The sequence below is a fragment of the Azotobacter chroococcum genome (assembly GCF_004339665.1).
Classification (GTDB): domain Bacteria; phylum Pseudomonadota; class Gammaproteobacteria; order Pseudomonadales; family Pseudomonadaceae; genus Azotobacter; species Azotobacter chroococcum.
This window is the reverse complement of sequence record NZ_SMMU01000005.1, coordinates 55577-112852: the sequence shown is the minus strand read 5'-3', so window position 1 is coordinate 112852 and position 57276 is coordinate 55577. Positions and strand designations below refer to the sequence as shown.

Sequence of the window (57276 nt, the reverse complement as noted above, 5' to 3'; positions counted from 1 at the left end):
CACCAGGATCCCGCCGAGACCGTAGAGGGCCAGGTTGCGACGAAGCAGACTGGCCGCGCCGAGGGGGCGGTAGGGCACGCCCTTGAGGGCCAGGGGGATCAGGAAGACGATGATCAGCGCGTTGAAGATCACCGCCGAGAGGATCGCCGAGGCCGGGCTGGACAGCCCCATCACGTTCAGCGCGGCCAACTGCGGGTAGGTGCCGACGAAGGCCGCGGGGATGATCGCGAAGTACTTGGCGATGTCGTTGGCGATGCTGAAGGTGGTCAGCGAGCCGCGGGTCATCAGCATCTGTTTGCCGGTCTCCACCACCTCGATGAGCTTGGTGGGGTTGGAGTCCAGGTCCACCATGTTGCCAGCCTCCTTGGCGGCCTGGGTGCCGCTGTTCATCGCCACCGCCACGTCGGCCTGGGCCAGTGCCGGGGCGTCGTTGGTGCCGTCGCCGGTCATCGCCACCAGGCGGCCCTCGGCTTGATACTGGCGGATCAGCGCCAGCTTGGCCTCCGGCGTGGCCTCGGCGAGGAAGTCGTCGACCCCCGCCTCGGCGGCGATGGCGGCGGCGGTGACCCGGTTGTCGCCGGTCACCATCACCGTCTTGATGCCCATCCGGCGCAGTTCGGCGAAGCGTTCCTTGATGCCGCCCTTGACGGTGTCCTTCAACTCGATCACCCCCAGCACCCGCTTGTCCTCGGCGACCACCAGCGGCGTGCTGCCGCGCCGGGAAACCTCGCCGACCTGGATGGCCACGGAGCGGGGCAGGCTGCCGCCGAGGCCTTCCACGTGCGCGCGGATCGCCTCGGCGGAGCCCTTGCGGATCTGCCGGCCGCCCAGGTTCACGCCGCTCATGCGGGTCTGCGCGGAGAAGTGGATGAAGTGGGCGTCCAGGGCGTGGATGTTGCGTTCCCGCAGGTTGTACTTGTGCTTGGCGAGCACGACGATGCTGCGTCCCTCCGGCGTCTCGTCGGCGAGGGAGGCCAGCTGTGCCGCGTCGGCCAGCTCCGCCTCGCGCACCCCCTCCGCCGGCAGGAAGGCCGCGGCCTGGCGGTTGCCGAGGGTGATGGTGCCGGTCTTGTCCATCAGCAGCACGTCCACGTCGCCGGCGGCCTCCACCGCGCGGCCGGACGTGGCGATCACGTTAGCCTGCAGCATACGGCTCATGCCGGCCACGCCGATGGCCGAGAGCAGGCCGGCGATGGTGGTGGGGATCAGACATACCAGCAGGGCCACCAGCACGGTGATGCCCACCGGGCTGCCGGCGCCCGTGGCGTCCACGGCGAACAACGAGAAGGGCAGCAGGGTGACGGTGACGCTCAGAAAGACGATGGTCAGGGCCACCAGCAGGATGGTCAGGGCGATCTCGTTGGGGGTTTTCTGGCGCTTGGCGCCCTCCACCATGGCGATCATGCGGTCCACGAAGGTCTCGCCCGGATTGGCGGTCACCCGCACGACGAGCCAGTCGGAGAGCACCCGCGTACCGCCGGTGACCGCCGAGAAATCGCCGCCCGACTCGCGGATCACCGGTGCCGATTCGCCGGTGATCGCCGACTCGTCCACCGAGGCCACGCCCTCGATCACCTCACCGTCGGCGGGAATCAGCGAAACGGCGGGGTCGCCGGCCTCGACCAGTACCACGTCGCCCTTGCGCAGCTCGCTGCCGCGCACCGACTGCCACTCGGCGCCGTAGCGCGGCTCCTGCAGCTTCCGGGCCCAGGTTTCCTTCTTGATCCCGCGCAGGGAGGCCGCCTGGGCCTTGCTGCGGCCTTCGGCGAGCGCCTCGGCGAAGTTGGCGAACAGCACGGTGAACCACAGCCACAGGGTTACCGCGAGAATGAAGCCGGCCGGCGCCTCGCCTTCGCCGGTCAGGGCCTGCAGCCAGAGCAGGGTGGTGAACAGGCTGCCGACGTAGACCACGAACATCACCGGGTTGCGCCATTGCACGGCCGGATGGAGCTTGCGCAGGGCCTCGCCCATGGCCGGCAGCAGCAGGCCCGGGTCGTAGAGGGTGAAGGTCTTCTTGTTGGTCATGATGGTTTCCATAGGTTCTCCTCAGGCCTTCATCCACAGCACCAGATGTTCGACGACCGGGCCTAGGGCCAGGGTCGGCACGTAGTTGAGCAGGCCCAGCAGCAGCACCGTGCCGATCAGCAGGGCCACGAACAGGGGGGTATGGGTGGGCAGGGTTCCGGCGGTCGCGGCGATCCGTTTCTTGGCGGCGAGGGCGCCGGCCATGGCCAGTACCGGGACGATCACCCCGAAGCGTCCGAGCCACATGACCGCCGCCAGCAGCAGGTTGTAGAACGGGGTGTTGGCGGACAGGCCGGCGAAGGCGCTGCCGTTGTTGTTGCCCGCCGAGGTGAGGGCGTAGAGGATCTCCGAGAAGCCGTGAGTGCCGGGGTTGGCGATGCCTGCCCGGCCGGCTTCCGTGCTCACCGCGAGGGCCGTGCCGAGGAGCACCAGCAGGGGCGTGACGAGGATGGCGATGGCGCTCATCTTCATCTCGTGGGTTTCGATCTTCTTGCCCAGGTACTCGGGGGTGCGGCCGATCATCAGGCCGGCGATGAACACCGCGAGGACGGCGAACACCAGCATGCCGTAGAGGCCGGTGCCGACGCCGCCGAACACCACCTCGCCAAGCTGCATGTTGGCCAGGGGCACCAGGCCGCCGAGGGGCGTGAAGGAGTCGTGCATGGCATTCACCGCGCCGCAGGAGGCGGCGGTGGTGATGGTCGCGAAGAGCGCCGAGGTGGCGATGCCGAAGCGGGTTTCCTTGCCCTCCATGTTGCCGCCGGCCTGCCAGACGCTGGCCGCCTGATCCACGCCGAGGGCGGCCAGGCGCGGATTGCCCTGCTGCTCGAAGCTCATCGCCGCCCAGGCACCGACCACGAACAGCAGGGTCATCGCCGCCAGGATGGCCCAGCCCTGGCGGGTATCGCCGACCATGCGCCCGAAGGTGACGCAGAGGGCTGCGGGAATCAGGAAGATCGCCAGCATCTGCACGAAGTTGGTCAGGGGCGTGGGGTTCTCGAAGGGATGGGCCGAGTTGGCGTTGAAGAAGCCGCCGCCGTTGGTGCCCAGCATCTTGATCGCCTCCTGGGAGGCCACCGGACCCATCGCCAGCAGCTGCGGCCCGGACTGGGCCGGTTCGAGGGTGGCCACCTCGCGATAGGCGTCGAAGTTCTGGATGACGCCCTGGCCGACCAGAAACACCGCCATCGCCAGGGAAAGGGGCAGCAGCAGGTAGAGCGTGGCGCGGGTCAGGTCCACCCAGGCGTTGCCGAGCGTCGATGCGCTGTGGCGGGCGAGGCCGCGGACGAGGGCAATGACCACCACGATGCCGGTCGCCGCCGAGAGGAAGTTCTGCACCGTCAGGCCGAGCATCTGCACCAGGTAGCCCAGGGTGGATTCCCCGGCATACCCCTGCCAGTTGGTGTTGGTGACGAAGCTCACCGCGGTGTTGAACGCCGAGTCCGGCGCGACGGCGGCCATCTGTTGGGGGTTCAGGGGCAGCACGGCCTGCAGGCGCTGCAGCCCGTAGACGGCCAGCACGCCGAGGGCGTTGAACAGGAGCAGCGCCAGGGCATAGCGCAGCCAGCCCATTTCCTCGTCGGGACGCACGCCGCACAGGCGGTAGAGGCCGTTCTCCAGCGGTCGCGCCCAGCGCAATCGTCCTTCCATGAGGTGCGCGATGTAGAGACCCAGGGGCTTTGTCGTCAGCAGCAGGACGGCCAGGAAGGCCCCGAGCAGCAGCCAGGCATGCAGGCTCATGAAAAGTCCTCCGGCTTGAGAAGGGCGGCCAGCAGATAGACCAGCAGCCCGGCGGCCGCGAGGCCGCCCAGCACGTAGGGCCAGCTCATCGGCGGCCTCCCAGGCGGTCGCAGCCGACCGCGAAACCCACCATCAGCGCGAAGAACAGGCCGATGGCGCCCAGATACACGAGGTCCATGAATCCTCCTTGCGGATTCGTTCGATTGGTACCGTCATGCTAGGCAGGGCGGTATCAAAAGGTTCGAAAAAGGGCGGGGCGGCGGATAAAGAACCTATAAAGAAACCGGATGAAGGCTCGGCTAGCGGGATTCTTTACCCGACGCTTACCCAATCCTGACCCCCGCCTGCCGCTCCGACTGGCACCATCGACCGCCGTTCCGATCGTTCCGGGGGTTGTGCGAATGCCGAAATCCATCCTCTTGCGCCTTTTCCTGCCGCTTGCCGTCGGCACCGCACTGGCCGCCTGCGCTGGCCGGCCCGAGCCGCCGGGGCCGCCCGGCGAAGGCTTCGAACGTCACCTGGAGGGCGCCTACCGGCCGCCCGCGCGCCTGCCGGTGCGCGGCTGGGACGCCGAATGGCAGGTCGCCGGGCAGGCGGTCGAGGTCAGCTGGCTGGCGCCGGAGCAGGCCAAGGGCGCGCCGCTGATCCTCTACCTGCCGGGGCTCGGCGAGGGCAGCCGGGCCGGCGTGCAGTGGCGCCGGGCCTGGGCCGAGGCCGGCTATGCGGTGCTCTCGGTGCAGCCGCAGTCCTACGGACGGGCGGTCTATTCGCGTCCCGAGGCGCAGGCCGGCGTGTTCCGCTCCCTGGCGCAGAGGAGTTTCGCCGACCAGGCCCTGGCGGCGCGCATCGCGGTGCTCGAGCAGGTGCTGGCGGAGCTGCGCAGCCGCGCGCAGGCCGGCGAGCCGAGCCTGGCCGGGGTCGACTGGCAGACGCTGGCGGTGGCCGGCTTCGATCTCGGCGCACAGACCGCCGCCGCCCTGGCCGGCGAGCGTTCTGCCGGGGCGGCGGCGCCGGTCGGCTGGCGGCCGAAGGCGGCGATCCTGCTCAGTCCCTATGTGGCCGAGGAGAGCGAAGACGGTCGCTTCGGGCGTATCGGCACGCCGCTGCTGGCGGTCACCGGGCCGCGCGACGAAGACCCCTTCGGCTGGGTGGAGCCGCCGAGCCGCCGCCAGCGGCTCTGGCAGGGGCTGCAGGCGTCCGGCAGCTACCAGCTGCTCGCCGCCGAGGCCAGCCACCGGCTGCTCAGCGGCTCGTTCGAGGCCATGCCGGGGCCGGGCGCTGGGCGCGAAGGCGGACGTCCGGCGGGTGGTCGGCCGGAGGTCGGCGGAGGACCCGGTGGAGGCGGTGGACCTGGCGCCGGGGGCCCCGCAGGCGGTGGCGGCGAGAAAGGCGGGCGCGGCGGCCGTCCCGGCGGCAAGGGTGGCGGTCCCGGCGGGGGCGGCCGGCTGGGCCATGGCCAGGGCATGGAGGAGCGCGCCGATCCGCGCCAGATGGCCAGTCTGCTGAGCCTCAGCCTAGCCTTCCTCGACGCCCGGGTGCGCGCCGCCGCGCCGGCGCGCCTGTGGCTGGAGCAGGATGCCGCCCACTGGCTGGAGGCGACCGGCCGGCTCGAACGGAAACCCTAACCCTGCGCGGCCAGCTCGCGCATCCGCTGCAGCACGGCGTTCAGGCCGTTGCTGCGCGACGGCGAGAGCTGGCGGGACAGGCCGAGGCGGGCGAACCAGTCGGCCAGGTCCACCGCCTGCAGCTCTTCCGCGGTCAGCCCCTCGACCCGTGCCAGCAGCACCGCCAGCAGGCCGCGCAGCAGGCGCGCGTCGCTGCCGGCGCGGAAATGCCAGCGGCCGTCCCGCCGTTCGCCGAGCAGCCAGACCTGGCTTTCGCAGCCGTGCACCCGATGGGCCTCGCAGCGTTCCGTGTCGTCCAGCGGCTCCAGGCGCTCGCCCCACTGCAGCAGTAGGCGCGCGCGCTGTTCCCAGCCGGGGCACTGGGCGAAGGCCGCCAGGGCCTCGCGGGCGGCGGCGGGCAGGCTCATCGCAGCAGCGCCAGGGCGTGGTGGAGGGCGGCGAAGAAGCGTTCGAGATCGTCCCCCTCGCTGTACAGGCCCAGCGACACGCGCAGCGCGCCGGGCAGGCCGAGGCGGCGCAGCAGCGGCATGGCGCAGTGCTGGCCGGCGCGCACGGCGACGCCCTGTTCGGCGAGCAGCTGGGACAGGTCGGCATTGTGCACGCCCTCGACCACGAAGCTGGCCAGCGCGGTGTGCGGCTCGGCGAGCAGGTGCAGGCCGTCGAAGGCACGCAACCCGGCGAGCAGGCGGGCGTGCAGGGCCGCCTCGTGGGCGGCGACCGCCTCGCCGTCCAGCCCCTCGAGGTAGTCGAGGGCGGCGCCGAAGGCGATGGCCGCGCCGATCGCCGGGGTGCCGGCCTCGAAGCCGAGCGGCGCCGGGCGGAAGTGCGCCTCGTGGTAGTCGGCCTGCTGGACCATCTCGCCGCCGAACTGCCAGTGACGCAGCCGCTCCAGGGCCTGCGGGCGGCCGTAGAGCACGCCGAGGCCGTCCGGGCCGTAGAGCTTGTGCGCGGAGAACACGTAGAAGTCGCAGGCCAGCGCCTGCAGGTCGTGGCGGCCGTGGACCGCCCCCTGGGCGCCGTCGACCACGCTCAGCGCGCCCCGGGCGCGGGCCAGGGTGAGCAGCGCCTCGAGCGGCTGCCAGCGGCCGAGCACGTTGGACAGCTGACTGACGGCGAGCAGCCGGGTGCGCGGGCCGATCAGCCGCTCGGCCTGCTTCAGGTCGATGTCGCCGGCGGCATCCAGCGGCAGCACCAGCAGTTCAAGGCCGCGACGCTGCGCCAGCTGCTGCCAGGGCAGCAGGTTGGCGTGGTGCTCCAGGGCGCTGACGGCGATCTGCTCGCCCGCGGCGAACAGGTGTTCGAGGCCGTAGGCGAGCAGGTTGAGGGACTCGGTGGCGCCGCGGGTGAAGACGATCTGGCTGGCGCTGTCGGCGTTCAGCCAGGCGGCGACTTTCGCCCGCGCGCCCTCGAAGGCCAGGGTGGCGCGCTCGCCGGGGGTGTGCTGGGCGCGATGCACGTTGGCCGCGCCGCCGGCGTAGTAGCCGAGCAGGGCGTCCAGCACCGCCTGCGGCTTCTGCGCGGTGGCGGCGCTGTCCAGGTAGGTCTGGCAGTCCCGGCCGAAGGCGGCGAAGGCCGGAAAGTCGGCGCGCCAGGGAGAGGGAAGGGACATGGTCGGCGCTGCTGTCATGGTGGAGGAAGCCGGCAGGATCGCCGGCGATCACTGGTCGGAGTGACGCAGTCCAGTGTAGGAGCGAGCCTGCCCGCGATCCAGGCCGTTCGGGCAGATCGCCAGCAAGCCGGCTCCTACGTTCGGGCGCGGCGATCAGTTGTGGGCGTGCAGCGCCTCGTTCAGCTCGATCGCCGACTTGTGGGTCTTGCACTCCACCGCGCCGGTCAGCGAGTTGCGGCGGAACAGCAGGTCCGGCTGGCCGGCCAGCTCGCGGGCCTTGACCACCTTGACCAGCGCGTCCTTGCCGTCGAGCAGGTTGACCTTGGTGCCGGCGGTGACGTAGAGGCCGGACTCCACGGTGTTGCGGTCGCCCAGCGGGATGCCGATGCCGGCGTTGGCGCCGATCAGGCAGCCTTCGCCCACGGAGATCACGATGTTGCCGCCGCCGGACAGGGTGCCCATGGTCGAGCAGCCGCCGCCGAGGTCCGAGCCCTTGCCGACGAACACCCCGGCCGAAACGCGGCCTTCGATCATTCCCGGCCCTTCGGTGCCGGCGTTGAAGTTGACGAAGCCCTCGTGCATCACCGTGGTGCCCTCGCCGATGTAGGCGCCCAAGCGGATGCGCGCGCTGTCGGCGATACGCACCCCGCTCGGTACCACGTAGTCGGTCATCTTCGGGAACTTGTCCACCGAGAAGACTTCCAGCAGCTCGCCCTTCAGGCGCGCTTCCAGCTGGCGGGCCGGCAGCTCGCCCAGATCGATGGCGCCGTGGCTGGTCCAGGCCACGTTGGGCAGCAGCGGGAAGATCCCGGCGAGGTTCTGCCCGTGCGGCCTGACCAGCCGGTGGGAGAGCAGGTGCAGCTTGAGGTAGGCCTCCGGGGTGGAGGTCAGGGTGGCGTCCTCGGCCAGCAGGGTGGCGACCAGCGGCTTCTGGGCCTCGGCCAGGCGGGTGAGCAGAGCCGACTGGACCGGGTCGATGCTCTTCAGCGCCTTGGCCAGCTCGGCGGCCTGGTCGGTGTCGATGGCGATCGTCTGGTTGCCGCCCTCATAGCCGAGGATCGGCGCGACGGCGGCAACCAGCTCGGCGGCCGGCGCGAGCAGCGGCAGCGCGTAGAAGACTTCCAGCCAGGCGCCCTGGCGGTTCTGGGTGCCGATGCCGAAGGCCAGGCTGAACAGGGTAGTGGACATGGGGGCGTTCCTTGTTGCTGATTCGTGAAGGCGCCGGCCTCAGGCCAGCGCGGCGGAATAGAGGTCCGGCTTGAAGCCGACCAGGCTGCGTGCGCCGAGGTCGAGCACCGGGCGCTTGATCATCGAGGGCTGGGCGAGCATCAGTTCGATGGCCCTGGCCTGATCAAGATCGGCCTTCTGTGTGTCATCCAGTTTGCGGAAGGTGGTGCCGGCGCGATTGAGCATGACCTGCCAGCCGTGCTCGGCGCACCACTTCTCCAGGTGCGCGCGGTCGATGCCGGCGCTCTTGTAGTCGTGGAAGCGGTAGGCGACGCCCTGCTCGTCGAGCCAGGTGCGGGCCTTCTTCATGGTGTCGCAGGCCTTGATGCCGTAGAGGACCGGGGTTCCGTCTGTCATCTGGGTATCGTGTGGTCGGGAAAGAGGGCGGGAATTATGCCACGCCGAACCCCGGCCGGCGGCAGATTGAATCCGAACGGATTGTTTCGGGGCCGTGTCGAACCGGCGGCGCCACGGGCGAAGGCCCGGCCGCTTCGCAAATCCCGTTCAGACGCTACACTTCCTCCCCCCTTTCGGTTCGCGATCCGCCCCCACCGTTTCTCTGAAGGACCCGCATGCCCAGCCTGAACCGCATCATCCTGATCAACACCCACCTCCAGGGCGTGGTGGAACTGGTCGTCGACGACCACACCAACATCTGCGGCACCAACGCCTCCGGCAAGACCACCCTGCAGCGGCTGGTGCCGGTGTTCTACGGCGAATACCCGAGCCGCGTGGTGCCGGCCACCCGCGACAGCTTCGAGCGCTGGTACCTGCCTACCGAGCAGAGCTTCATCGTCTACGAATACCGGCGCATGGACGGCCAGCTCTGCCAGGCGGTGCTGGCCGCCGCCAGCGACGGCAGGGGGGTGGCCTACCGCCTGGTGCAGAAGGGCTTCGAGCTGGACGACTACGTGAAGAGCCGTCAGGGCGACGCCATCGCCTGCCTGAGCATGGAGGAGCTGGGACGGCGCTTCCGGCAGGCCGGCGTCAATACCACCCGGCTGATCAACACCACCCAGTTCCGCGCCATCGTCCAGAACGACCGCAGCCTGCTCGCCGCCGACGGCCAGCGCGCCGAGCTGCGCGGCTGGGCCCGGCAGTTCTCGCTCTGCGACCCCGAGCATTCCCTGCGCCATATCGAGAAGCTGGCGCGTGCCGTGCATTCCCGGGAGGGCAAGATGGAGACCATCAAATCGATGGTCGCCGCCATCCTCGAGGAGGACGGCGTCAGCCCGCCGGCCACCCACCTCAACCTGCAGCGGGTCGAGGACTGGATTCGCGACAGCCGCCTGATCCAGGGCTTCAACGCCATCCGCCCGGAGTTCGAGCGCCTGGAGCGCGAGTACCAGGACCTTCTCGGCGGCGAGCTGCGTCTGGCCGGCCTGTTGCTCGGCTACAAGGCCGACGAGCCGCGCCTGTTCCAGGCCCAGGAAGAGACCGAGGCATCGATCGAACGGAGCGGCTTCCAGCTCCGCCAACTGGAGGAGCGCTGGAAGGACCGGCGCGACGTACTCAACCTGGAGCTGTCCGCCGCCCGCGGCGACATCGGTCGCATCGAGGACGAGCTGGAGCAGATCGAGCGGCAGTACCAGGATTACCTGGAGGCCGACATCGAGCAGGCCAAGGCCGATCTCGAGCAGGTGGGCGCCTGGCGCGACGAGATGGCCAACCTCGATGCCCGCCACCGCTTGTTCACCAGCCAGCACCAGGACGTCGAGCGCGACTGGCTGGAGCGCCAGCAGGCGATCAAGGACCAGCGCGAGGCGGCGCTGGAGCAACTGCGCGGCCAGGAGGAAGCCCTGCGCGAGGAGCGCGACGAGCGCAAGGCCCGCCAGGACGAGGCGCTGCATGCCCTCGAGAGCGCTTTCGTCGCTCGCCGCCAGGAGGGGCTGGAGGACTTCAGCCGCCGCGAGTACGAGCGCAGGCTCGAACGCGATCGCCTCGACCAGCAGAGCCGGAGCCTCGGCTACAGCGAGGAGGAGAACCTCGCCCTGGCGATCCTCGACCGCCGCCTGGAAGAGGCCGACGAGAGGGTCGAGGCCGCCGAGGCCCAGGTTCGCCAGCTGGAGATCCAGGAGCGCGGCCTGCGCGCCCGCCGCGAGGAGGCCCATGGCGCCTTCACGCTGGGTGCACGGCGGCAGGTCGAGCGCCAGGAGCGGCTCGACGAGACCGAGCTGATGCTCTACCCCGGCCAGCACACCCTGCTGGAGTTCCTGCGCCGCGAGCAGCCGGGCTGGGAGAGCCGGCTCGGCAAGGTCATCCATCCGGAACTGCTCAAGCGCGCCGACCTCAAGCCGGCGTTGGCCGGCGACGGCGAAGGCAGCTTGTTCGGCGTGCATCTGGACCTGGCCGCCCTCGAAGTCCCCGACTACGCCGCCAGCGAGGCCGAGCTGCGCCAGCGCCTGCAACTCGCCCAGGACGCCCTGCAGGACGCCGGGAACCAGCAGAAGGAGGCCGAGGCCCGGCTGGTCGAGGCCAACGACGCTCTGGAGGCGTTGCAGCGGCAACTGGTGGTGGCGCGCAGCGAGGCGCAGAACCGCCGCGACGACCGCCAGCGTCTCAAGGAGGAGCGCCGCGCCCAGAAGGATCGGCTGGACGCCGCGGTGGCCGAGCGGCGCAGCCAGGCGCGCCGGCAACTGGTCGAGCTGGATGGCGCGCTCAAGCAACTGGCCGCCGAGCGCGACGCCTGGCTGGCCGGACTGAAAAGCCGCTACGGCGAGGAACGCCTGGAAACCTCGGCGCACTGGCAGCAGGTGCTCGGCAGCCTGGACAACCAGATCCGCCAGCTCAAGGCCGCCGCCGAGGCGCGCCGCGCCGGCGCCCAGGCCGAGCTGGACGAGTGCGAGCGCTGGTACAGGGCCGAGCTGAAGTCGCGCGGCGTCGACGAGAACGCCATCGTCGAGCTCAAGCGCCAGATGAAGACGCTCGGCGAGCGGATCGTCCGCACCGAGCAGCGCCGCGCCGAGGTGCTGCGCTACGACGAGTGGTACCGGCACAGCTGGCTGGTACGCAAACCCAAGCTACAGGGCCAGTTGGGCGACAGCCGCGACTTGGCCGCCGACCTCGAACAGCGGCTGGGCAGCGCCAGCGCCGCCTACAAGGCCGAGCGCGGCCAGTTGGAGGAGCTCCGCCAGCAGGCCCTGCAGCTCAAGGGGCAGCTCGACGAGGCGCTGGGTCGCGTCAAGGTACTGCTGCGTCGCCTGGGCGAACTGAAGCTGCCGCGCGAGGGCAGCCTCGCCGAGGGCGAGCTGGACGAGCGCCTGCGCCTCGGCGAGGAGCTGCTGCAGGCCCGAGAGCGGCAGCTCGCCGCCATCAAGGCGCACGTCGAGCGCTTCGACGGCCTGATCGCCGGGCAGTCCGGTTCCGGCCTGGCGGAAACCTGGGAGCGCAGCCGCGCCGAATGCACCCAGGCCGGCGAGCGCGGCATCCCGGGCCTCGACTACCGCCGCCTGGTGCCGCACCTGGCGGAACTGCTCAACACCCTGGTGCCGCAGAAGGTCGCCGTGCTGCGCGATCTGGGCAAGAACTTCGGCATCGAGCTCAACCACTACTACGAGGTGCTCGCCGACATCGACCGCAAGATCGACACGCAGAGCGCGCGGATCACCCGCGAGGTCAGCGAGGAGCTGTTCCTCGACGGCGTCTCCGACTCGGCGGTGCGCATCCGTTCGCGGATCGGCGAGCTGGAGTTCTGGCCGGAGCTCAAGGCTTTCATCAAGGCCTTCCGCACCTGGCGCGAGGACGGCTACAGCGAACTGCCCGGCGAGGACTACACCGCCAGCATGCGCCGGACGCTGGACATCATCGGCCGCTCGGCACTCGGCGGCGGCATCGCCGGGCTGCTGGAGATCGAGCTGCGCCTGCGCGAGGGCAACAGCGACCTGGTGATCCGCACCGACCGCCAGCTCAACGAGTCGTCGAGCCACGGCATGGCCTACCTGATCCTCTGCAAGTTCCTGCTGGCCTTCACCCGCCTGTTGCGCGGTGCGGCGCCGGCCGTCGTCCACTGGCCGATCGACGAGCTGGGTACCCTGCACCACAACAACGTGAAGAAGATCTTCGAGGCCTGCAGCAACAACAACATCCGCATCCTCGGCGCCTTCCCCAACCCGGACTCCGAGGTGCTGTCGCTGTTCGCCAATCGCTACATCGTCAACAAGCAGACCCGCCAGCTGCAGGTGGTCAAGCCGCGCCTGGATGTCATCGCCGAGCGTCTGAAGAACCTGAAGAACGGGGAGGTGGCGTAAATGCTCTCGACCAGAGGACAAGTGATCGAACGCCTGCTCAGGGGCGAGTTCATCTGCCGTACCAGCGATGAGGACGCCTGGCGCTTCCTGAAGACGCCGGCCAACCGCGAGCAGGTCGACGACTACCTGGCCACCCTCAACCGCATGGTCGCCGCCGTCGGCGGCTCCGGCGAGGGCGACGTGTTTTTCTGCGCCTACCGGCAGCTCGGCGAGGACGAGCGCGGAGTGCTCGGCCAGCAGTTCCGCGACGTCTGCGCCGCGCTCTCCCCGCTGGTGGAGTGGCTGGTGCTGGTCCAGGAGGCCGGCGCCCAGGATGCGCCGCTCACCGAGGGCAGCGCGCTGCGCCTCAACGAGCTGCAGAGCATCGTCGAGGACACCCCGGCGTTCCGCGAGCAGCTGGCGCGGATCAGCCACTACCGGCTGTTCGGCTCGACCAGCGCCAGCGTCGACGGGCAGATCAAGCAGGTGTTCAAGAAGCTCTGCGAGCTGGGCTACCTGGTGCGTCCCAACCCGGACAAGCAGATCTACCTGGGCACCGGCAAGCTCGACTACCTGTACGAGGTGATCCGCTTCATCGACGAAAGCGAGGGTCTCGACCTCGAGGGCCGCGCGGAAGGCGCCGGCCAGGGCTCGCTACTATGAGCGGCAACCTGCACCAGGCCGGGGTGCGCTTCCTGCGCCTGCTGGGCCGGCATGCGGAGCCGATCATGGACGCCTACCTGTCCGGCTCGGTGGCGGATCAGGCGCTGGAACCGGCGGTCGAGGAGCGCCTGGTCAAGGACGGCATCCTCTACCGGCCCGAGCCCGGCGCCGACCTGCACCTGCGCCGGGCGGTGCGCGCGCTGCTGGAGGAGGCCCTGCGCGACGACCGCAACCGGCAGATCGACGCCAACACCGGCTCCGCCCTGGCCACCTTCAAGACCCTCGCCGCCCACTACAAGGAGGCGCGCCACCAGGGCGACTACGCGGCCGCCGACGCCTACCTGGGCGAGCTGCGCGAGCACGTCTACGCCTTCGGCGAGACCCTCGGCCACGGCATCCGCGTGCTGTGGAGCCGGATCAACAACGAATTCGGCTATGTCGGCACCCTCAATGCCAAGATCCGCGAGAACGAGCTGGCCCAGTCCCAGGTCAGCGAGCTGCTCGCCGGGCTGGAGCTGATCAGCTTCGAGGAACTGGCCGAAACCGCCGGCGATCTGCGCGAGCTGCGCCGTCTCCTGGTCACCAGCCTGCAACGCACGGTCAGCGCCTGTTCCCAGGAGCTGAGCGTCGTCCAGGGCCGTCTGCTCGAGCTGCTCGGCCGCTTCCGGCAGATCCGCGGCCGCACCCGCCTGCTCAAGGGCTGGCTGCTGCACATGGAGCAGCAGCCCGACTATCGGGTGGGCAACCACGCCGCCCAGCCGCAGGTGCCGCAGTTGTTCAACCAGGCCCCGGCGATCCTCGCCGCGGCCGCGGCGGACGTCCACAACCCGCTGCAGGAGGCGGTCCTGCTCGCCCTGGTGGCCCAGGCGCGCAGCCTGCAGCCGGCCGAGCGCCTGAGCCAGGCGCCGGGCGAGGCCGGCGAATTCGTGCTCGGCGCGGCGGAAGACTTCGAGGTCGTCGCCAACCCCATCCGCGTGGCCGTCGAGGCCTACTTCTGCCGGGTCATCGACAGCGGCGAGCGGCTCTCGGCCCTGGAGTACCGGGCGCAGCACGACCTGCCGTGGGAGGCGGAAAGCTGGCTGTACCAGGTGATCGGCGGCTACGAGGGACTGCCGGAGGAGCAGAAGGAATGCTTCGAACTGGCACCAGACGGAGAGCATCATTCCCTATACTCGGGTAACTTCATCATCAGGGACGTGAAACTATGTCTGATACTTTGACGCTCAAACACCGCAATGCCATCCATAAGTTCCTGCGTGAGCGCGGCGAAAGGGTTGCATTGAACGCGACTTGGCAGCGGATTCACCGCGACCTTGAGGTCGGCGCGGTCCGTGAGAATGGCAAGTTGCTTCACTTCAGTGCTCAAGAGCGAGATGCATTGCGCCAACTGGCCGAGCAGAACTGGGGATTCGACTTGCTTGTTGAAGCAGTGCCCTCAGGCAGCCGGGCTCAGGTCGCAGCGGTCAGTCGTGACGAAAAGATTGCCCGCCAACGCCCCGACGATGGCTTTGTGTTGGTCAAGGGCACTCTGCCCACACCGCTGCCTGCCTTGTCGCCCAGTCTCAGCCTGCGTATGCCTCTGGACAGTCTGGACTGCTCCGTCATCGCCCAGCTGGTAATCGAGAACCTCGACAGTTTCGACGACTGGGAGCACTACCAGGCCCCGAGCGAGCTGGCTGGCAGTTTGGTCATCTACCGTGGCCACGGTGGTTTGGCACGCGGTACGCGCCAGTTGCTCGGCAGCTTGCCGCCCAGTATCCGCGTCACCGTCTTTGCGGATTACGACCCGGCCGGCCTGAGCATCGCTGCCAGCCTGCCGCGTGCCGATATCCTTCTGCTGCCGGAACTGGACGAGCATCTTCTGGAGAAAGGTAGCCGCGAACACTTCGCCCGCCAATCCCGGCAGTCCGCTCATCTGGAAGGTATCGAACTGGGCGGCTGGCAAGGCGTGTGGGAGGAGATGAAGGCGCATCAGGTCAGCATCAAGCAGCAGCACATGCTGGCGCTCGGCACTGTCCTGCGGCAGGTGCCACGTCGCTGAGTCGCAAAGGTTTTCACCTCGACCATCGAAAGGTCTCGCCGCTTCGCTTGGGGGAGTAGACTGGGGCTCCCCTGGCTGCTCCTTCCCGTGCATGCAACTTCTCTACACCATCCTGATCATGCTGCTGGTCGTCGGCGGCACGCGCATCACTGCGCAGTTCGTCCCCATTCCGCTGCCGCTCATCCAGATCGCCATCGGCGCGCTGCTGGCGATGCCGGCGCTGGGCCTGCACGTGCGGCTCGATCCCGAGCTGTTCCTGCTGCTGTTCATTCCGCCCCTGCTGTTCGTCGACGGCTGGCGGATGCCCAAGGGCCAGTTCTGGCGGCTGCGCACGCCGATCCTGCTGCTGGCCTTCGGCCTGGTGCTGTTCACCGTGCTCGGCGCCGGCTGGCTGATCCATCTGCTCCTGCCGCAGGTTCCCCTGGCGGCGGCCTTCGCCCTGGCGGCGGTGCTGTCGCCCACCGACGCCGTGGCGGTTTCGGCGATCGTCCATGGCCGCCTGCCGCGCACGCTGATGAACATCCTCCAGGGCGAGGCGCTGATGAACGACGCCTCCGGCCTGGTGGCCTTCAAGTTCGCCGTGGCCGCCGCACTGACCGGGGCCTTCTCGCCCGCCGAGGCCGGCCTGGAGTTCGTCCTGGTGGCGATCGGCGGGCTGGCGGTCGGGGTCGCGCTGAGCTATGCGCTGGGGCGCTTTCGCGCCTGGATGATCGGCCTCGGCTGGGAGGAGCCGGCGCCACACGTGATGTTCATGCTGCTGCTGCCCTTCGCCGCCTATGTGGCGGCCGAGCACCTGGGCGTCTCCGGGATTCTCTCGGCGGTGGCGGCGGGCATGATGCAGAGCCGCCTCGACCTGCTGCCGCGGCAGACCACCACGCGGCTGCTCAACCGCAGCGTCTGGGCGCTGCTGGAGTTCACCTTCAACGGCCTGATCTTCCTGCTCCTCGGCCTGCAACTGCCGGACATCGTCAAGGCCTCGATCGGGGAGGGCGAACTGTTCTGGACCAGTGCCGGACAGCTGGCGCTCTACGTGGGCCAGGTGTACCTGGCGCTGATCCTGCTGCGCTTCGTCTGGACCTGGCTCTACTGGCTGGTGTCCGGCGCGCTGCGCCGCTGGCGCGGCCTGCCCAGCGGCTTCGCCGGGCAGTCGTCGCTGCGCCTGGCGGCGCTGCTTACCCTGAGCGGGGTGCGCGGCGCGGTGACCCTGGCCGGCGTGCTGTCGCTGCCGTTGCTGCTGGGCAATGGCGAGGCCTTTCCGCAGCGCGACCTGCTGATCTTCATCGCCGCCGGGGTGATCCTGCTGTCGCTGCTGGTCGCCACCCTCGGTCTGCCGCTGCTGCTGCGCGGCCTGCCGGCGGACAACCAGGAGGCGCGCGAGCAGGAGTTGCGGCGCAACCGGGCGAAGACCGTCGAGGCGGCGATCCGCGCCCTGGAGGCGCAGAGCGACGAGCCCGGCCTGAGTCCCGAGGGCATGGCCCTGGCGACCGAGGTCAAGGCCAAGATCATGGCCGAATACCGTCAGCAGCTGGAGCGCGAGGACTCCGGGGAAGGGCGGGCGCGTCTGCGCCAGATGGATGCGCTGGAGCAGCGCCTGCGTCTGCAGGCGCTGCGCTCCCAGCGTCTGGAGTTGTACCGCCTGCGGCATCGCAATCAGGTCGACGACGACCTGCTCGGCGAGATCCTGCGCGAGCTGGACATCAGCGAGGCGCGGCTGCACCGCGGCTGAGGGGAGGGCGGAGCGCCGGGGGCGCGCCGCTTGCAGGGTTCAGCCGGCGCGGACGAAGTCGCGGATGCGCTCGGCGGCTTCCACGCATTCGGCCAGCGGCGCGACCAGGGCCATGCGCACGCGGTTGGCGCCGGGGTTGAGGTCGCCCACGCTGCGCGACAGGTAGCTGCCCGGCACCACGGTCACGTGCTCGCGGGCGAACAGCTCGCGGGTGAAGCTCTGGTCGTCCACCGGCGTGCGCGGCCACAGGTAGAAGCTGCCGTCCGGGCGCTGCACGTCGAGCACCGGCTGCAGGAGGCCGAGCACCGCGTCGAACTTTTCGCGGTACAGCACACGGTTGGCGCGCACGTGGACCTCGTCGTTCCAGGCGGCGATGCTGGCCAGCTGGGTCGGTACCGGCATGGCACAGCCGTGGTAGGTGCGGTAGAGCAGGAAGCTCTTGAGGATCTCGGCGTCGCCGGCGACGAAGCCCGAACGCAGGCCCGGCAGGTTGGAGCGCTTGGACAGGCTGTGGAACACCACGCAGCGGCGGAAATCGCTGCGCCCCAGCTCGGCGCAGGCGGTGAGCAGGCCGGGCGGCGGGTTCTGCTCGTCGAAGTACAGTTCGCTGTAGCACTCGTCGGCGGCGATCACGAAGTCGTGCTCGTCGGCCAGGGCGATCAGCTTCTTCAGCGTTTCCAGCGGCACCAGGGCGCCGGTCGGGTTGCCCGGCGAGCAGAGGAACAGCAGCTCGCAGCGCTGCCAGACCTCGCTTGGCACCGCGTCGAAGTCGGGGTTGAAACCGTTCTCCGGAAGGCACGGCAGGTAGTGCGGGGTGGCGCCGGCAAGCAGGGCTGCGCCCTCGTAGATCTGGTAGAAGGGGTTGGGGCTGACTACCAGGCCATTGCTTTCGCGGTTCACCACGGTCTGGGTGAAGGCGAATAATGCTTCGCGGGTGCCGTTGACCGGCAGCACGTGGCGTGCCGGGTCCAGCCAGCCGGCCGGCACCCGGAAGCGCCGCTCGCACCACTGGGCGACGGCCTCGCGCAGCGCCGGCAGGCCGAGGGTGGTGGGGTAGACCGACAGCTGTTCGAGGCTAGCGCTCAGGGCCTCGGCGACGAAGCTCGGCGAGCGGTGCTTGGGCTCGCCGATGGACAGGGCGATGGCCTTCTTGGCCGGCGGCTGCACGCCGGCGAGCAGCGCGCGGAGCTTCTCGAAGGGATAGGGTTGCAGCAGGTTCAGGGCGTCGTTCATGGGGCTTTCCTGGTGAGCGCAGGCGGTAGGCCGTCCGGCGCTGGGGACGGGCCGCCCTGTTCAAGGTTCAGATGCTGATCCGGCTCGGCTGGATGTGGCTGTCGCCGTCCGCCAACTGCTCGACGATCGCCAGCTGCAGGCGGGCGCAGAGTTCCGGATCGGACAGCGGCTGGTGGTGCGCATCGGTGACGAAGAACACGTCCTCGACCCGCTCGCCGAGGGTGGCGATCTTGGCATTCTGCAGCGACAGGTCGAAGTCCAGGAAGATCTTGCCGATCCGCGCCAGCAGGCCGGGGCGGTCCGGGGCGATGATCTCGAGGATGGTCACCGGACGCAGCGCGTCGTTGTGGATGGTGACCTGCGGTGCGAAGGCGAAGTGCTTGAGCTGGCGAGGCACTCGGCGCTGGATGATGGTCGGGTAGTCGGCCGGATTGCGCAGGGCTTCCACCAGCCCGCCGCGGATCTCCTGGATGCGCATCGGGTTTTCGCCGATCGAGCCGCCGTCGGCGTCGAGCACGATGTAGGTGTCGAGGGTGAACTGGCTGGTCGAGGTGATGATGCGGGCGTCGTGGATGCTCAGGTTGAGCTGGTCCATGGCGGCCACGGTCACGGCGAAGAAGTCGTGCTGGTCCGGCGCGTAGATGAAGATCTGGGTGGCGCCCTCGAACTCGCGCTGGGTGGTCTCCTTGATCAGCACCAGCGGCCCGGCGCTGTCGGGGTGCTGGAGGATCGCCTCGGTGTGCCAGGCGATGTCGCTGGAGGTGTGGCGCAGGAAATAGTCGTCGCCCAGTTGCGACCACAGCTGCTCGGCATCGTCGGGGTCGGTGCCGCTGCGCACCAGGATGTCCAGCGCGGCGTTCTGCGTCTGGAGGATCTGCTCCTCGCGGCCGACCGGATGTTCCAGGCCGCGGCGCAGGGCGTGCTTGGTCTCGGTGTAGAGCTGGCGCAGCAGACTGGCCCGCCAGGAGTTCCAGAGCGTCGGGTTGGTCGCGTTGATGTCCGCCACGGTGAGCACGTAGAGGTAGTCCAGGTAGGTCTGGTCGCGGACCTTCTGGGCGAAGTCGAAGATCACCTGCGGGTCGGAGAGGTCCTTGCGCTGGGCGGTGGTGGACATCAGCAGGTGGTTGCGCACCAGCCAGACGATCAGCTGGGTGTCCCAGCCCGGCAGCTGGTGGCGCTGGCAGAAGGCCAGGGCGTCGGCGGCGCCGAGCTCCGAGTGGTCGCCGCCGCGGCCCTTGCCGATGTCGTGATAGAGGCCGGCCAGGTAGACCAGTTCGGGCTTGGGCAGCTTCTCGATCAGCTTGCTGGCCAGCGGGTATTTCTCCGCCAGCTCTGGCCAGAAGAGTTTGCGCAGGTGCTTGATCAGGTGCAGGGTGTGGGCATCGACCGTATAGATGTGGAACAGGTCGTGCTGCATCTGGCCAACGATATGGCCGAACTCCGGCAGGTAGCGGCCGAGGATGCCGTAGCGGTTCATCCGCCGCAGGTTGCGGTGGATGCCCTGGCTGCTCTTGAACAGCTCGATGAACAGACCGGTGTTGTGGGGATCGCGGCGGAAGGCGTCGTCGATCAGGTAGCGGTGGTCGCGCAGCAGGCGGATGGTGTCGGCGCGCACGCCCTTGATTTCCGGATGCCGGGCCAGCAGCACGAAGATTTCCAGGAGGGCGGAGGGGGCTTCCTCGAAGACGCTCCCCCGGGTGACCTCCAGATAGCCGTCGCGCACCTGGAAGCGCTCGTTCAGCGGCTCGACCCGGCCGGCGGCGTCGCCGGCCAGGATGACTTCCTCGAAGTGCTGGAAGACCAGTTCGGTCAGCTCGGCGATGCCCATCACCACCCGGTAGTACTTCTGCATGAAGCGCTCGACCGCCAGCTTGACGTTGCTGTCCTCGTAGCCGAGCAGCCCGGCGATCTGCCGCTGCAGATCGAACAGCAGGCGGTCCTCGGCGCGCCCGGCGAGCATGTGCAGGGCGTAGCGCACCTTCCAGAGAAATTCCTGGGATTCGGCGAGCAGGGTGTATTCGCTTTCCAGCAGGAAGCCCTGGTCGACCATGGCGTGCAGGTTGAGGGTGCCGAACTGGCGGCGGGCGATCCAGAGGATGGTCTGGATGTCGCGCAGGCCGCCGGGCGAGCCCTTGACGTTGGGCTCGAGGTTGTATTCGGTGTCGTTGTAGCGGGCGTGGCGGGCCTTCTGTTCGGCGCGCTTGGCGAGGAAGAAGGCCCGGCTCGGCCACATCTGCTGCGCGCGGGTGACTTCCTGCATGCGCTGGCGCAGGTGCTCGGGGCCGGCGATGATCCGGCTTTCCATCAGGTTGGTGATCACCGTCAGGTCGGCCTGTGCTTCCTCGGCGCATTCGGCCAGCGAGCGCACGCTCTGCCCGACCTCCAGGCCGATGTCCCAGAGCAGGGTGAGAAAGCCCTCGATCGAGTCGCGGAAGACCTCGTGGTCGGCGCCGTCCATCAGGATCAGCAGGTCGATGTCCGAGCAGGGGTGCAGCTCGCCGCGGCCGTAGCCACCGACGGCGATCAGGGCGATGTCGGCGTCCTCGCTCCAGTCGAAACGGCTCCAGGCCAGGGCGAGGATCTGGTCGACGAACCAGGCGCGATCCTCGATCAGCCGGCGGATGTCGCGGCCCTCCCGGAAGCGTGCGTCGAGCACCTCCCGGGCACGCCGCAGCGCCTTCTTGAAGGCGGCGATGGGGCTGGACTTGAGGGCCAGTTCGGCCTGGAACTGCCCGGGGTCGAACAACTCGGGGTCCACCTGCGGCATGGCGTCACCTGTCTACTACGGTCGGATGTTCATGGGCCGGCGCGAGTCAGCGCGGGGTGCGGGCGATGGTGTCGTCGCGGCGCAGGGTGAGGACCTCGTAGCCGTCGGCGGTGACCAGCAGGGTGTGCTCCCACTGGGCGGAGAGCTTGCGGTCCTTGGTGATGGCGGTCCAGCCGTCGCCCAGCAGGCGGGTTTCCGCGCGGCCCTGGTTGATCATCGGCTCGATGGTGAAGGTCATGCCTTCCTTGAGTTCGAGACCGGTGCCGGCGCGGCCGTAGTGGAGCACCTGGGGCTCCTCGTGGAACACTGCACCGATGCCGTGCCCGCAGTACTCGCGGACCACCGAGAAACCGTTCTTCTCGGCGTGCTTCTGGATCGCCTCGCCGATGTCGCCTAGGTGGGCGCCCGGGCGCACCAGTTCGATGCCCTTGTACAGGCATTCCTGGGTCACCTGGCACAGGCGCTTCGCCCACTCCGGGGTGTTGCCGACCAGGAACATCATGCTGGTGTCGCCGTGATAGCCGTCCTTGATCACAGTGATGTCGAGGTTGACGATGTCACCGTCCTTCAGTGGCTTGTCGTTGGGAATGCCGTGGCAGACCACATGGTTGACCGAGGTGCAGATCGACTTGGGAAAGCCCTTGTAGTTGAGCGGGGCGGGAATGGCGTGCTGCACGTTGACGATATGGTCGTGACAGATGCGGTCCAGTTCCTCGGTGGTGACGCCCGGCTTGACGTGCTCGCCGATCATTTCCAGCACCTCGGCGGCCAGGCGGCCGGCCACGCGCATTTTTTCGATTTCCTCGGGCGTCTTGATGGTGACGGTCATGCAGATTCTCTCTCGGCGCCCGGGGCGCGGGCCTTCGTTCGGAAAGGCGCGATGATAAACCAAATCGAGCGGGCGCCGCGCGGCGAGCAGGGTCGGTAGCCTGTGCCCGGCTTTTGTGCTATAAAACGCGCCGCTCGGCGGGCCCGTCGTTCGCGAGCACTAACCCCACACACGTATCGGCACGGTATCCTGGGTGCCCGCAAGGGTTGGATATCGGGATGCGTGGAGGCCTAACCCGACTCGATCGAGGAATTGAAATGTCCCAAGTCAATATGCGCGACATGCTGAAGGCTGGCTGCCACTTCGGCCACCAGACCCGTTACTGGAACCCGAAGATGGGCAAGTACATCTTCGGCGCGCGCAACAAGATCCACATCATCAATCTGGAAAAGACCCTGCCGATGTTCAACGAAGCCCTGCGCTTCGTCGAGAAGCTGGCAGTGGGCAAGAACAAGATCCTGTTCGTCGGCACCAAGCGTTCCGCCGGCAAGCTGGTCCGTGAAGAGGCCGCCCGTTGCGGCATGCCTTACGTCGACCACCGCTGGCTGGGCGGCATGCTGACCAACTACAAGACCATTCGCGCCTCCATCAAGCGCCTGCGCGAGCTGGAAGTCCAGTCCCAGGACGGCACCTTCGCCAAGCTGACCAAGAAAGAGGCGCTGATGCGCACTCGCGATCTGGAGAAGCTGGAGCGCAGCCTGGGCGGCATCAAGGAGATGGGCGGTCTGCCGGACGCGATGTTCGTGATCGACGTCGACCACGAGCGCATTGCCATTACCGAAGCCAACAAGCTGGGCATTCCGGTCATAGGCGTGGTCGATACCAACAGCAGCCCCGAGGGCGTGGACTACATCATCCCGGGCAACGACGACGCCATCCGTGCCGTGCACCTGTACCTGAGCGCCGTGGCCGATGCCGTGCTGAACGGCCGTCAGAACGCCAGCACCGGCGACGAGTTCGTCGAGGAAGTCGCTGCCTCCGAGGCCTCGGAAGGCTAAGCGCGGGACGCCAGGCGGTACCCGCTGCGCAAGAAGGGGGCTAGGCCCCCTTTTTGCCACCTTCATATCTGAAGATCGGAAACGCCCGATCCCGCGGGCGGAATGGTTGAAAACCTATTCAAGAGGATTGCGAACATGGCAGAGATTACTGCGGCGCTGGTCAAGGAACTGCGCGAACGTACCGGCCAGGGCATGATGGATTGCAAGAAGGCCCTGACTGCCGCTGGTGGCGACATCGAGAAGGCTATCGACGACATGCGCGCCGCCGGTGCGATCAAGGCGGCCAAGAAGGCCGGCAACATTGCCGCCGAAGGCTCCATCGCGGTCAAGCTGTCCGATGACAGCAAGGCGGCCGTGATCATCGAGATCAACTCCCAGACCGACTTCCTGGCCCTGCAGGACGACTTCAAGGCCTTCGTGGCCGAGAGCCTCGAGAAGGCCTTCGCCGACAAGCTGACCGAAGCCGCTCCGCTGATCGCGGCCCAGGAGTCGGCACGCGAGGCCTTGGTGGCCAAGTGCGGCGAGAACGTCAACATCCGCCGTCTGACCCGGGTCGAGGGCGACGTGGTGGGCGCCTACCTGCACGGTCACCGCATCGGCGTTCTGGTCACCCTGAAGGGCGGCAGCACCGAGCTGGCTAAGGAAATCGCCATGCATGTGGCGGCCAGCAACCCGCAGTTCCTGAACCCGTCCCAGGTTTCCGAGGAAGCGATCGCCAAGGAAAAGGAAATCTTCCTGGCCCTGAACGCCGACAAGATCGCCGGCAAGCCGGAAAACATCGTCGAGAACATGGTCAAGGGGCGTATCAACAAGTTCCTCGCCGAGGCCAGTCTGGTCGAGCAGCCGTTCGTCAAGGACCCGGAAGTCAAGGTCGGCGATCTGGCCAAGAAGGCCGGGGCCGAGATCGTTTCCTTCGTCCGCTACGAAGTGGGTGAGGGCATTGAGAAGGTGGAAGTCGACTTCGCTGCCGAAGTGGCTGCCCAGCTGGCTGCCAGCAAGCAATAAGACGGCTTCGATTCCGTCGTCCCGACAAGAGGCTGCCCGCTCGCGCGTGCAGCCTCTTTGTCGACTGGCGGCCTGCGGTTTGCCGGCCCGGCACCGGGCGGCCCAGAGGCTGGGGTGCAGCGTGACAATGTGTCACTGCTGTCGCGATGCCGGATCGACCGCTACAACCAATTTGCAGGCAGCCGGGTGATGCAGCCGCTTCGCCAGGTTGATCGGCCGCCGGCCGGTGCCGTTCCCGGCACAGCGCAACGGCAGGCCGCGTGCCTGTTTCGACTGATATAGATAGAGCCGCAGGAGAGATACGCAATGGCCCAGCAGGTGAGTGGTCGTCAACCTCGCTATAAACGCATTCTGCTCAAGCTCAGCGGCGAAGCTTTGATGGGCTCCGAGGAGTTCGGCATCGACCCCAAGGTGCTGGACCGCATGGCGCTGGAGGTCGGTCAGCTGGTCGGCATCGGCGTACAGGTCGGTCTGGTGATCGGTGGTGGCAACCTGTTCCGCGGCGCCGCATTGTCCGCTGCCGGCATGGACCGGGTCACGGGCGACCATATGGGCATGCTGGCCACGGTGATGAACGCCCTGGCCATGCGCGATGCCCTGGAGCGCTCCAACATCCCGGCGACCGTCATGTCGGCTATCTCCATGGTCGGTGTGACCGATCACTATGACCGGCGCAAGGCCATGCGTCATCTGGTTTCCGGCGAGGTGGTGATCTTCGCCGCGGGAACCGGTAACCCCTTCTTCACCACGGACTCCGCGGCCTGCCTGCGGGCCATCGAGGTCGATGCCGACCTGGTGCTCAAGGCCACCAAGGTGGACGGCGTCTATACGGCCGATCCCTTCAAGGACCCGAATGCCGAGAAGTTCGAGTACCTGACCTACGACGAGGTGCTGGATCGCAAGCTGGGCGTGATGGACCTGACCGCCATTTGTCTGTGTCGCGATCACAAGATGCCGCTGCGCGTCTTCAATATGAACAAACCGGGTGCCCTGCTGAACATCGTGGTCGGCGGTGCCGAAGGAACCCTGATCGAGGAAAGCAAGCATGATCAATGAGATCAAGAAGGACGCGCAGGCGCGCATGAAGAAGAGCCTGGAGTCCCTGGAGCACGCCTTCGCCAAGATTCGCACCGGTCGCGCCCATCCGAGCATCCTGGACAGCGTCATGGTTTCCTACTATGGGGCCGACACGCCGTTGCGCCAGGTGGCCAACGTGGTCGCCGAGGATGCTCGCACCCTGGCGCTGACCGTGTTCGACAGGAGCATGATCCAGGCGGTGGAGAAGGCCATCATGACCTCCGATCTGGGTCTCAATCCGGCGACCGCCGGTACCACCATCCGCGTGCCGATGCCGGCGCTGACCGAGGAAACCCGCAAGGGCTACACCAAGCAGGCGCGTGCCGAAGCGGAAAATGCCCGGGTCGCGGTGCGCAACATCCGTCGCGATGCCCTGGCCCAGCTCAAGGACCTGGTCAAGGAGAAGGAAATCAGCGAGGACGACGAGCGTCGCGCGGCCGATGAGGTGCAGAAGCTCACCGACAAGGCCATCGCCGAGGTCGACAAGGCGCTGGAGGCCAAGGAGGCCGATCTCATGGCCGTGTAACGACGGCCGTTACGGGAATTTTCATGGACAAATTCAAGACCGCTGCTCCTGCCGTGGTGCCGCGTCATGTGGCCATCATCATGGATGGCAACAACCGCTGGGCGAAGAAGCGCCTGCTGCCCGGCATCGCCGGGCACAAGGCGGGGGTCGACGCGGTGCGGGCGGTGATTGAGGTGTGCGTCGAGGCGGGGGTCGAGGTGCTGACCCTGTTCGCCTTTTCCAGCGAGAACTGGCAGCGCCCGGCTGCCGAGGTCGGTGCCTTGATGGAGCTGTTCCTGGCGGCCCTGCGCCGCGAGGCGAGAAGGCTCAGCGAGAACGGCATCTGCCTGCGCATCATCGGCGATCGCTCGCGCTTCAGTCCGGAACTGCAGGCCGCCATGCGCGAGGCCGAGCTGCAGACCGCCGGGCAGACGGGGTTGCTCCTGCAGGTCGCCGCCAACTACGGTGGCCAGTGGGACATCGCCCAGGCCGTGCAGCGCTTGGCACGGGAGGTTCAGGCCGGCCATCTGCGCCCGGACGACATCAGTCCGCAGCTCCTGCAAAGCTGCCTGACGACCGGTGATCAGCCGCTGCCGGACCTGTGCATTCGTACCGGTGGGGATCATCGCATCAGCAACTTCCTGCTCTGGCAGCTGGCCTATGCCGAGCTGTATTTCACCGATCTGTACTGGCCGGACTTCAAGCAGGAGGCCATGCGTCAGGCATTGGCCGACTTCGCTTCCCGTCAGCGCCGCTTTGGCAAGACCAGCGAACAGGTGGAAGCAGAGGCGCGGACCTGATGCTCAAGCAACGAATCCTCACTGCGCTGGTGCTGCTACCCCTCGCCCTGGCCGGCTTCTTCCTGCTCGAGGGCGGGGTCTTCGCGCTGTTCATCGGGGCGGTCGTCACCCTGGGCGGCTGGGAGTGGGCGCGGCTTGCCGGCTTCGCCGGGCAGCCGGCCCGCGTGGGCTTCGCCGCGGCGCTCGCGGCTCTGCTCGTGCTGCTCTACTGGCTGCCGATGCTGGCGGCCGGGGTCATGCTGCTCGGCGTTCTCTGGTGGCTGCTGGCCGTGCCGCTGGTCCTGAGCTATCCGCAGAGCAGTCATCGCTGGGAAGGAACGGGCCGCCGGCTGGCGATCGGCCTGCTGATTCTCCTGCCGGCCTGGCAGGGCCTGCTGCTGCTCAAACAGTGGCCGCTGGGCAATCAGCTGATTCTGGCGGTGATGGTGCTGGTCTGGGCCGCGGATATCGGCGCCTATTTCGTCGGCCGGGCCTTCGGCCGGCGCAAGCTGGCGCCGCAAGTCAGTCCCGGCAAGAGCTGGGAAGGGGTGGCTGGCGGCCTGCTGGCCTGCCTGCTGGTCGCCGTGGTTGTCGGGCTGGTCCGTGGCTGGTCGGCGGGCGAGTTCGCGCTGGCGCTCGCCGGCACCGTTCTGGTGGTGTTGATCTCGGTGGTCGGCGACCTGACCGAGAGCATGTTCAAGCGCCAGGCCGGTCTCAAGGACAGCAGCCATCTGCTGCCCGGGCATGGCGGTGTGCTGGATCGCATCGACAGCCTGACGGCAGCCATTCCGATGTTCGTCGTCATGCTCTGGATCGCCGGTTGGGGGGCATCTTGAATCCGCAACAGATAACCGTGCTGGGTGCCACCGGCTCCATCGGCCTGAGCACCCTGGACGTGATCGCCCGTCATCCCGAGCGTTACCGGGCCTTCGCGCTGACGGGATTCACCCGCCTGGACGAGCTGAAAGCTCTTTGCCTGCGCTTTCGTCCCCGTTATGCCGTGGTGCCCGAGTCGGGGGCGGCGCGGCGGCTTGAGGACGAGCTGCACGCTGCCGGTCTGGCTACCCGGGTATTGGCTGGCAGCGAAGGACTTTGCGAGGTGGCGGCCCATCCCGAGGTGGATGCGGTGATGGCGGCCATCGTCGGTGCTGCCGGATTGCGCCCCACGCTGGCGGCGGTAGAGGCGGGCAAGAAGGTCCTGCTGGCCAACAAGGAGGCGCTGGTGATGTCCGGCGCCCTGTTCATGCAGGCGGTGCGGCGCAGCGGCGCGCAGCTGCTACCGATCGACAGCGAGCACAATGCGATCTTTCAGTGCCTGCCCAGCGGCTACAGCCAGGGCCTGGCGGCGGTCGGGGTGCGGCGTATCCTGCTGACCGCCTCCGGCGGACCGTTCCGCGAAACCTCGGCGGCCGCGTTGGCCGAAGTGACGCCCGTGCAGGCCTGCGCCCATCCCAACTGGTCGATGGGGCGGAAGATTTCCGTGGATTCGGCCAGCATGATGAACAAGGGCCTGGAGCTGATCGAGGCCTGCTGGCTGTTCGATGCGCGTCCCGCGCAGGTCGAGGTGGTGGTCCATCCGCAGAGCGTGATCCATTCGCTGGTCGATTATGTCGATGGCTCGGTGCTGGCGCAGCTGGGCAATCCGGATATGCGCACGCCGATCGCCCACGCCCTGGCCTGGCCCGAACGCATCGATTCCGGGGTCGCCCCCTTGGATCTGTTCGCCATCGCCCGTCTGGACTTCCAGGCACCCGACGAATCGCGCTTTCCCTGCCTGCGTCTGGCCCGGCAGGCGGCCGAGGCCGGCGGCAGTGCGCCGGCCGTGCTCAACGCCGCCAATGAGGTGGCCGTGGCGGCCTTTCTCGACGGGCGTGTCCGCTTTCCGGAAATCGCGAGTATCATCGGGGAGGTCCTGCAGGGCGAGCCGGTCGTCACCATCGATGACCTCGAAGCAGTGCTGCTTGCCGATGGTCAGGCCCGTGCACGGGCCGAGGGCTGGCTGCGGCGTCACAATCGCTGAGCCAGGCCGGTGCCTGACGGGCCCGGCCGGCAGGATCCTTCCGTCGTGCCATGCCGGGGCTGGCCGGTCAGTAACAAAGGTGGCGTATCCTCGCGCGCGGGGATGCACGGGCGCGTAGCGAAGAGGCGAGCCTATCCCTTTCGCCCGGGCGGTGAGGCACGTTCGCCAACCTGTCCTGGCGCCCCTACACCGGGACTTGAGTCCGGCGGCTCGATCGTCGGATCCGGAGGAATGCAATGAGCGCTCTGTACATGATCATCGGCACCCTGGTAGCGCTCGGGGTGCTGGTCACCTTCCACGAGTTCGGCCATTTTTGGGTCGCCCGTCGTTGCGGCGTCAAGGTGCTGCGCTTTTCCATCGGTTTCGGCACGCCTCTGCTGCGCTGGCACGACCGCCAGGGCACCGAGTTCGTGATCGCCGCGGTTCCCCTGGGGGGCTATGTCAAGATGCTCGACGAGCGCGAGGGGGAGGTTCCCTCGGGGCTGCTCGAGCAGACCTTCAATCGTCAGGGCGTCGTCCGGCGCATCGCCATCGTTGCGGCCGGCCCGATTGCCAACTTTCTCCTGGCTTTGCTGTTCTTCTGGCTGCTGGCCTTGCTTGGCAGCCAGCAGCTGCGGCCGGTCATTGGCGCCGTGGAGGCGGGTAGTCCGGCGGCGGCTGCGGGGCTGCAGGCCGGAGAGGAGGTCCTTGCGGTGGACGGCGAGGAGACGGCCGGCTGGGCGGCGGTCAACCTGCAGATGGTGCGTCGCCTGGGCGAGAGCGGGACGCTCGAGATCACCGTGCGCGAGCCGGACTCCAGCGTGAATGCCCAGCGCCAAGTGGTTCTCAAGGACTGGCTGAAGGATGTCGAGGAGCCCGATCCGATTGCCAGTCTCGGGATTCGCCCGTGGCGTCCCGCCTTGGCCCCCGTCTTGGCCCAGCTGGACCCGAAGGGGCCGGCGCAGGCGGCCGGTCTGCAAGGCGGTGACCGCCTGCTGGCGCTCGACGGGCAGGCGCTGGACGACTGGCAGCAGGTGGTCGATCGGGTGCGTGCCCGCCCGGGGGCGCGAGTCATCTTCCTGATCGAGCGGGAGGGGCAGCGAATCGAGCTGCCGGTCGAGCTGGCGGGGCGCGGCGAAGGCGAGGCGCGCAGCGGCTATCTCGGGGCTGGCGTGGAGGCTGCCGAATGGCCTCCGGAAATGCTTCGTGAAGTCCGTCACGGTCCGCTGGAGGCGGTCGGTGAAGCCTTTCGGCGCACCTGGGGTATGAGCGTCCTGACTCTCGATTCCCTGAGGAAAATGCTCTTTGGCGAGCTCTCGGTAAAAAACTTGAGCGGGCCGATAACCATTGCTAAAGTGGCGGGCGCTTCAGCCCAGTCAGGGGTGGGAGACTTTCTGAATTTTCTCGCCTATCTGAGCATAAGCTTGGGGGTGCTCAATTTGCTGCCGATTCCGGTGCTCGATGGCGGCCATCTGCTTTTCTATTTCGTCGAGTGGGCCCGGGGGCGCCCCTTGTCGGAACGAGTCCAGGCTTGGGGAATGCAGATTGGTATCAGCCTTGTCGTTGGGGTCATGCTGCTGGCTCTGGTCAATGACTTGAGTCGCTTGTGACGCCTTGCCGAGTTTCGAAGCTGCCGCGTTTCGCGGCAGTTTCTTTATTGTCAGTTGAAAAAGAAAGGACTTCATGAAACGCCTGCTGCTGCCTGCGGTCCTCGCCGCCTTGATGACCGCCGAGGTTCACGCCGAGTCCTTCACCATCACCGATATCCGTGTCAATGGTCTGCAGAGGGTCTCCGCCGGTAGCGTGTTCAGTGCCCTGCCGCTCAACGTTGGCGATCAGGTAGATGATCGGCGTCTCGTGGAGGGTGCGCGTGCACTTTTCAAGACCGGTTTCTTTCAGGATATCCAGCTTGGCCATGATGGCAACATCCTTGTCATCACTGTAGTCGAGCGGCCTTCGATTTCCAGCATCGAGCTGGAAGGCAACAAGGCCATCAAGTCGGAAGACCTGCTGAACGGCCTGAAGCAGTCCGGCCTGGCCGAGGGCGAGATCTTCCAGCGGGCAACCCTGGAAGGGGTGCGCAACGAGCTGCAGCGCCAGTATGTCGCCCAAGGCCGCTATTCGGCCTCGATCGAGACCGAAGTCGTGCCGCAGCCGCGCAACCGGGTGGCCCTGAAGATCAAGATCAATGAAGGTTCGGTCGCCGCCATCCAGCACATCAATGTGGTGGGCAACACCGTCTTTCCGGACGAGACCCTGATCGGCCTGTTCGAACTGAAGACCACCAACCTGTTGTCCTTCTTCCGCAACGACGACAAGTATGCCCGCGAGAAGCTGTCCGGCGACCTGGAGCGCCTGCGCTCCTACTATCTGGATCGTGGCTACATCAACATGGATATCGCCTCCACCCAGGTATCCATCACGCCGGACAAGCGGCATGTCTACATCACCGTCAACATCGACGAGGGCGAGAAGTACAGCATCCGCGAAGTCAAGCTCACTGGTGACCTGAAGGTTCCGGAAGAGGAAATCGCGTCCCTGCTGCTGGTCAAGGAAGGCCAGGTGTTCTCCCGCAAGGTGATGACCAGCAGTTCCGAGCTGATCACCCGGCGCCTGGGCAACGAGGGCTATACCTTCGCCAACGTCAATGCCGTGCCCGAGCCCCACGACGAGGACAAGACGGTTTCCGTCACCTTCGTGGTCGATCCGGGCAAGCGGGCCTACGTCAACCGCATCAACTTTCGCGGCAACACCAAGACCGAGGACGAGGTGCTGCGTCGCGAGATGCGCCAGATGGAGGGCGGCTGGGCCTCGACCTACCTGATCGACCAGTCCAAGACCCGTCTCGAGCGGCTGGGCTTCTTCAAGGAGGTCAGCGTCCAGACACCGCAGGTGCCGGGCACCGACGACCAGGTGGATGTCAACTTCACCGTCGAGGAGCAGGCGTCCGGCTCCGTCACCGCCAGCGTCGGCTTTGCCCAGAATGCCGGTCTGGTCCTGGGCGGCTCGATCAGCCAGAACAACTTTCTCGGCAGCGGCAACAAGGTCACCATCGGCCTGACCCGCAGCGAGTACCAGACCAACTACAACTTCGGCTTCGTCGACCCCTACTGGACCGAGGACGGCATCAGCCTTGGCTACAATGTGTTCTTGAAGTCCACCGACTATGACGATCTGGAGGTGGACTACTCCAGCTACTCGGTGGACAGCTTCGGCACCGGCGTCAACATCGGCTATCCGATCAGCGAAACCTCGCGTCTGAGCTTCGGTCTTACCGCCCAGCAGGACAGCATCGATACCGGCACCTTTACGGTCGACGAGATCTTCGAGTTCCTCGACGAGGAAGGTGACGACTACCTGAACCTCAAGGCCTCGGCCGGCTGGTCCGAGTCGACCCTGAATCGCGGGGTAATGCCCACGCGCGGCACCTCCCAGAGCCTGGTATTCGAAACCACGCTGCCCGGCAGCGATCTGTCATTTTACAAGATCGATTACAATGCCCAGATGTTCAAGGCGTTGACGGACGATTACACCCTGCGTTTCCATACCAAGCTGGGGTATGGAGACAGCTTTGGTTCCACCACGAAAATGCCCTTCTACGAGCACTACTATGCCGGCGGTTTTTCTTCCATCCGCGGCTTCAAGGACAACACGCTGGGCGCGCGCAGTACGCCGAGCCGGGGCGAGGCGGTGACCGGCAACGAGGGGACCGAGGAGGATTCGGATCAGGACGAACAGCCGTTCGGCGGCAACGTGCTGATGCTCGGCGGGGTCGAGATGATGTTTCCGATGCCGTTCGTCAAGGACCAGCGCTCGCTGCGCACCTCCCTGTTCTGGGATGTGGGCAACGTGTTCGATACCAACTGCAGTTCCTCACAGAAGGAGCGCAACGACGAAAGTTGCGATATCGACTTCAGCAACATGGCCAGCTCCATCGGGCTGGGCGTGACCTGGGTTAGCGGCTTCGGCCCGCTGAGCTTCAGTCTGGCCGTGCCGGTCATGAAGCCCGACGACGCCGAAACCCAGGTGTTCCAGTTCTCAATGGGTCAGAGCTTCTAACGGGCCCGGCCCTCATCACGTAAATGCTGCAAAGCGGGAGTTCATCGTGCGCAAGCTGACTCAATGGGTTTTATTAAGTGCTGCCCTTCTGGCAACACCGGCCTTCGCGGAAATGAAGATTGCCGTGCTCAATTATCAGATGGCCCTGCTCGAGTCCGATGCGGCGAAGAAGTATGCTGTGGATGCGGAGAAGAAATTCGGTCCGCAGCTGAACAAGCTGAAGACCCTCGAGAGCGACGCCAAGCGCATCCAGGATCGGCTGGTGAAGGAGGGCGAGAGGATGCAGACCGCCGAGCGCGAGCGTCTCGAGCTCGAGTTCAAGCAGAAGGCCCGCGACTTCCAGTTCCAGTCCAAGGAGCTGAACGAGGCCAAGGCGGTTGCCGACCGCGAGATGCTCAAGCAGCTCAAGCCGAAGCTGGATCAGGCCGTCGAGGAGGTCATCAAGAAGGGAAGCTACGATCTGGTGCTCGAGCAGGGCTCGGTGGTTGAGGTCAAGCCTCAATATGAGATCACTCGCCAGGTCATCGAGCGCATGAACCAGATGCGCTGATGATGAGCATGCCCGCATTCACTCTCGGCGAGCTGGCTGAGCGCCTTGGCGCTACGCTGCGTGGTGCCGCGGACAGAACCGTTCGCGGGCTTGCCACCCTTGAGGAGGCCGGCCCCGAGCAACTGAGCTTTCTCGCCAACCCCAAATACCGCAAATATCTGGAGAGTACCCGCGCCGGAGCCCTGCTGCTGACCCCGGCGGACGCCGAGTTCTATGCGGGGGATGCCCTGTTGCTGGCCAATCCCTATCTGGCCTATGCCCAGTTGTCGCACCTGTTCGATCCGAAGCCTGTCGCGCCTGCCGGAGTGCATGCCACTGCCCTGGTCGCGCCGGATGCCAGCGTCCATCCGAGCGCCAGCGTCGGCGCCTATGCGGTGATCGAGGCTGGGGCGCGGATCGAGGCGGGGGTCACGGTCGGTGCGCACTGTTTCATCGGTGCCCGCAGCGTGATCGCTGAGGGTGGCTGGCTGGCCCCGCGGGTAACGCTCTACCATGACGTGCGGATCGGTCGGCGGGTGGTCATCCAGTCCGGCGCGGTGATCGGCGGCGAGGGTTTCGGTTTCGCCAACGAAAAGGGTGTCTGGCGCAAGATCGCTCAGATCGGCGGGGTGACCATCGGCGACGACGTGGAAATTGGCGCCAATACCACCATCGACCGCGGTGCGCTGGCCGATACCCTGATCGGCAACGGCGTCAAACTGGATAATCAAATCATGATCGCGCACAACGTGCAGATCGGCGATCACACCGCCATGGCCGGCTGCGTCGGCATTTCCGGCAGTACCAAGATCGGCAGGCACTGCATGATCGCCGGCGGCGTTGGCATGGTGGGGCATATCGAGGTGTGCGACGGGGTGTTCGTCACCGGGATGACCATGGTCACCCGCTCGATTCACGAGCCGGGCGCCTACTCTTCCGGCACGGCGATGCAGCCTGCTGCCGAATGGAAGAAGAGTGCTGCCCGCATCCGCCAGCTGGACGATCTGGCGCGGCGCCTGCAGCAGATGGAAAAGCGCTTGGCGACCGTGACCTCCGACGGAGATGCTACATCAGAGGCTGACCCACTTTGATGTGCGTCCCCAATCTTACTTACAGGCTTTCCTGGAAATGATGGACATTAACGAGATTCGCGAATACCTGCCGCACCGCTATCCTTTCCTTCTGGTTGATCGGGTGGTGGACCTTGATGTTGAAGGCCAGCGCATTCGCGCCTACAAGAATGTCAGCATCAACGAGCCGTTCTTCAATGGCCACTTTCCCCAGCACCCGATCATGCCGGGTGTGCTGATCATCGAGGCGATGGCCCAGGCCGCCGGTATCCTGGGCTTCAAGATGCTGGACGTGAAGCCCGCCGACGGCACGATCTACTACTTCGTCGGCTCGGACAAGATGCGCTTCCGGCAGCCGGTAATGCCGGGCGATCAGCTGATTCTCGAAGCCAGGTTCCTCAGCGCCAAGCGCAGTATCTGGAAGTTCGAGTGCCAGGCCAGGGTAGACGACAAGCAGGTCTGTTCGGGCGAAATCATCTGTGCGGAACGTAAGCTATGAGTTTGATCGATCCTCGCGCCATCATCGACCCGACCGCCACCTTGGCGCCCGACGTACGTATCGGTCCTTGGACTCTGATCGGGCCGAACGTGCACATCGGCGAAGGCACCGAGATCGGTCCCCATGTGATCGTCAAGGGGCCGACTTGGATCGGCCGGCACAACAAAATCTTCCAGTTCTCCACCATCGGCGAGGATACCCCAGACCTGAAATACAAGGGTGAGCCGACCCGGCTGGTGATCGGCGACCACAACGTGATCCGCGAAGGGGTCACCATCCATCGCGGCACTGTCCAGGACCGTTCGGAAACCACCATCGCTGACCACAACCTGATCATGGCCTATGTGCACATCGGCCATGACAGCGTGGTGGGCAGTCACTGCATCCTCATCAACAACGCCTCCCTGGCCGGTCACGTGCATGTGGGCGACTGGGCGATCCTCTCCGGCTATACCCTGATCCACCAGCATTGCCAGATCGGTGCGCACAGCTTTGTCGGCATGGGCAGCGGCGTGTCCAAGGATGTGCCGGCCTTCGTCACCGTCCTCGGCAGCCCGGCCCAGGCCCGCAGCATGAACTTCGAGGGCATGCGCCGGCGCGGCTTCAGCTCGGAGGTCATGAATGCGCTGCGCCGGGCCTACAAGGTCGTCTATCGCCAGGGGCTGACCGTGGAGCAGGCGCTGGTGGAGCTCGAGGAGGCGGCCAGGCAGTTCCCCGAGGTCGCGATCTTCCGCGACTCCGTGCGTGCGTCCACCCGCGGGATCACCCGCTGAGATGGCTTGCGTCATGCGCGTGGCCCTGGTGGCCGGCGAGGCCTCGGGCGACATCCTTGGCGCCAGCCTGATGCAGGCCCTGAAGGCGGCCCGCCCTGATATCGAGTTCATCGGCGTCGGCGGCCCGCGCATGCAGGCCGAGGGGCTGCAGTCGTATTTCCCCATGGAGCGTCTGGCGGTCATGGGCTTGTTCGAGGTGCTCGGCCGTCTCCCCGAGCTGCTGCTGCGCCGCCGGCGGCTGATTCGCAGCCTGCTCGAAGCCCGTCCCGACGTGTACATTGGCATCGATGCGCCGGATTTCAATCTGGGCGTCGAACTCCGCTTGCGCCGTGCCGGCATTCGTACCGTGCACTATGTCAGTCCGTCGGTGTGGGCCTGGCGGCAGAAACGCGTGCTGAAGATCCGCCAGGCCTGCGACTTGATGCTCACCCTGTTTCCCTTCGAGGCGCAGTTCTACGAGGCACAGGACGTGCCGGTACGTTTCGTCGGCCATCCGCTGGCCGATCAGGTGCCCCTGCAGACCGATCGCGACGCCGCCCGCGCCGCTCTGGATCTGACCGCCGGGGAGACCATCGTCGCCCTGATGCCGGGCAGCCGCGGTGGCGAGCTGGCTCGTCTCGGCCCGCTGTTTCTCGAGGCTGCCGAGCGCCTGCTGGCGCTGCACGCCGGAGCGCTGCGCTTCGTGGTGCCCTGCGCCAGTTCCGAACGGCGCCGGCAGCTCGAGGAGATGCTCAGCCATACCCGTCGCGACCTGCCGGTGATGCTGCTCGACGGCCGCTCCCACGAGGCACTGGCGGCCTGCGATGCGGTGCTCATCGCTTCCGGTACCGCGACCCTGGAGGCTCTGCTGTACAAGCGGCCGATGGTGGTGGCCTATCGCCTGGCGCCGCTGACCTACAAGGTTGCGAGACACCTGGTGAAGACGCCGTTCTTCTCCCTGCCCAATCTGCTCGCCGGCCGGGCGCTGGTGCCCGAGCTGCTGCAGGAGCGCGCGACCCCCGAGGCGCTGGCCGAGGCGCTGATGCCGTTGCTGGAGATAGGTCGGGAGCAGGCCGAGTGCTTCGACGCCATCCATCGCTCGCTGCGCCGGGACGCCTCGCACCAGGCGGCCGAGTCGGTGCTCGAGCTGGCGGAGCGCGCCTGATGCAGCTGGGGCTGGACTTCGGCCGGGTCGAGGCGCTGGTCGCCGGTGTCGACGAAGTCGGTCGCGGCCCGCTCTGCGGGGCGGTGGTCACTGCTGCGGTGATCCTTGATCCGGCGCGGCCGATCATGGGGCTGAACGACTCGAAGAAGCTTTCCGAAGCCCGTCGCGAGGCGCTGTTCGAGGAAATCCGCGAGAAGGCGCTGGCCTGGTGCATCGCCCGTGCCGAGGTGGAGGAGATCGACCGGCTGAACATCCTCCAGGCGACCCTGCTGGCCATGCAGCGTGCCGTGGAGGGGCTCGCCGTGACGCCCCGTCTGGCGCTGATCGACGGCAACCGCTGTCCGAAGCTGGCGGTGCCCTGCGCGCCGGTAATCAAGGGTGACGCCCAGGTGCCGGCCATCGCCGCGGCCTCGATCCTCGCCAAGGTTGCCCGGGATCGGGAAATGCTCGCGCTGGATGCCCTCTATCCGGGCTATGGACTGGCCAGGCACAAGGGCTATCCCACGGCTATGCACCTGGAGGCCCTGGCCCGTCTGGGGCCGAGCGCCATCCATCGGCGCTCCTTCGCGCCGGTGCGCGAGCGGCTCGAGGCCGCTTTCCGTTCCGGTGTCCTGCCCGACACGCTGCCCTCCTGAGCGAGCGCTCGCCGCGAACAGTTGCCGCCAGGGCGGTTATAATCCCGCCTCTGCCGTTTCCCTGTCAGTCAAGGTCTGCCATGTCCGTTTCCTTCGTCCACCTGCGCGTGCACACCGAGTTTTCCCTGGTCGACGGCCTGGTACGGGTCAAGCCGCTGATCAAGGCGGTGGCCGGGGCAGGCATGCCGGCGGTGGCAGTCACCGACCAGAGCAACATGTGCTCGCTGGTGAAGTTCTACAAGGCCGCCATGAGCGGCGGGGTCAAGCCGATCTGCGGCGCCGATCTCTGGCTGGCCAGCCCCGAGGCCGACGGCCCGCTGTCGCGCCTGACCCTGCTGGCGATGGATGCCAGGGGTTACCGCAACCTCACCGAGCTGGTCTCCCGGGGCTGGGCCGAGGGCCAGCACGGCGATGGTCTGGTGATCGTCCAGCGCGACTGGGTGAAGGAGGCTGCCGAGGGGCTGATCGCGTTGTCCGGGGCGCGGGAAGGGGAGATCGGCCTGGCGCTGCTCAACGGCCACGTCGACGAGGCGGCGGCGCTGCTCGAGGAGTGGCTGGTGGTGTTCCCCGAGCGTTTCTATCTGGAAGTGCAGCGCACCGGCCGGGTTGGCGACGAGGAGTACCTGCATGCGGTCGTCGAGCTGGCGTCGCGCTGCGATGCCCCGCTGGTGGCCACCAATGACGTGCGCTTTCTCAAGCAGGAGGACTTCGAGGCCCACGAGACCCGCGTCTGCATCGGCGAGGGGCGCGTCCTCGGCGATCCGCGACGGCCGCGCAACTACTCCGACCAGCAGTACCTGAAGACGCCGGCGGAAATGTGGGAGCTGTTTTCCGACCTGCCCGAGGCGCTGGAAAACAGCGTGGAGATCGCCCGACGCTGCAATATCGAGGTGCGCCTGGGCAAGCACTTCTTGCCCAATTTCCCGGTACCGGAAGGCATGACCATCGGCGACTACCTGCGTCAGGTGTCCTTCGAGGGGCTGGAGGAGCGTCTGGAGGTGCTGCTGCCAAAGGACACGCCCGACTACGAGGAGAGGCACCAGGTCTACGTCGATCGCCTGGAGTTCGAGCTGGGCACCATCATCCAGATGGGCTTTCCCGGCTACTTCCTGATCGTGATGGACTTCATCAAGTGGGCGAAGAACAACGGCGTGCCGGTCGGCCCCGGCCGCGGTTCCGGCGCCGGTTCGCTGGTGGCTTACGTGCTGAAGATCACCGATCTCGACCCGCTGGCCTACGACCTGCTGTTCGAGCGTTTCCTCAACCCCGAGCGGGTCTCCATGCCCGACTTCGACGTCGACTTCTGCATGGACGGCCGCGACCGGGTCATCGACTACGTGGCGGAAACCTACGGGCGCAACGCGGTGAGCCAGATCATCACCTTCGGCTCGATGGCGGCCAAGGCGGTGGTGCGCGACGTGGCGCGGGTGCAGGGCAAGTCCTACGGCCTGGCCGACCGCCTGTCGAAGATGATCCCCTTCGAGGTCGGCATGACCCTGGAGAAGGCCTACGAGCAGGAGGAGATGCTCCGCGAATTCCTCAGGAGCGACGAGGAGGCCCAGGAGATCTGGGACATGGCCCTCAAGCTGGAGGGCATCACCCGCGGCACCGGCAAGCACGCCGGTGGCGTGGTGATCGCGCCGACCAAGCTCACCGACTTCGCCCCCATCGCCTGCGACGAGGATGGCGGCGGCCTGGTGACCCAGTTCGACAAGGACGACGTGGAAGCCGCCGGCCTGGTCAAGTTCGACTTCCTCGGCCTGCGCACCCTGACCATCATCAAGTGGGCGATGGAGACCATCAACCGCGAACAGGCCAAGAAAGGCCTGGAGCCGGTGAACATCGACTTCATCCCGCTGGACGACAAGGCGACCTACGCGCTCCTGCAGAGGGCCGAGACCACCGCGGTATTCCAGTTGGAATCGCGCGGCATGAAGGAGCTGATCAAGAAGCTCAAGCCCGACAACATCGAAGACATGATCGCGTTGGTGGCGCTGTTCCGTCCGGGCCCTCTGCAGTCGGGCATGGTGGACGACTTCATCAACCGCAAGCACGGGCGTGCGGAGATTTCCTACCCGCACTCCGATTACCAATACGCAGGCCTCGAGCCGGTTCTGAAGCCCACCTACGGCATTATCCTGTATCAGGAGCAGGTGATGCAGATTGCCCAGGTGATGGCCGGCTACACCCTGGGCGGCGCCGACATGCTGCGCCGCGCCATGGGCAAGAAGAAGCCCGAGGAAATGGCCAAGCAGCGCGGCGGCTTCATCGAGGGCTGCGCCAATAATGGTATCGATGGGGATCTGGCGGGCAACATCTTCGATCTGGTGGAAAAGTTTGCCGGTTATGGTTTCAACAAGTCGCACTCGGCCGCCTACGGCCTGGTCTCCTACCAGACCGCCTGGCTGAAGACCCACTACCCAGCGCCCTTCATGGCGGCGGTGCTTTCCGCGGACATGCACAACACCGACAAGGTGGTGACCCTGATCGAGGAGTGTCGCAGCATGAAGCTGCGCCTCGTCGCGCCGGACGTGAACAACTCCGAGTTCATGTTCACCGTCGACGACGAGGGGCGCATCGTCTACGGCCTGGGGGCGATCAAGGGGGTCGGCGAGGGGCCGGTCGAGGCCATCGTCGAGTGCCGGGGGGACGGTGGCCCGTTCAAGGACCTTTTCGACTTCTGTGCGCGGGTCGATCTCAAGCGGATCAACAAGCGCACCCTCGAGGCGCTGATCCGCGGCGGCGCTCTGGACCGCCTGGGGCCGTACTTCTCCGACGAGCCCAAGGCCTACCAGGCGAGCATCGACCGCAACCGGGCGGTCCTGTTGGCCGCCGTGGAGGAGGCCGTGCAGGCTGCCGAGCAGACCGCGCGCAGTGCCGACAGCGGCCATCTGGACCTGTTCGGCGGGCTGTTCGCCGAGCCCGAGGCGGACGTCTACGCCCACCATCGCAACGCCCGCGAACTATCACTCAAGGAACGCCTGAAGGGCGAGAAGGACACCCTCGGCCTGTACCTGACCGGTCACCCGATCGACGAGTACGAGAGCGAGATCCGCCGCTTCGCCCGCCAGCGCATCGTCGAACTGCGCCCGGCGCGGGATACCCAGACCGTCGCCGGACTGATCGTCAACCTGCGGGTGATGAGGAACAAGAAGGGCGACAAGATGGGTTTCATCACCCTCGACGACCGTTCCGCGCGGATCGAGGCTTCGCTGTTCGCCGATGCCTTCGCCAGCGCCCAGGCGCTGTTGCAGACCGACGCCCTGGTGGTGGTGGAGGGCGAGGTCAGCAACGACGACTTTTCCGGTGGCCTGCGCCTGCGCGCCAAGCGGGTGATGAGCCTGGAGGAGGCGCGCACCGGGCTGGCCGAGAGCCTGCGTCTGCAGGTCGCCAGCGAGGCGCTGGGCGGCGACCGCCTGCGCTGGCTGGCGGAACTCTGCAGACGCCATCGCGGCGCCTGTCCGATCACCCTGGACTACAGCGGGCGCGAGGCGCGCGCCCTGCTGCAGTTCGGCGAGGCGTGGCGGATCGATCCGGCGGACAGCCTGATCCAGGCGCTGCGTGACCAGTTCGGCAAGGACAACGTCTTTCTGCACTACCGCTGAGACGAACGCCGGCGGAATCAGCGTGCGCGAGGATCGTTCCGGACTGCTCCGATCCTCGACGCCAGGTGCCCGATCCCGTAAGGTTGGGGCGCCAAACGGAACAGCAAACGGCCGCCTGGCCGTCGACTCAAGACGGAAACTTATGAACCCGAATTTTCTGGATTTCGAACAGCCGATTGCCGACCTGCAAGCCAAGATCGAAGAACTGCGTCTGGTCGGCGATGACAATGCGCTGAACATCAGCGACGAGATTTCCCGCCTCCAGGACAAGAGCCATGCGCTCACCGCGAGCATCTTCGGCAACCTGACCAGTTGGCAGATCGCCCAGCTGGCGCGGCATCCGCGGCGCCCTTACACCCTCGACTATCTCGAGCACATTTTCACCGAGTTCGAAGAGTTGCACGGCGACCGCCACTTCACCGACGACGCCGCCATCGTCGGTGGCGTGGCACGTCTGGACGGCGAGCCGGTGATGGTCATCGGTCATCAGAAGGGCCGCGACGTGCGCGAGAAGGTCCGCCGCAACTTCGGCATGCCGCGTCCCGAAGGCTACCGCAAGGCCTGCCGCCTGATGGAGATGGCCGAGCGCTTCAAGCTGCCGATCCTGACCTTCATCGACACTCCCGGCGCCTATCCTGGCATCGACGCCGAGGAGCGCAACCAGAGCGAGGCCATCGCCTGGAACCTGCGGGTGATGGCGCGCCTGAAGACGCCGATCATCGCCACGGTGATCGGCGAGGGTGGCTCCGGCGGCGCGCTGGCGATCGGCGTCTGCGACCGTCTGAACATGCTGCAGTACTCGACCTACGCGGTGATTTCGCCGGAAGGCTGCGCCTCGATCCTCTGGCGTACCGCCGAGAAGGCTGCCGATGCCGCCGAGGCGATGGGCATTACCGCCGCGCGCCTGCGGGATCTCGGCATCGTCGACGAGGTGATCGGCGAACCCCTGGGTGGCGCTCACCGCGATCCGGCCGCCACCGCCGAGGGCATCCGGCAGCAGCTGCTGGCCCAGCTGGAGGTCCTGCGCGGCCTGGATAGCGACACGCTGCTCGAGCAGCGCTACGAGCGTCTGATGAGCTACGGCAGGGTCTGATGGGCGATGACCGGCGGAACCGCGTGGGCGTGCCTGGCCCGTTTGGGATCTGTCGGTCGGCTGCTGTGCCGCGCGGTGGCTTCCGGTCCACCGCGCTGACGCTTGCGTGATTTTCCTTGCATGACCCTGGAGTCTCGCCTGCTCGCCGTCCTGGCTCCCTGGCGCGACACGCCGGGCTGGCGCCTGGCCTTTTCCGGCGGGCTGGACTCCACCGTCCTCCTGCACCTGCTGGTCCGGCTCGGCCGGCGGCACCGCTTGCCGCCGCTGACCGCCCTGCATGTACATCATGGTCTGCAGCGCGTGGCCGATGACTGGCCGGAGCATTGCCGGCAGGTCTGCGCGCGGCTGGGGGTTCCCCTGCAGGTTCTCCGGGTTCGTGTCGAGGCGGGCGCCAGCCTCGAGTGCGCCGCCCGCGAGGCGCGCTACCGGGCCTTTGCCGAACTCTTGGGGGAGGGCGAGTTGCTGTTGACGGCGCAGCACCAGGACGATCAGGCGGAAACCCTGCTGTTCCGCCTGCTGCGCGGGGCCGGGGTGCGCGGTCTGGCGGCCATGCCGGACATGCGTCCGCTCGGTCGTGGCCGGCTGCTGCGGCCCCTGCTGGAGGTTTCCCGCGGCGAGCTGGAGCGCTATGCCGTCGCGCAGGGGTTGCGGTGGGTCGAGGACCCCTCCAACCGCGATCAGCACTTTTCCCGCAACTTTCTGCGTCACCGGGTGCTGCCGCTGCTTGCCGAGCGCTGGCCGCAGGCCACGCGGAGCATGGCTCGCAGCGCCGCGCACATGGCCGAGGCCCGGGAACTGCTGGACGATCTGGCACGGCTGGACCTGGCCGTCGCCGGGGATGAAGGCGATTTTTCCTGGCTCGGGCTGCCGTCGCTGGCTCTGGCGCCGCTGCTTGGACTGTCCCCGGCGCGCCAGCGCAATGCCCTGCGCCACTGGCTGGAGCCCTTCACACTCCTGCCGGATACCGGCCACTGGGCGGGCTGGGAGGCGCTATGCAAGGCGGCGCCGGAGGCGGCACCGGTCTGGCGCCTGGCCCGGGGCGAGGTGCAGCGGGGTGCCGGGCGGATCTGGTGGCTCGCCGGCGACTGGCTGCAGCCGCCCGTCGGGCCGCTGTCCTGGACCGAACCGACAGAGCCGCTGGCGCTGCCGGGCAACGGCTGCCTGCAGCTGCAGGGCCGGGGGCCGGGCGGTCCTCTCGAGGTGCGCTACCGGCAGGGCGGCGAGGTGCTGGCCGTGGCGGGGCGCGGCCATCGTGACCTCAAGCGCCTGCTCAACGAGTGCGGCCTGCCGGGCTTCGTCCGTGGCCGTCTGCCGCTGCTCTATCGCGGTGCCGAGCTGCTTGCAGTGGCCGCGCTGCCCGGCCTCGACGGACCGCCCGACGGGAGCTGGAGTCTGTTGTGGAGGCCGCCGGAAAATGTCGAAAATTTGAGCTGAAAAACCCTTTCCGGTAGACTACGCTCCCGTCTTACATCGCCACTGCGGGCTCCAGCCAGGGAACCCGCAGTGTCTTGCTGTTGTCGCACAGTGCGCAATCGCTCCTTCGCTTCCCCGGCGGCGCCGGCCGCTTAAACGCAGACTTCTAGGGTTATTCATGACGCGCTACATCTTCGTCACGGGCGGTGTTGTTTCTTCATTGGGGAAAGGCATCGCATCGGCATCCTTGGCGGCTATCCTGGAGGCGCGGGGGCTGAAGGTCACCCTGCTCAAACTGGATCCCTACATCAACGTCGATCCGGGCACCATGAGCCCCTTCCAGCACGGCGAGGTGTTCGTCACCCAAGATGGAGCCGAGACCGACCTCGACCTGGGTCACTACGAGCGCTTCGTGCGCACCACCATGACCCGCAACAACAACTTCACCACCGGTCGTGTCTACGAGGAGGTGCTGCGCAAGGAGCGCCGCGGCGACTACCTGGGCGCGACCATCCAGGTCATTCCGCACATCACCGACGAGATCAAGCGGCGCATCATCAAGGGTGCCGGTGATGCCGACGTGGCCATGGTGGAGATCGGCGGCACCGTCGGCGACATCGAGTCCCAGCCATTCCTCGAGGCGATCCGCCAGTTGCGCCTGGAAGTGGGCGCCAAGCGTGCGATGCTGATCCACCTGACTCTGGTGCCCTACATCGCCACCGCCGGCGAGACCAAGACCAAGCCGACCCAGCACTCGGTGAAGGAGCTGCGCTCCATCGGCCTGCAGCCGGATGTGCTGATCTGCCGCTCCGACCACCCGATCGACATCTCCTCGCGGCGCAAGATCGCGCTCTTCACCAACGTGGAGGAGCGCGCGGTGATCGCCCTGGAAGACGTCGACACCATCTACAAGATCCCTTCGGTGCTGCATGCCCAGGGCCTCGACGACATCGTCGTCGAGCGCTTCGGTCTGGAATGCAAGGGTGCCGACCTCTCCGAATGGGAGCGCGTGGTCGATGCCAAGCTGCATCCGGAGAAGGAAGTCACCATCGCCATGGTCGGCAAGTACATGGAGCTGCTGGATGCCTACAAGTCGCTGATCGAGGCCATGGGGCATGCCGGCATCCAGACCCGCACTCGCGTCAACCTGCGCTACATCGACTCGGAAGACATCGAGAACCAGGGCACTGCGCTGCTGGAAGGCGCCGACGCCATCCTGGTGCCGGGCGGCTTCGGCCTGCGCGGGGTGGAGGGCAAGGTCGCCGCGGTCAGGTATGCCCGCGAGAACCGGATCCCCTACCTGGGCATCTGCCTCGGCATGCAGGTGGCGGTGATCGAGTACGCCCGCAACGTGCTGGGCTGGGCGGATGCCAACTCCACGGAATTCGACAAGTCTTCCGGCCATCCGGTGGTCGGCCTGATCACCGAATGGCAGGACGCCACCGGCGCCACCGAAACCCGCACCGAGTCCTCCGACCTGGGCGGCACCATGCGTCTCGGTGCCCAGGACTGCCAGCTGGAGGGTGGCTCCCAGGTACGCCAGTGCTACGGCCGGGATGTGATCGTCGAGCGTCACCGCCATCGCTACGAAGTCAACAACAACCTGTTGTCGCAGCTGACTGGGGCTGGCCTCAAGGTCACCGGCCGCTCCGGCGACGGCGCGCTGGTGGAGGTGATCGAGGTGGCCGACCATCCCTGGTTCGTTGCCTGCCAGTTCCACCCGGAATTCACCTCGACTCCGCGCGACGGCCATCCGCTGTTCAGCGGCTTCGTCAACGCCGCGCTCGCGCAGAAAGCCCGGAAGGCCTGAACCATGACCCAGAAGACCATTCGAGTCGGCACTATCGAGATCGCCAACGACAAGCCCATGGTGCTGTTCGGCGGGATGAACGTGCTGGAGTCGCGCGACCTGGCGCTGAAGGTCTGCGAGGAATACGTGCGGGTCACCGAGAAGCTCGGCATCCCCTACGTGTTCAAGGCCAGCTTCGACAAGGCCAATCGCTCCTCGATCACCTCCTACCGCGGCCCTGGCCTCGAAGAGGGCATGAGGATCTTCGAGGAGGTGAAGAAGACCTTCGGCGTGCCAGTGCTCACCGACGTTCACGAGCCGCATCAGGCGGCGCCGGTGGCGGAAGTCTGCGACATCCTCCAACTGCCGGCCTTCCTCTCCCGGCAGACCGACCTGGTGGTCGCCATGGCGAAAACCGGTGCGGTGATCAACATCAAGAAGGCCCAGTTCCTCGCCCCGCAGGAGATGAAGCACATCCTCGCGAAGTGCGAGGAGGCCGGCAACGACCAACTGATCCTCTGCGAGCGCGGCACCTCCTTCGGCTACAACAACCTGGTGGTCGACATGCTCGGCTTCGGCATCATGAAGCAGTTCGAGTACCCGGTGTTCTTCGACGTGACCCACGCCCTGCAGATGCCGGGCGGGCGCGCCGACTCCGCCGGCGGCCGCCGCGCCCAGGTCACCGACCTGGCCAAGGCTGGTATCAGCCAGGGGCTGGCCGGACTGTTCCTCGAGGCCCATCCGGACCCCGACAACGCCAGGTGCGACGGCCCCTGCGCCCTGCGTCTGGATAAGCTCGAGCCCTTCCTCGCCCAGCTCAAGCAGCTGGACGATCTGGTCAAGAAATTCCCGCCAATCGAAACTGCTTGAACCCTGTCGCTTGCAGCTATCTATGGAGTGTTGAACAACAATGGCAAAGATCGTCGACATCAAGGGACGCGAAGTGCTCGATTCCCGTGGCAACCCCACCGTGGAAGCCGACGTGATTCTCGACAATGGCATCATCGGCAGTGCCTGTGCCCCATCCGGTGCCTCCACCGGCTCCCGCGAGGCGCTGGAGCTGCGTGACGGTGACAAGGCGCGCTATCTGGGCAAGGGCGTGCTGAAGGCCGTGGCCAACGTCAACGGTCCCATCCGCGACCTGCTGCTGGGCAAGGATCCGGCCGACCAGAAGGCGCTGGACCAGGCGATGATCGAGCTGGACGGCACCGAGAACAAGGCCAGCCTGGGCGCCAACGCGATCCTCGCCGTGTCTCTGGCCGCCGCCAAGGCCGCCGCCAAGGACAAGGGCGTGCCGCTCTATGCGCACATCGCCGACCTGAACGGCACCCCGGGCGTCTACTCCATGCCGGTGCCGATGATGAACATCATCAACGGCGGCGAACATGCCGACAACAACGTCGACATCCAGGAGTTCATGGTGCAGCCGGTCGGCGCCAAGAGCTTCGCCGACGCGCTGCGCATGGGCGCCGAGATCTTCCACAACCTGAAGGCCGTGCTGAAGGCTCGTGGCCTCAACACCGCCGTGGGTGACGAAGGCGGCTTCGCGCCGAACCTGGCTTCCAACGAGGATGCCCTGGCCGCCATTGCCGAGGCCGTCGAGAAGGCCGGCTACCAGCTGGGCACTGACGTGACCCTGGCCCTGGACTGCGCTTCCAGCGAGTTCTACAAGGATGGCAAGTACGATCTGGCCGGCGAAGGCAAGGTATTCGACGCCGCCGGTTTTGCCGACTACCTGGCCGGGCTGACCCAGCGCTACCCGATCATCTCCATCGAGGATGGCATGGACGAGTCCGACTGGGCGGGCTGGAAGAGCCTGACCGAGAAGATCGGCGAGAAGGTGCAGCTGGTCGGCGACGATCTGTTCGTCACCAACACCAAGATCCTCAAAGAGGGCATCGAGAAGGGCATCGGCAACTCGATCCTGATCAAGTTCAACCAGATCGGCTCGCTGACCGAAACCCTGGAAGCCATCCAGATGGCCAAGGCTGCCGGCTACACCGCGGTGATCTCCCACCGCAGCGGCGAAACCGAAGACAGCACCATCGCCGACCTGGCCGTGGGCACCGCCGCCGGGCAGATCAAGACCGGCTCGCTGTGCCGCTCCGACCGCGTATCCAAGTACAACCAGCTGCTGCGCATCGAGGAGCAACTGGGCGCCAAGGCTCCGTACAAGGGCCGTGCCGAGTTCCGCGGCTGATCGCGGTATGCTTTGAAAAAGGGGCGGCGCAAGCTGCCCCTTTTCGTATGGAGCAAGTCCATGGACAGAGCGCTGGCGAGGCGCCTTGCCTTAGAGTGGAATATCCACATGTCATTCCTGCGTAGTCACTACTGGCTTTTCGTCGTGCTGGGCCTGCTGCTGGGCGGTCTGCAGTATCGCCTGTGGGTGGGCGATGGCAGCCTGGCGCAGGTGACCGATCTGAAGCGGCAGATCTCCGAGCAGCAGCGTGAGAACGAGCGCCTGCACGAGCGCAACCGGATTCTCGAGGCCGAGGTGCGCGAGCTGAAGAAGGGGATGGAAACCGTCGAGGAGCGCGCCCGGCATGAGCTCGGCATGGTCAAAGAAGGCGAAACCCTCTATCAGCTGACCAAATGAACGTTTCCGAGCTGCCATTCTTCTGGGCCGTGATCCCGGCGGCCGGCATCGGCAGCCGCATGCGCGCCGATCGCCCCAAGCAATATCTGTTGCTCGGCGGCAGAACCATCCTGGAACATACCCTCGACTGCTTCCTCGGCCACCCCCGCCTGAAGGGGCTGGCGATCAGCCTGGCGGCAGACGATCCCTACTGGCCGCTGCTGCCCTGTGCGGGCGACGGGCGCATTCTGCGAGCCGCCGGCGGCGGCGAACGGGCCGATTCGGTGTTCAATGCCCTGCAGCTGCTCGCCGGACAAGGCGCGGAGGCGTCCGACTGGGTGCTGGTGCACGACGCCGCGCGCCCGAACCTGGCCCGCGCCGATCTGGACCGGCTGCTCGCCGAACTGGCCGACGATCCGGTGGGCGGACTGCTGGCGGTGCCGGCGCGGGACACCCTGAAACGCGCCGATGCCGATGGCCGGGTGCGTCAGACCGTGGACCGCTCGGTGATCTGGCAGGCCTACACGCCGCAGATGTTCCGCCTCGGCGCGTTGTACCAGGCGCTGGGCGATGCGCTGCAGGCGGGCGTGGCGATCACCGACGAGTCCTCCGCGATGGAGTGGGCCGGACAGGCGCCGCGGCTGATCGAGGGGCGTGCGGACAACCTGAAGATCACCCGTCCTGAGGATCTGGAGTGGCTGGCCCGGCGCTGGGCGGACGACTGAGCGCCCAGTCACTGCTCGTCGGAAAGGCTGGCGGGAATCTTTTCCCGATGACCGGTCATCCCCTCCGACCCTTGAATTAGACTTCTGCTTTTCCAACGCGTCGAGATTGCCTGTCATGACCATCAAATCCCGTGCCGCCGTCGCTTTCGGCCCGAACCAGCCGCTGCAAGTCGTCGAGGTGGATGTGGCGCCGCCGCAGAAGGGCGAGGTGCTGGTGCGCATCGTCGCCACCGGCGTCTGCCATACCGATGCCTACACCCTCTCGGGGCAGGACTCCGAAGGCGTGTTTCCGTGCATCCTGGGCCACGAGGGCGGCGGCATCGTCGAGGCGGTGGGCGAAGGCGTCACCTCGCTCGCGGTCGGCGACCACGTGATTCCGCTGTATACCGCCGAATGCCGCGAGTGCAAGTTCTGCAAGTCCGGCAAGACCAACCTGTGCCAGGCGGTGCGTGCCACCCAGGGCAAGGGCCTGATGCCGGACGGTACCACCCGCTTCAGCTACCAGGGCCAGCCGATCTACCACTACATGGGCTGCTCGACCTTCTCCGAGTACACCGTGCTGCCGGAAATCTCCCTGGCCAGGATCCCCAAGGACGCGCCACTGGAGAAGGTCTGCCTGCTCGGCTGCGGCGTGACTACCGGTATCGGCGCGGTGCTCAACACCGCCAAGGTCACCGAGGGCTCCACCGTGGCCATCTTCGGTCTGGGCGGCATCGGTCTGGCGGCGATCATCGGCGCGAAGATGGCCAAGGCCTCGCGGATCATCGGCATCGACATCAACCCGGCCAAGTTCGAGGTCGCCCGCGAGCTGGGCGCCACCGACTTCGTCAACCCGAAGGATCACGAGAAGCCGATCCAGGAGGTCATCGTCGAGATGACCGACGGCGGCGTGGATTACAGCTTCGAGTGCATCGGCAACGTGCAGCTGATGCGCGCGGCGCTGGAGTGCTGCCACAAGGGTTGGGGCGAGTCGACCATCATCGGCGTGGCGCCGGCCGGCGCCGAGATCAGCACCCGGCCGTTCCAGCTGGTCACCGGTCGGGTCTGGCGCGGCTCGGCCTTCGGTGGCGTCAAGGGTCGCACCGAACTGCCGAGCTATGTGGAGAAGGCGCAGAAGGGCGAGATCCCGCTGGACACCTTCATCACTCACACCATGGGTCTGGAAGACATCAACAAGGCCTTCGACCTGATGCACGAGGGCAAGAGCATCCGCACCGTCATCCATTTTTAAGCCGAACGGAAGCATAGGGTGGGTTAGGCTGCAGGCCGTAACCCACCAACCGGCCCACCAGGCCGGCCAACAAGGGTGATGCCTTTCGGCATCGGCGGTGGCTTGCGTCGCTGCGCGGCTAACCCGCCCGGCTAGACTACCTTGGGATTTGTCCATGACCCTCGAACTGCTCTCCAGCCAGAAAAGCTTCGGCGGCTGGCACAAGCGCTACCGTCACCGCTCCGTCAGCCTGAACTGCGACATGGTGTTCGCCGTCTACCTGCCGCCGCAGGCGGAGCAGGGTGGTCGACTGCCGGTGCTGTACTGGCTGAGCGGCCTGACCTGCACCGACGAGAACTTCATGCAGAAGGCCGGCGCGCACCGGCTCGCCGCCGAACTGGGGCTGGTGCTGGTCGCGCCGGACACCAGCCCGCGCGGTGCCGAGGTGCCGGGCGATCCGGACGGTGCCTGGGATTTCGGCCATGGCGCCGGTTTCTACCTGAATGCCACCGAAGAGCCTTGGGCGCGGCACTACCGCATGCACGACTACGTGGTGCACGAGCTGCCGGCCTTGGTCGAGGCCGGCTTTCCGGTGAACGAGCGGCGCGGCATCAGCGGCCATTCCATGGGCGGTCATGGTGCGCTGGTCTGCGCCCTGCGCAATCCGGGGCGCTACCGCTCGCTATCGGCCTTCGCGCCGATCGCCAACCCGAGCAGTTGCCCCTGGGGTGAGAAGGCCTTCAGTCGCTATCTGGGCGGGGATCGCGAGCGCTGGAAGGGCTGGGATGCCTGCGCGCTGCTCGCCGAAGCCGAGGAGCGCCTGCCGATCCTGGTGGACCAGGGCGATGCCGACGGCTTCCTTGTCGAGCAGCTCAGGCCCGAGGCCCTGCAGGCTGCCGCGGCGGCGGTCGGGCATCCGCTGACCCTGCGCCTGCAACCAGGCTACGAGCATGGCTACTACTTCATCGCCAGCTTCATCGACGATCACCTGCGCCATCATGCTGCAGCGCTGAGTCTGTAGGTGCAGGTTGCCTCCTGTCGGACTGCGAGTCCTGTAGAATCACGGCCCGACTTCTCAGGGCATTCTTATCATGCGTATCGGCCACGGCTATGACGTGCACCGCTTCGCCGAGGGCGATTTCGTCACCCTCGGCGGGGTACGGATTCCCCACCGTTTCGGGCTGCTCGCCCATTCCGACGGTGATGTGCTGCTGCATGCGCTCTGCGACGCGCTGCTCGGCGCCGCGGCGCTGGGCGATATTGGCCGGCACTTCCCGGATACCGACCCGCAGTTCAAGGGGGCCGACAGCCGCGTGCTGCTGCGTCATGTCGTGGTGCTGGTGCGCGACAAGGGCTGGCAGGTCGGCAACGTCGACGCCACCATCGTCGCCCAGGCACCGAAGATGGCCCCGCATGTCGAGTGCATGCGCGCGCTGATCGCCGAGGACCTGCAGGTCGGGCCGGACCAGGTCAACGTCAAGGCCACCACCACCGAGAGGCTCGGCTTCACCGGCCGCGAGGAGGGCATCGCCGTGCATGCGGTGGCCCTGCTGCTGCCGCTATGACGGAGCTCGAACTGCTCGGGCCCAGGGCCCATGGCGAAGCCTGCGGCCAGGCGGTGCTCAAGGCCTGCGCGGAGGACTTCCAGGTCGACGAGGTGCTGGACATCCCGCTGAGCGGGCAGGGCGAGCACCTCTGGCTGTGGGTGGAGAAGCGCGGGCTGAATACCGAGGAGGCGGCGCGGCGCCTCGCCCGCGCCGCCGGGATGCCGCTGAAGGCGATCAGCTATGCCGGCCTGAAGGACCGCCAGGCGCTGACCCGCCAGTGGTTCAGCCTGCACCTGCCGGGCAAGGCCGATCCCGATCTCGCTGCCGCGGAAGGCGACAGCCTGCGCATCCTCGAGCGCACCCGCCATTCGCGCAAACTGCAGCGCGGCGCCCATGCGGCCAACGGTTTCACCCTGCGCCTGACCGGCCTCGTCGCCGATCGCCCGGCGCTGGATTCGCGTCTGGAGCGACTCCGTCGCGAGGGGGTGCCCAACTACTTCGGCCTGCAGCGCTTCGGCCACGACGGCGGCAACCTCGTCGAGGCCCGGGCCTTCGCTGCACGGCGGGAGCTACCGAGCCAGCGCAACCTGCGCTCGCGGCTGCTCTCGGCGGCGCGCAGCTACCTGTTCAACCGGGTGCTGGCCGAGCGGGTCGCGGCCGGCAGCTGGAATCGGGCGCAGCCGGGCGATCTCCTGGCTTTCACCGACAGCCGCAGCTTCTTCATGGCGGGAGAGGCCGAGTGCGCGGACCCACGCCTGGCGCTGCTCGACCTGCATCCCACCGGACCGCTCTGGGGGGCGGGCGACTCTCCGGCCGACGCGGCCGCCAAGGCACTGGAGGAGACCGCCGGCCGGCGCGAGGCCCCGTTGTGCGACTGGCTGGGGGAAGCGGGCCTGGTGCACGAACGGCGCATCCTGCGCCTCCCCATCGCTCGGCTGGCGTGGCATTATCCCACTACCGACATCTTGCAACTGGAATTCGTCCTGCCGGCCGGCTGCTTCGCCACTGTGGTGGTCCGCGAGCTCGTCGATCTGCTGCCGGCGGGTCCTATGGACACTTCATGCGTATTCTGATCGCCAACGACGATGGGGTATATGCCCCCGGCATCGCCGCGCTTCACGACGCTCTGGCCGATATGGCCGAGTGCGTGGTCGTCGCCCCCATCAAGGACATGAGTGGCGTCAGCAGTTCGCTGACCCTGGATCGACCACTGCACCCGCAACCCTTGCCGAATGGTTTCATTGCCCTCGACGGGACGCCCACCGACTGCGTCCACCTGGGGCTCAACGGCCTGCTGGAGCCGGTCCCGGACATGGTGGTGTCTGGCATCAATCTGGGCGCCAACCTGGGTGACGACGTGCTCTATTCGGGGACCGTGGCGGCTGCCATCGAGGGGCGCTTCTGCAACCGGCCGGCCTTTGCCTTCTCGCTGCTGTCGCACCAGCCGGACAACCTGCCGACGGCCGCGCACATCGCCCGCACCCTGGTCGAGCACCACGAGCGGCTCGAGCTGCCGCCGCGCACCGTGCTCAGCGTGAACATCCCCAACCTGCCGCTCGACCACATCCGCGGCATCCGCCTGTGCCGCCTCGGCCATCGGGCGCGGGCCAAGGCGCCGGTCAGGATGGTCAATCCGCGTGGCAGGGAGGGCTACTGGATCTCGGTGGCCGGCGATGTCGAGGACGGCGGTCCGGGAACCGATTTCCACGCCGTGATGCAGGGCTATGTATCGATCACCCCGCTGCAGCTCGACCGCACCTTTCACGAGGCGTTCGCCGGTCTTGACGGCTGGCTGGAGGGCTTGCTCTGATGCGCCGCCGGCATGACGACCTGTTGCACAGTGGCATCGGTATGACCTCGCAGCGCACCCGCGAGCGGCTGATCCAGCGCCTCTGCGAGGAGGGCCTGTCCAGTGCCCCGGTGCTCGAGGTGATCCGCCGCACGCCGCGCCATCTGTTCGTCGACGAGGCCCTGGCGCACCGGGCCTACGAGGACACCGCCCTGCCGATCGGCCACAACCAGACGATTTCCCAGCCCTACATGGTCGGTCGCATGACCGAGCTGCTGCTCGCCGGCGGTCCGCTGGACAAGGTGCTGGAGATCGGCACCGGTTCCGGCTACCAGACCGCGGTGCTGGCGCAGCTGGTGGAGCGGGTATTCTCCGTGGAGCGGATCCAGACGCTGCAGGAGCGTGCCAAGGAGCGACTGCTCGAACTCAAGGTGCGCAATGTGGTCTTTCGCTGGGGCGACGGCTGGGAAGGCTGGCCAGCGTTGGCGCCCTACAATGGGATCATGGTCACTGCCGCCGCTCCGGACGTGCCGCCGGCACTACTGGAGCAGCTGGCCCCCGGCGGTCGTCTGGTCATTCCGGTAGGCTCCGGCGACGAGCAGCAGTTGCTGCTGATCGTGCGCGAGGCTGACGGCTTTCGTCGTCATGTGCTGGAAACCGTGCGCTTCGTGCCCTTGCTCCAAGGTTCCTTGTTCTGACCGTTCTGGATGGGCTCCGTGAAATCCTCCTTGCTGCTTTTTCTGAAAGGTGCCGCCATGGGGGCGGCCGATGTCGTGCCCGGTGTCTCGGGCGGTACCGTCGCCTTCATCAGCGGTATCTATGACGAGCTGCTGCACTCCATCGGCCGTCTGCCCGGCGCGTTGCCGCTGCTGCTGCGCGGGCGCTTCGTGGAAGCCTGGCAGCGGGCCAATGCGACCTTCCTGCTGGTCCTCCTGAGCGGCATTCTCGGTAGCGTGTTCAGTCTGGCGCGATTGATCACCTGGCTGCTGGAGCATCAGCCGATCCCGGTCTGGTCGTTCTTCTTCGGACTGATCGTGGTCTCGAGCTGGCTGGTCGGTCGTGAGATCAGCCGCTGGAGTTGGCCGGGCTGGTTGAGCTTCGCGCTGGGCGCGCTGTTCGCCTGGTGGATCACCGTGGCGGCGCCGATGCAGTGGGGGCATGATCCCCTGAACCTATTCTTCGCCGGTGCCATTGCCATCTGCGCGATGATCCTGCCGGGCATTTCCGGCAGCTTCCTGCTGGTGCTGATGGGGCTGTACAGCTTCGTGCTCGATGCGGTCAAGGGGCTGGATCTGTCCGTGCTGCTGGTGTTCGCCGCAGGCTGTGCCTGTGGTCTGCTCAGCTTCGCCCGCCTGCTCGGCTGGATGCTGGCCAACATGCGCAACCTGACCCTGACTTTTCTCACCGGTCTGATGATCGGCTCGCTGAACAAGGTCTGGCCCTGGAAGCAGACGCTGACCTGGCGGACTGGCAGCCATGGGGAACCTGTGGCGCTGCTGCAGGAAAACCTGTTGCCGGCCGACTTCGCCGTCGTCAGCGGACAGGATCCGCAGCTGTTGCTGGCCACCTCCCTGGCCTTGTCCGGCGTCGGACTGGTGCTGCTTCTCGAGCGGCTGGCCGTCCGTCGCCAGCCGGCAGGCAGTGTTGCCGAGTAACCAGGGTTCGTCGGAGTTCCAGTGTCACGTCATCGGAAAGAGGATGCGCGGGTGAGTTTCAGAGTTCTTCAATTTCAGATGGATGGCTGTGCTGCCCGGCTTTCGCTGGCTGGCGTCGCCTTCGCCCTGCTGTTGGCTGGCTGCGCCAGCTCTTCCCGGGACAGTGAGCAGGTGGTGGAGCAGCCGGTGACTCCGCGCATTACCAGTGGTCAGCATGTGGTCAGCCGTGGCGAATCGATTTCCTCCATCGCCATGCGCTACGGCTGGGACTGGCGGGAACTGGCGGCCCGCAATGGCATCGCTGCGCCTTACGTGATCCATCCAGGGCAGAGGATCCAGCTGGGTCCGGCGCGCCAGGGCGATACTGTGCAGACGGTTCGGCAACCCGCGCCGGCAGCGACCGTCGCTCCCGCAGCCGCTTCGGCGAGGCTGCCCACGGTGGCAACGGCCCCGCTCAAGCCGGCTGAAGGAAAGACCCAGGCGAAACCCGCGACCACGGCTCCTGACGCCAGGCCGGCGATGTCGTCCCGGTCGCCGTCCGGCTGGGCCTGGCCGGCCGAAGGTCCCTTGGTGGGACGCTTTTCCTCAAACGGTAGTTTGAATAAAGGCATTGATATCGGCGGGCAATTGGGCCAGCCTGTCGTGGCTGCGTCTGATGGATCGGTTGTGTACGCCGGAGGTGGGTTGCGGGGTTACGGCGAGCTGATCATCATCAAACACAGTGACATCTATGTCAGTGCCTACGGTCACAACCGCAGGCTGCTGGTTCGGGAAGGACAACAGGTCAAGGTGGGGCAGACTATTGCCGAGATGGGATCGACGGGCACCGATCGGGTGAAGCTCCATTTCGAGATTCGCCGCCAAGGAAAACCTGTGGATCCCCTGCAGTATCTACCTTCCCGGTGAACCGCTGCAGCCCGCCCTAGTCAGAGATAAGGGCTCAGGTGTCAGCCATGGGATGGCGGCGTCGGAGCTTGTTGTTGAACATAGCAGGGGACAACAACGATGGCTCTCAATATAAAAGCAAAAGAAGCGCCGGAGTTTGATGTAGACGATGTGCTCCTAATGGATGCGGAGATCGTGCTCGAGGATGTCCTGGACGATGAGCCGGACCTTCCCGTAGTGAAGTCTAGGCAGGCCAAGCTGAAGCAGCACAAATACATCGACTACAGTCGGGCGCTGGATGCGACCCAGCTTTACCTCAATGAAATCGGTTTCTCGCCGTTGCTGACACCGGCAGAAGAGGTGCATTTCGCCCGGCTGGCCCAGCGGGGCGACCCGGCCGGGCGCAAGCGGATGATCGAAAGCAACCTCCGTCTGGTGGTCAAGATCGCCCGGCGCTACGTCAACCGCGGCCTGTCGCTGCTCGACCTGATCGAGGAGGGCAATCTGGGCCTGATTCGGGCGGTGGAGAAGTTCGATCCGGAGCGCGGCTTCCGCTTCTCGACCTACGCCACTTGGTGGATCCGCCAGACCATCGAGCGGGCCATCATGAACCAGACCCGCACCATTCGCCTGCCGATCCATGTGGTCAAGGAGCTCAACGTCTATCTGCGGGCGGCGCGCGAGCTGACCCAGAAGCTCGATCACGAACCTTCGGCGGAGGAGATCGCCAATCTGCTGGAGAAGCCGGTCGCCGAAGTCAAGCGGATGCTCGGGCTCAACGAGCGGGTCACCTCGGTCGATGTCTCGCTGGGGCCTGATTCGGACAAGACCCTGCTCGACGTGCTGACCGATGATCGTCCCTCCGATCCCTGCGACCTGCTGCAGGACGACGACCTGTCGCAGAGCATCGACCAGTGGCTGTTCGACCTGACAGACAAGCAGCGGGAAGTGGTGGTGCGTCGTTTCGGCCTGCGCGGTCACGAGAGCTGCACGCTGGAGGAAGTGGGACAGGAGATCGGCCTGACCCGCGAGCGGGTGCGCCAGATCCAGGTCGAGGCACTCAAGCGCCTGCGGGAAATCCTCGAGAAGAACGGCCTGTCCAGCGACGCCTTGTTCCAGTAGCGAGATAATGCGTTTGCCGTGAGGTCCGCAGGCTGTGGAAATGAAAAGGCCCGTCGAGTGACGGGCCTTTTCGTTCCGGCGCGAGATCAGCGTTCCAAGTGCTGCAGCTTGCCCTTCACACCATCCCAGTCTTCCGCGTCGGACAGGGCTTCCTTCTTCTCGGTGATGTTCGGCCAGACTTCCGCCAGATCGGCGTTCAGCTGGATGAACTCCTGCATGTCCTCGGGCACTTCGTCCTCGGAGAAGATCGCCTGGGCCGGGCACTCGGGCTCGCAGAGCGCGCAGTCGATGCACTCGTCCGGGTGGATGACCAGGAAGTTCGGCCCTTCGTAGAAACAGTCTACCGGGCAGACTTCAACACAATCGGTGTACTTGCATTTGATGCAGTTGTCGGTGACGACGAAGGCCATTCCAGTGTTCTCCTCAGGCGCAGTTATGGAGCCGGGCAGAGCTCCCTGCTTTGTATGAAAGGGCACCGGACTCCAGGCTAAAGACCCCGGCGCTCCCTGAAAGCGCGCGATTTTAGCAGTTTGCTCGGGTATGCGTTAGAACCGCGTTTTCCATGTATATAACAGCTCCAGGGCCTGGCGTGGGCTCAGTTCGTCCGGCCTGATGCGCGCCAGCTCCTCCAGCAGCGGGTGGGGCAGGCTGGCGAACAGGTCGCTCTGCAGCGGCGGCTGGGGTTTTCCCACTTCGCGGCGTGGCGCCTCGTGGGGCAGGCTGGTAGTCTCCAGGCGTGCCAGGTGCTCGCGGGCGCGGGTGATCACCGTCCCCGGCACCCCGGCCAGCTGGGCCACAGCCAGGCCGTAGCTCTGGCTGGCCGGGCCCGGCAGCACATGGTGCAGGAAGACGATGCGCTCGTTGTGCTCGGTGGCCGACAGGTGCACGTTGGCCACCACGGGCTGGTTCTCCGCCAGCGCGGTCAGCTCGAAGTAGTGGGTGGCGAACAGGGTCCAGGCGCGCAGGCCAGCCAGGTGCTCGGCCGCCGCCCAGGCCAGCGACAGGCCGTCGAAGGTGCTGGTGCCACGACCGACCTCGTCCATCAGCACGAGGCTGCGCTCGGTGGCGTTGTGCAGGATGTTGGC

The 57276-nt window shown here is 66.8% G+C and carries 50 protein-coding genes (2 of these 50 only partly in view); 38 read left to right on the top strand and 12 right to left on the bottom strand.

The genetic code is table 11. From position 1 onward, the window contains the following. The 3 genes in view from kdpB to kdpF are tightly spaced (at most 9 nt apart) and all read right to left on the bottom strand, a layout consistent with a single transcriptional unit that may run on beyond the window. A protein-coding gene (gene kdpB, locus EV691_RS06800) for a potassium-transporting ATPase subunit KdpB (RefSeq protein ID WP_446681727.1) crosses the window boundary here: on the bottom strand, positions 1-2037 show its 5' portion. The gene continues 57 nt to the left of window position 1, outside the view; only the first 2037 of its 2094 coding nucleotides appear in the window; the start codon lies at positions 2035-2037; its stop codon lies beyond the left edge, outside the window. A gap of 9 nt (positions 2038-2046) precedes the next feature. Further along, entirely contained in the window at positions 2047-3765 is a 1719-nt protein-coding gene (kdpA, locus tag EV691_RS06795; protein WP_131301358.1) for a potassium-transporting ATPase subunit KdpA, read from the bottom strand. Continuing rightward, on the bottom strand, positions 3762-3854 hold the full coding sequence (kdpF, locus tag EV691_RS06790) for a K(+)-transporting ATPase subunit F (RefSeq protein ID WP_131301356.1): 93 nt from the start codon (positions 3852-3854) through the stop codon (positions 3762-3764). Before kdpF ends, kdpA begins: the two co-directional genes overlap by 4 nt. Before the next feature lie 312 nt (positions 3855-4166). Between kdpF and EV691_RS24120 the strand changes: the two genes are divergently transcribed. Then, positions 4167-5390, top strand: coding sequence for an alpha/beta hydrolase (locus EV691_RS24120; protein WP_131301354.1), 1224 nt, complete (start codon positions 4167-4169; stop codon positions 5388-5390). Here the strand turns inward: EV691_RS24120 and EV691_RS06780 are convergent. From EV691_RS06780 to EV691_RS06765, 4 genes are all read right to left on the bottom strand, one after another. Further along, positions 5387-5797, bottom strand: a complete 411-nt coding sequence (locus tag EV691_RS06780) for a SufE family protein (RefSeq protein ID WP_131301353.1) — start codon at positions 5795-5797, stop codon at positions 5387-5389. The genes EV691_RS24120 and EV691_RS06780 overlap by 4 nt on opposite strands. After that, entirely contained in the window at positions 5794-6999 is a 1206-nt protein-coding gene (locus EV691_RS06775; RefSeq protein WP_131301351.1) for an aminotransferase class V-fold PLP-dependent enzyme, read from the bottom strand. Before EV691_RS06775 ends, EV691_RS06780 begins: the two co-directional genes overlap by 4 nt. Positions 7000-7152: 153 nt before the next feature. Further along, positions 7153-8187, bottom strand: coding sequence for a 2,3,4,5-tetrahydropyridine-2,6-dicarboxylate N-succinyltransferase (gene dapD, locus EV691_RS06770; protein WP_131301349.1), 1035 nt, complete (start codon positions 8185-8187; stop codon positions 7153-7155). A gap of 39 nt (positions 8188-8226) precedes the next feature. Further along, positions 8227-8583, bottom strand: coding sequence for an ArsC family reductase (locus EV691_RS06765; protein ID WP_131301347.1), 357 nt, complete (start codon positions 8581-8583; stop codon positions 8227-8229). A 215-nt stretch (positions 8584-8798) separates the two neighbouring features. On the opposite strand from EV691_RS06765, the gene EV691_RS06760 reads away from it, so the two are divergent. The 5 genes from EV691_RS06760 to EV691_RS06740 all read left to right on the top strand — a co-directional run bounded on the left by EV691_RS06760 (position 8799) and on the right by EV691_RS06740 (position 16882). Continuing rightward, complete coding sequence (locus EV691_RS06760) at positions 8799-12473, top strand: ATP-binding protein (RefSeq protein ID WP_131301345.1); 3675 nt, start codon at positions 8799-8801, stop codon at positions 12471-12473. Next, a complete protein-coding gene (locus EV691_RS06755) occupies positions 12474-13115 on the top strand; it encodes a hypothetical protein (protein WP_131301343.1) in 642 nt (213 codons plus the stop codon). Continuing rightward, on the top strand, positions 13112-14335 hold the full coding sequence (locus EV691_RS06750; protein ID WP_131301341.1) for a phosphoenolpyruvate carboxylase: 1224 nt from the start codon (positions 13112-13114) through the stop codon (positions 14333-14335). Before EV691_RS06755 ends, EV691_RS06750 begins: the two co-directional genes overlap by 4 nt. After that, complete coding sequence (locus EV691_RS06745) at positions 14320-15156, top strand: DUF7281 domain-containing protein (RefSeq protein WP_131301339.1); 837 nt, start codon at positions 14320-14322, stop codon at positions 15154-15156. The genes EV691_RS06750 and EV691_RS06745 overlap by 16 nt, the downstream gene beginning before the upstream one ends. A 91-nt stretch (positions 15157-15247) precedes the next feature. Next, the gene (locus EV691_RS06740; protein WP_131301337.1) at positions 15248-16882 is read left to right on the top strand and encodes a Na+/H+ antiporter; all 1635 of its coding nucleotides are present in this window, start codon (positions 15248-15250) and stop codon (positions 16880-16882) included. A gap of 39 nt (positions 16883-16921) precedes the next feature. Here EV691_RS06740 and dapC read toward each other — a convergent pair whose 3' ends face one another. From dapC to map, 3 genes are all read right to left on the bottom strand, one after another. After that, the gene (gene dapC, locus EV691_RS06735; RefSeq protein WP_131301335.1) at positions 16922-18115 is read right to left on the bottom strand and encodes a succinyldiaminopimelate transaminase; all 1194 of its coding nucleotides are present in this window, start codon (positions 18113-18115) and stop codon (positions 16922-16924) included. A 67-nt stretch (positions 18116-18182) separates the two neighbouring features. Further along, positions 18183-20882 carry a [protein-PII] uridylyltransferase gene (locus EV691_RS06730; RefSeq protein ID WP_131301333.1) on the bottom strand — a complete coding sequence of 900 codons (2700 nt, stop codon included), beginning with the start codon at positions 20880-20882 and terminating at the stop codon, positions 18183-18185. Between the two features lie 46 nt (positions 20883-20928). Continuing rightward, positions 20929-21711, bottom strand: a complete 783-nt coding sequence (map, locus tag EV691_RS06725; RefSeq protein ID WP_089168900.1) for a type I methionyl aminopeptidase — start codon at positions 21709-21711, stop codon at positions 20929-20931. Positions 21712-21968: 257 nt separating this feature from the next. Here map and rpsB point away from each other — a divergent pair, with 257 nt between their 5' ends. The 32 genes from rpsB (at position 21969) to rpoS (ending at position 56191) form a co-directional block, all read left to right on the top strand. Next, positions 21969-22709, top strand: coding sequence for a 30S ribosomal protein S2 (gene rpsB, locus EV691_RS06720; protein ID WP_131301331.1), 741 nt, complete (start codon positions 21969-21971; stop codon positions 22707-22709). Between the two features lie 135 nt (positions 22710-22844). Beyond that, positions 22845-23714: a translation elongation factor Ts gene (tsf, locus tag EV691_RS06715; protein WP_131301329.1), complete on the top strand. Its 870-nt coding sequence runs from the start codon at positions 22845-22847 to the stop codon at positions 23712-23714. 306 nt (positions 23715-24020) lie between these two features. After that, positions 24021-24770 (top strand): UMP kinase, encoded by a 750-nt coding sequence (gene pyrH, locus EV691_RS06710; RefSeq protein WP_131301327.1) that lies wholly within the window; start codon positions 24021-24023, stop codon positions 24768-24770. Beyond that, the gene (frr, locus tag EV691_RS06705; RefSeq protein ID WP_039802636.1) at positions 24760-25317 is read left to right on the top strand and encodes a ribosome recycling factor; all 558 of its coding nucleotides are present in this window, start codon (positions 24760-24762) and stop codon (positions 25315-25317) included. Before pyrH ends, frr begins: the two co-directional genes overlap by 11 nt. Before the next feature lie 23 nt (positions 25318-25340). After that, complete coding sequence (uppS, locus tag EV691_RS06700) at positions 25341-26096, top strand: polyprenyl diphosphate synthase (RefSeq protein WP_131301325.1); 756 nt, start codon at positions 25341-25343, stop codon at positions 26094-26096. Further along, a complete protein-coding gene (locus tag EV691_RS06695) occupies positions 26096-26911 on the top strand; it encodes a phosphatidate cytidylyltransferase (RefSeq protein ID WP_131301324.1) in 816 nt (271 codons plus the stop codon). Before uppS ends, EV691_RS06695 begins: the two co-directional genes overlap by 1 nt. Beyond that, on the top strand, positions 26905-28095 hold the full coding sequence (gene ispC, locus EV691_RS06690; protein ID WP_131301479.1) for a 1-deoxy-D-xylulose-5-phosphate reductoisomerase: 1191 nt from the start codon (positions 26905-26907) through the stop codon (positions 28093-28095). Before EV691_RS06695 ends, ispC begins: the two co-directional genes overlap by 7 nt. A gap of 236 nt (positions 28096-28331) precedes the next feature. Then, complete coding sequence (gene rseP, locus EV691_RS06685; protein ID WP_131301322.1) at positions 28332-29684, top strand: RIP metalloprotease RseP; 1353 nt, start codon at positions 28332-28334, stop codon at positions 29682-29684. A gap of 73 nt (positions 29685-29757) precedes the next feature. Continuing rightward, positions 29758-32133 (top strand): outer membrane protein assembly factor BamA, encoded by a 2376-nt coding sequence (gene bamA / locus EV691_RS06680; protein ID WP_131301320.1) that lies wholly within the window; start codon positions 29758-29760, stop codon positions 32131-32133. A 46-nt stretch (positions 32134-32179) separates the two neighbouring features. Then, positions 32180-32683, top strand: a complete 504-nt coding sequence (locus EV691_RS06675; protein WP_131301318.1) for an OmpH/Skp family outer membrane protein — start codon at positions 32180-32182, stop codon at positions 32681-32683. Continuing rightward, positions 32683-33753 carry a UDP-3-O-(3-hydroxymyristoyl)glucosamine N-acyltransferase gene (gene lpxD / locus EV691_RS06670; RefSeq protein WP_131301316.1) on the top strand — a complete coding sequence of 357 codons (1071 nt, stop codon included), beginning with the start codon at positions 32683-32685 and terminating at the stop codon, positions 33751-33753. Before EV691_RS06675 ends, lpxD begins: the two co-directional genes overlap by 1 nt. A gap of 37 nt (positions 33754-33790) precedes the next feature. Continuing rightward, positions 33791-34231: a 3-hydroxyacyl-ACP dehydratase FabZ gene (gene fabZ, locus EV691_RS06665; protein WP_039807552.1), complete on the top strand. Its 441-nt coding sequence runs from the start codon at positions 33791-33793 to the stop codon at positions 34229-34231. Continuing rightward, positions 34228-35004 (top strand): acyl-ACP--UDP-N-acetylglucosamine O-acyltransferase, encoded by a 777-nt coding sequence (lpxA, locus tag EV691_RS06660; RefSeq protein ID WP_131301314.1) that lies wholly within the window; start codon positions 34228-34230, stop codon positions 35002-35004. The genes fabZ and lpxA overlap by 4 nt, the downstream gene beginning before the upstream one ends. 1 nt (position 35005) lies before the next feature. Then, complete coding sequence (gene lpxB, locus EV691_RS06655; RefSeq protein ID WP_131301312.1) at positions 35006-36148, top strand: lipid-A-disaccharide synthase; 1143 nt, start codon at positions 35006-35008, stop codon at positions 36146-36148. Next, positions 36148-36783, top strand: coding sequence for a ribonuclease HII (gene rnhB, locus EV691_RS06650; protein ID WP_131301310.1), 636 nt, complete (start codon positions 36148-36150; stop codon positions 36781-36783). Before lpxB ends, rnhB begins: the two co-directional genes overlap by 1 nt. A gap of 80 nt (positions 36784-36863) precedes the next feature. Beyond that, on the top strand, positions 36864-40388 hold the full coding sequence (dnaE, locus tag EV691_RS06645; RefSeq protein ID WP_131301308.1) for a DNA polymerase III subunit alpha: 3525 nt from the start codon (positions 36864-36866) through the stop codon (positions 40386-40388). A gap of 142 nt (positions 40389-40530) precedes the next feature. Then, entirely contained in the window at positions 40531-41481 is a 951-nt protein-coding gene (locus tag EV691_RS06640; RefSeq protein WP_039802657.1) for an acetyl-CoA carboxylase carboxyltransferase subunit alpha, read from the top strand. A gap of 120 nt (positions 41482-41601) precedes the next feature. Further along, entirely contained in the window at positions 41602-42915 is a 1314-nt protein-coding gene (tilS, locus tag EV691_RS06635) for a tRNA lysidine(34) synthetase TilS (protein WP_131301307.1), read from the top strand. Between the two features lie 157 nt (positions 42916-43072). After that, a complete protein-coding gene (locus EV691_RS06630; protein WP_131301305.1) occupies positions 43073-44704 on the top strand; it encodes a CTP synthase in 1632 nt (543 codons plus the stop codon). Between the two features lie 3 nt (positions 44705-44707). Then, positions 44708-45553, top strand: a complete 846-nt coding sequence (gene kdsA / locus EV691_RS06625; protein WP_131301303.1) for a 3-deoxy-8-phosphooctulonate synthase — start codon at positions 44708-44710, stop codon at positions 45551-45553. A gap of 40 nt (positions 45554-45593) precedes the next feature. Beyond that, the gene (eno, locus tag EV691_RS06620) at positions 45594-46883 is read left to right on the top strand and encodes a phosphopyruvate hydratase (protein ID WP_131301301.1); all 1290 of its coding nucleotides are present in this window, start codon (positions 45594-45596) and stop codon (positions 46881-46883) included. A gap of 108 nt (positions 46884-46991) precedes the next feature. Beyond that, positions 46992-47279, top strand: a complete 288-nt coding sequence (ftsB, locus tag EV691_RS06615) for a cell division protein FtsB (RefSeq protein ID WP_089168886.1) — start codon at positions 46992-46994, stop codon at positions 47277-47279. Next, entirely contained in the window at positions 47276-47983 is a 708-nt protein-coding gene (gene ispD / locus EV691_RS06610; protein ID WP_131301299.1) for a 2-C-methyl-D-erythritol 4-phosphate cytidylyltransferase, read from the top strand. Before ftsB ends, ispD begins: the two co-directional genes overlap by 4 nt. A 115-nt stretch (positions 47984-48098) precedes the next feature. Next, complete coding sequence (locus EV691_RS06605) at positions 48099-49214, top strand: S-(hydroxymethyl)glutathione dehydrogenase/class III alcohol dehydrogenase (RefSeq protein ID WP_131301297.1); 1116 nt, start codon at positions 48099-48101, stop codon at positions 49212-49214. Positions 49215-49368: 154 nt separating this feature from the next. After that, positions 49369-50214, top strand: a complete 846-nt coding sequence (gene fghA, locus EV691_RS06600) for an S-formylglutathione hydrolase (RefSeq protein ID WP_131301295.1) — start codon at positions 49369-49371, stop codon at positions 50212-50214. Between the two features lie 70 nt (positions 50215-50284). After that, on the top strand, positions 50285-50758 hold the full coding sequence (gene ispF, locus EV691_RS06595; RefSeq protein ID WP_131301293.1) for a 2-C-methyl-D-erythritol 2,4-cyclodiphosphate synthase: 474 nt from the start codon (positions 50285-50287) through the stop codon (positions 50756-50758). After that, positions 50755-51813, top strand: a complete 1059-nt coding sequence (truD, locus tag EV691_RS06590; RefSeq protein ID WP_131301291.1) for a tRNA pseudouridine(13) synthase TruD — start codon at positions 50755-50757, stop codon at positions 51811-51813. The genes ispF and truD overlap by 4 nt, the downstream gene beginning before the upstream one ends. After that, on the top strand, positions 51801-52550 hold the full coding sequence (gene surE / locus EV691_RS06585) for a 5'/3'-nucleotidase SurE (RefSeq protein ID WP_089168880.1): 750 nt from the start codon (positions 51801-51803) through the stop codon (positions 52548-52550). The genes truD and surE overlap by 13 nt, the downstream gene beginning before the upstream one ends. Then, positions 52550-53227 (top strand): protein-L-isoaspartate(D-aspartate) O-methyltransferase, encoded by a 678-nt coding sequence (locus EV691_RS06580; protein WP_039802683.1) that lies wholly within the window; start codon positions 52550-52552, stop codon positions 53225-53227. Before surE ends, EV691_RS06580 begins: the two co-directional genes overlap by 1 nt. Positions 53228-53245: 18 nt before the next feature. Next, entirely contained in the window at positions 53246-54184 is a 939-nt protein-coding gene (locus EV691_RS06575; RefSeq protein WP_131301289.1) for a polyprenyl-phosphate transporter, read from the top strand. Between the two features lie 51 nt (positions 54185-54235). Next, positions 54236-55090 carry a peptidoglycan DD-metalloendopeptidase family protein gene (locus EV691_RS06570; RefSeq protein ID WP_131301287.1) on the top strand — a complete coding sequence of 285 codons (855 nt, stop codon included), beginning with the start codon at positions 54236-54238 and terminating at the stop codon, positions 55088-55090. 99 nt (positions 55091-55189) lie between these two features. Continuing rightward, on the top strand, positions 55190-56191 hold the full coding sequence (rpoS, locus tag EV691_RS06565; protein ID WP_131301285.1) for an RNA polymerase sigma factor RpoS: 1002 nt from the start codon (positions 55190-55192) through the stop codon (positions 56189-56191). 86 nt (positions 56192-56277) lie between these two features. Here rpoS and fdxA read toward each other — a convergent pair whose 3' ends face one another. Both fdxA and mutS read right to left on the bottom strand, forming a co-directional pair. Then, positions 56278-56601 (bottom strand): ferredoxin FdxA, encoded by a 324-nt coding sequence (gene fdxA / locus EV691_RS06560; RefSeq protein ID WP_039802689.1) that lies wholly within the window; start codon positions 56599-56601, stop codon positions 56278-56280. A 135-nt stretch (positions 56602-56736) separates the two neighbouring features. Beyond that, positions 56737-57276: the end of a DNA mismatch repair protein MutS gene (gene mutS, locus EV691_RS06555; protein ID WP_131301283.1), read on the bottom strand. 2028 nt of this gene lie beyond the right edge of the window; the window shows 540 of its 2568 coding nt (coding positions 2029-2568); its start codon lies beyond the right edge, outside the window — the gene reads right to left on this strand; its stop codon occupies positions 56737-56739.

Excerpts from the sequence above, each read along its gene's own strand:
- kdpA (WP_131301358.1), bottom strand. The coding sequence starts at position 3,765 with ATGAGCCTGCATGCCTGGCTGCTGCTCGGGGCCTTCCTGGCCGTCCTG.
- kdpF (WP_131301356.1), bottom strand. The coding sequence starts at position 3,854 with ATGAGCTGGCCCTACGTGCTGGGCGGCCTCGCGGCCGCCGGGCTGCTG.
- EV691_RS24120 (WP_131301354.1), top strand. The coding sequence starts at position 4,167 with ATGCCGAAATCCATCCTCTTGCGCCTTTTCCTGCCGCTTGCCGTCGGC.
- EV691_RS06780 (WP_131301353.1), bottom strand. The coding sequence starts at position 5,797 with ATGAGCCTGCCCGCCGCCGCCCGCGAGGCCCTGGCGGCCTTCGCCCAG.
- EV691_RS06775 (WP_131301351.1), bottom strand. The coding sequence starts at position 6,999 with ATGTCCCTTCCCTCTCCCTGGCGCGCCGACTTTCCGGCCTTCGCCGCC.
- dapD (WP_131301349.1), bottom strand. The coding sequence starts at position 8,187 with ATGTCCACTACCCTGTTCAGCCTGGCCTTCGGCATCGGCACCCAGAAC.
- EV691_RS06765 (WP_131301347.1), bottom strand. The coding sequence starts at position 8,583 with ATGACAGACGGAACCCCGGTCCTCTACGGCATCAAGGCCTGCGACACC.
- EV691_RS06760 (WP_131301345.1), top strand. The coding sequence starts at position 8,799 with ATGCCCAGCCTGAACCGCATCATCCTGATCAACACCCACCTCCAGGGC.
- EV691_RS06755 (WP_131301343.1), top strand. The coding sequence starts at position 12,474 with ATGCTCTCGACCAGAGGACAAGTGATCGAACGCCTGCTCAGGGGCGAG.
- EV691_RS06750 (WP_131301341.1), top strand. The coding sequence starts at position 13,112 with ATGAGCGGCAACCTGCACCAGGCCGGGGTGCGCTTCCTGCGCCTGCTG.
- EV691_RS06745 (WP_131301339.1), top strand. The coding sequence starts at position 14,320 with ATGTCTGATACTTTGACGCTCAAACACCGCAATGCCATCCATAAGTTC.
- EV691_RS06740 (WP_131301337.1), top strand. The coding sequence starts at position 15,248 with ATGCAACTTCTCTACACCATCCTGATCATGCTGCTGGTCGTCGGCGGC.
- dapC (WP_131301335.1), bottom strand. The coding sequence starts at position 18,115 with ATGAACGACGCCCTGAACCTGCTGCAACCCTATCCCTTCGAGAAGCTC.
- EV691_RS06730 (WP_131301333.1), bottom strand. The coding sequence starts at position 20,882 with ATGCCGCAGGTGGACCCCGAGTTGTTCGACCCCGGGCAGTTCCAGGCC.
- map (WP_089168900.1), bottom strand. The coding sequence starts at position 21,711 with ATGACCGTCACCATCAAGACGCCCGAGGAAATCGAAAAAATGCGCGTG.
- rpsB (WP_131301331.1), top strand. The coding sequence starts at position 21,969 with ATGTCCCAAGTCAATATGCGCGACATGCTGAAGGCTGGCTGCCACTTC.
- tsf (WP_131301329.1), top strand. The coding sequence starts at position 22,845 with ATGGCAGAGATTACTGCGGCGCTGGTCAAGGAACTGCGCGAACGTACC.
- pyrH (WP_131301327.1), top strand. The coding sequence starts at position 24,021 with ATGGCCCAGCAGGTGAGTGGTCGTCAACCTCGCTATAAACGCATTCTG.
- frr (WP_039802636.1), top strand. The coding sequence starts at position 24,760 with ATGATCAATGAGATCAAGAAGGACGCGCAGGCGCGCATGAAGAAGAGC.
- uppS (WP_131301325.1), top strand. The coding sequence starts at position 25,341 with ATGGACAAATTCAAGACCGCTGCTCCTGCCGTGGTGCCGCGTCATGTG.
- EV691_RS06695 (WP_131301324.1), top strand. The coding sequence starts at position 26,096 with ATGCTCAAGCAACGAATCCTCACTGCGCTGGTGCTGCTACCCCTCGCC.
- rseP (WP_131301322.1), top strand. The coding sequence starts at position 28,332 with ATGAGCGCTCTGTACATGATCATCGGCACCCTGGTAGCGCTCGGGGTG.
- bamA (WP_131301320.1), top strand. The coding sequence starts at position 29,758 with ATGAAACGCCTGCTGCTGCCTGCGGTCCTCGCCGCCTTGATGACCGCC.
- lpxD (WP_131301316.1), top strand. The coding sequence starts at position 32,683 with ATGATGAGCATGCCCGCATTCACTCTCGGCGAGCTGGCTGAGCGCCTT.
- fabZ (WP_039807552.1), top strand. The coding sequence starts at position 33,791 with ATGATGGACATTAACGAGATTCGCGAATACCTGCCGCACCGCTATCCT.
- lpxA (WP_131301314.1), top strand. The coding sequence starts at position 34,228 with ATGAGTTTGATCGATCCTCGCGCCATCATCGACCCGACCGCCACCTTG.
- lpxB (WP_131301312.1), top strand. The coding sequence starts at position 35,006 with ATGGCTTGCGTCATGCGCGTGGCCCTGGTGGCCGGCGAGGCCTCGGGC.
- rnhB (WP_131301310.1), top strand. The coding sequence starts at position 36,148 with ATGCAGCTGGGGCTGGACTTCGGCCGGGTCGAGGCGCTGGTCGCCGGT.
- dnaE (WP_131301308.1), top strand. The coding sequence starts at position 36,864 with ATGTCCGTTTCCTTCGTCCACCTGCGCGTGCACACCGAGTTTTCCCTG.
- EV691_RS06640 (WP_039802657.1), top strand. The coding sequence starts at position 40,531 with ATGAACCCGAATTTTCTGGATTTCGAACAGCCGATTGCCGACCTGCAA.
- tilS (WP_131301307.1), top strand. The coding sequence starts at position 41,602 with ATGACCCTGGAGTCTCGCCTGCTCGCCGTCCTGGCTCCCTGGCGCGAC.
- EV691_RS06630 (WP_131301305.1), top strand. The coding sequence starts at position 43,073 with ATGACGCGCTACATCTTCGTCACGGGCGGTGTTGTTTCTTCATTGGGG.
- kdsA (WP_131301303.1), top strand. The coding sequence starts at position 44,708 with ATGACCCAGAAGACCATTCGAGTCGGCACTATCGAGATCGCCAACGAC.
- eno (WP_131301301.1), top strand. The coding sequence starts at position 45,594 with ATGGCAAAGATCGTCGACATCAAGGGACGCGAAGTGCTCGATTCCCGT.
- ftsB (WP_089168886.1), top strand. The coding sequence starts at position 46,992 with ATGTCATTCCTGCGTAGTCACTACTGGCTTTTCGTCGTGCTGGGCCTG.
- ispD (WP_131301299.1), top strand. The coding sequence starts at position 47,276 with ATGAACGTTTCCGAGCTGCCATTCTTCTGGGCCGTGATCCCGGCGGCC.
- EV691_RS06605 (WP_131301297.1), top strand. The coding sequence starts at position 48,099 with ATGACCATCAAATCCCGTGCCGCCGTCGCTTTCGGCCCGAACCAGCCG.
- fghA (WP_131301295.1), top strand. The coding sequence starts at position 49,369 with ATGACCCTCGAACTGCTCTCCAGCCAGAAAAGCTTCGGCGGCTGGCAC.
- ispF (WP_131301293.1), top strand. The coding sequence starts at position 50,285 with ATGCGTATCGGCCACGGCTATGACGTGCACCGCTTCGCCGAGGGCGAT.
- truD (WP_131301291.1), top strand. The coding sequence starts at position 50,755 with ATGACGGAGCTCGAACTGCTCGGGCCCAGGGCCCATGGCGAAGCCTGC.
- surE (WP_089168880.1), top strand. The coding sequence starts at position 51,801 with ATGCGTATTCTGATCGCCAACGACGATGGGGTATATGCCCCCGGCATC.
- EV691_RS06580 (WP_039802683.1), top strand. The coding sequence starts at position 52,550 with ATGCGCCGCCGGCATGACGACCTGTTGCACAGTGGCATCGGTATGACC.
- rpoS (WP_131301285.1), top strand. The coding sequence starts at position 55,190 with ATGGCTCTCAATATAAAAGCAAAAGAAGCGCCGGAGTTTGATGTAGAC.
- fdxA (WP_039802689.1), bottom strand. The coding sequence starts at position 56,601 with ATGGCCTTCGTCGTCACCGACAACTGCATCAAATGCAAGTACACCGAT.